The sequence below is a fragment of the Rhizobium sp. KNZ2-6A genome (assembly GCF_056755475.1).
Genome location: NZ_JBNDIC010000004.1, coordinates 165741 through 219391, shown reverse-complemented (window position 1 = coordinate 219391; position 53651 = coordinate 165741). Strand labels below are relative to the sequence as shown.

At 61.4% G+C, this 53651-nt stretch carries 58 protein-coding genes and 2 pseudogenes (2 of these 60 cut by a window edge); 23 read left to right on the top strand and 37 right to left on the bottom strand.

Annotated elements, in window-relative coordinates; all coding sequences use genetic code 11:
* Positions 1-366, bottom strand: the beginning of a protein-coding gene (locus ACPYOP_RS05080) for a LysR family transcriptional regulator (protein WP_481409324.1). The gene continues 612 nt to the left of window position 1, outside the view; the window shows 366 of its 978 coding nt (coding positions 1-366); the start codon lies at positions 364-366; its stop codon lies beyond the left edge, outside the window.
* A 106-nt stretch (positions 367-472) separates the two neighbouring features.
* Between ACPYOP_RS05080 and ACPYOP_RS05075 the strand changes: the two genes are divergently transcribed.
* The 3 genes from ACPYOP_RS05075 (at position 473) to ACPYOP_RS05065 (ending at position 2030) form a co-directional block, all read left to right on the top strand.
* A complete protein-coding gene (locus ACPYOP_RS05075; RefSeq protein ID WP_481409292.1) occupies positions 473-1195 on the top strand; it encodes an SDR family oxidoreductase in 723 nt (240 codons plus the stop codon).
* Between the two features lie 19 nt (positions 1196-1214).
* Positions 1215-1559: a hypothetical protein gene (locus tag ACPYOP_RS05070; RefSeq protein WP_481409291.1), complete on the top strand. Its 345-nt coding sequence runs from the start codon at positions 1215-1217 to the stop codon at positions 1557-1559.
* Positions 1560-1643: 84 nt separating this feature from the next.
* Positions 1644-2030 (top strand): nuclear transport factor 2 family protein, encoded by a 387-nt coding sequence (locus ACPYOP_RS05065; RefSeq protein ID WP_481409290.1) that lies wholly within the window; start codon positions 1644-1646, stop codon positions 2028-2030.
* Between the two features lie 164 nt (positions 2031-2194).
* On the opposite strand, the gene guaA is transcribed toward ACPYOP_RS05065, so the two are convergent.
* From guaA to ACPYOP_RS05050, 3 genes are all read right to left on the bottom strand, one after another.
* Positions 2195-3757: a glutamine-hydrolyzing GMP synthase gene (guaA, locus tag ACPYOP_RS05060; RefSeq protein WP_481409289.1), complete on the bottom strand. Its 1563-nt coding sequence runs from the start codon at positions 3755-3757 to the stop codon at positions 2195-2197.
* Between the two features lie 103 nt (positions 3758-3860).
* Positions 3861-4502: a 5'-methylthioadenosine/S-adenosylhomocysteine nucleosidase gene (locus ACPYOP_RS05055; protein WP_481409288.1), complete on the bottom strand. Its 642-nt coding sequence runs from the start codon at positions 4500-4502 to the stop codon at positions 3861-3863.
* On the bottom strand, positions 4499-4960 hold the full coding sequence (locus tag ACPYOP_RS05050; RefSeq protein ID WP_481409287.1) for a PaaI family thioesterase: 462 nt from the start codon (positions 4958-4960) through the stop codon (positions 4499-4501). The genes ACPYOP_RS05055 and ACPYOP_RS05050 overlap by 4 nt, the downstream gene beginning before the upstream one ends.
* 162 nt (positions 4961-5122) lie before the next feature.
* Here ACPYOP_RS05050 and ACPYOP_RS05045 point away from each other — a divergent pair, with 162 nt between their 5' ends.
* Positions 5123-6199: a DUF2252 family protein gene (locus ACPYOP_RS05045; protein ID WP_481409323.1), complete on the top strand. Its 1077-nt coding sequence runs from the start codon at positions 5123-5125 to the stop codon at positions 6197-6199.
* 17 nt (positions 6200-6216) lie between these two features.
* Here ACPYOP_RS05045 and ACPYOP_RS05040 read toward each other — a convergent pair whose 3' ends face one another.
* Entirely contained in the window at positions 6217-7020 is an 804-nt protein-coding gene (locus ACPYOP_RS05040; RefSeq protein ID WP_481409286.1) for an alpha/beta hydrolase, read from the bottom strand.
* A gap of 323 nt (positions 7021-7343) precedes the next feature.
* Here ACPYOP_RS05040 and ACPYOP_RS05035 point away from each other — a divergent pair.
* Positions 7344-7472 (top strand): annotated as a pseudogene (locus ACPYOP_RS05035) (GntR family transcriptional regulator); the annotation flags it as partial.
* A 12-nt stretch (positions 7473-7484) separates the two neighbouring features.
* Here the strand turns inward: ACPYOP_RS05035 and ACPYOP_RS05030 are convergent.
* The 9 genes from ACPYOP_RS05030 to ACPYOP_RS04990 form a co-directional block, all read right to left on the bottom strand.
* The gene (locus ACPYOP_RS05030; RefSeq protein WP_481409285.1) at positions 7485-8573 is read right to left on the bottom strand and encodes a DUF1513 domain-containing protein; all 1089 of its coding nucleotides are present in this window, start codon (positions 8571-8573) and stop codon (positions 7485-7487) included.
* 3 nt (positions 8574-8576) lie between these two features.
* Positions 8577-9686 (bottom strand): imelysin family protein, encoded by a 1110-nt coding sequence (locus tag ACPYOP_RS05025; protein WP_481409284.1) that lies wholly within the window; start codon positions 9684-9686, stop codon positions 8577-8579.
* Complete coding sequence (locus ACPYOP_RS05020; protein WP_481409283.1) at positions 9686-11245, bottom strand: di-heme oxidoreductase family protein; 1560 nt, start codon at positions 11243-11245, stop codon at positions 9686-9688. Before ACPYOP_RS05020 ends, ACPYOP_RS05025 begins: the two co-directional genes overlap by 1 nt.
* A gap of 44 nt (positions 11246-11289) precedes the next feature.
* Complete coding sequence (locus tag ACPYOP_RS05015) at positions 11290-12576, bottom strand: imelysin family protein (RefSeq protein WP_481409282.1); 1287 nt, start codon at positions 12574-12576, stop codon at positions 11290-11292.
* 199 nt (positions 12577-12775) lie between these two features.
* On the bottom strand, positions 12776-14065 hold the full coding sequence (locus tag ACPYOP_RS05010) for an RsmB/NOP family class I SAM-dependent RNA methyltransferase (RefSeq protein ID WP_481409281.1): 1290 nt from the start codon (positions 14063-14065) through the stop codon (positions 12776-12778).
* Between the two features lie 209 nt (positions 14066-14274).
* Positions 14275-14604, bottom strand: a complete 330-nt coding sequence (locus ACPYOP_RS05005) for a septal ring lytic transglycosylase RlpA family protein (protein ID WP_481409322.1) — start codon at positions 14602-14604, stop codon at positions 14275-14277.
* Positions 14605-15038: 434 nt separating this feature from the next.
* Positions 15039-15911, bottom strand: coding sequence for an SDR family oxidoreductase (locus tag ACPYOP_RS05000; protein WP_481409280.1), 873 nt, complete (start codon positions 15909-15911; stop codon positions 15039-15041).
* Complete coding sequence (gene queG / locus ACPYOP_RS04995) at positions 15911-17068, bottom strand: tRNA epoxyqueuosine(34) reductase QueG (protein ID WP_481409279.1); 1158 nt, start codon at positions 17066-17068, stop codon at positions 15911-15913. Before queG ends, ACPYOP_RS05000 begins: the two co-directional genes overlap by 1 nt.
* Positions 17069-17175: 107 nt before the next feature.
* Positions 17176-17868 carry a glutathione S-transferase family protein gene (locus ACPYOP_RS04990; protein WP_112343583.1) on the bottom strand — a complete coding sequence of 231 codons (693 nt, stop codon included), beginning with the start codon at positions 17866-17868 and terminating at the stop codon, positions 17176-17178.
* A gap of 148 nt (positions 17869-18016) precedes the next feature.
* On the opposite strand from ACPYOP_RS04990, the gene ACPYOP_RS04985 reads away from it, so the two are divergent.
* Positions 18017-18817, top strand: coding sequence for an undecaprenyl-diphosphate phosphatase (locus ACPYOP_RS04985; protein WP_481409278.1), 801 nt, complete (start codon positions 18017-18019; stop codon positions 18815-18817).
* Between the two features lie 69 nt (positions 18818-18886).
* Here the strand turns inward: ACPYOP_RS04985 and ACPYOP_RS04980 are convergent, their stop codons facing one another.
* The 7 genes from ACPYOP_RS04980 to dnaN all read right to left on the bottom strand — a co-directional run bounded on the left by ACPYOP_RS04980 (position 18887) and on the right by dnaN (position 24012).
* Positions 18887-19051: a hypothetical protein gene (locus ACPYOP_RS04980; protein ID WP_162943837.1), complete on the bottom strand. Its 165-nt coding sequence runs from the start codon at positions 19049-19051 to the stop codon at positions 18887-18889.
* A gap of 289 nt (positions 19052-19340) precedes the next feature.
* Positions 19341-20321: a complex I NDUFA9 subunit family protein gene (locus ACPYOP_RS04975; RefSeq protein WP_481409277.1), complete on the bottom strand. Its 981-nt coding sequence runs from the start codon at positions 20319-20321 to the stop codon at positions 19341-19343.
* A gap of 112 nt (positions 20322-20433) precedes the next feature.
* Positions 20434-20721, bottom strand: coding sequence for a DUF1330 domain-containing protein (locus ACPYOP_RS04970; RefSeq protein WP_015338538.1), 288 nt, complete (start codon positions 20719-20721; stop codon positions 20434-20436).
* Between the two features lie 27 nt (positions 20722-20748).
* On the bottom strand, positions 20749-21441 hold the full coding sequence (gene pyrF, locus ACPYOP_RS04965; protein ID WP_481409276.1) for an orotidine-5'-phosphate decarboxylase: 693 nt from the start codon (positions 21439-21441) through the stop codon (positions 20749-20751).
* A gap of 1 nt (position 21442) precedes the next feature.
* Positions 21443-22030: a histidine phosphatase family protein gene (locus ACPYOP_RS04960; protein WP_481409275.1), complete on the bottom strand. Its 588-nt coding sequence runs from the start codon at positions 22028-22030 to the stop codon at positions 21443-21445.
* 20 nt (positions 22031-22050) lie between these two features.
* Positions 22051-22644, bottom strand: a complete 594-nt coding sequence (gene pmtA / locus ACPYOP_RS04955) for a phospholipid N-methyltransferase PmtA (RefSeq protein WP_481409274.1) — start codon at positions 22642-22644, stop codon at positions 22051-22053.
* Between the two features lie 249 nt (positions 22645-22893).
* Positions 22894-24012, bottom strand: coding sequence for a DNA polymerase III subunit beta (gene dnaN, locus ACPYOP_RS04950; RefSeq protein ID WP_481409273.1), 1119 nt, complete (start codon positions 24010-24012; stop codon positions 22894-22896).
* Between the two features lie 252 nt (positions 24013-24264).
* Here dnaN and rsmI point away from each other — a divergent pair, with 252 nt between their 5' ends.
* From rsmI to ACPYOP_RS04920, 6 genes are all read left to right on the top strand, one after another.
* Complete coding sequence (gene rsmI / locus ACPYOP_RS04945) at positions 24265-25173, top strand: 16S rRNA (cytidine(1402)-2'-O)-methyltransferase (RefSeq protein ID WP_481409272.1); 909 nt, start codon at positions 24265-24267, stop codon at positions 25171-25173.
* Positions 25166-25534 carry a YraN family protein gene (locus ACPYOP_RS04940; protein ID WP_481409271.1) on the top strand — a complete coding sequence of 123 codons (369 nt, stop codon included), beginning with the start codon at positions 25166-25168 and terminating at the stop codon, positions 25532-25534. Before rsmI ends, ACPYOP_RS04940 begins: the two co-directional genes overlap by 8 nt.
* A gap of 99 nt (positions 25535-25633) precedes the next feature.
* Positions 25634-26629 carry an endonuclease/exonuclease/phosphatase family protein gene (locus tag ACPYOP_RS04935; RefSeq protein WP_481409270.1) on the top strand — a complete coding sequence of 332 codons (996 nt, stop codon included), beginning with the start codon at positions 25634-25636 and terminating at the stop codon, positions 26627-26629.
* A 98-nt stretch (positions 26630-26727) separates the two neighbouring features.
* Positions 26728-27231: a cupin domain-containing protein gene (locus ACPYOP_RS04930; RefSeq protein ID WP_481409269.1), complete on the top strand. Its 504-nt coding sequence runs from the start codon at positions 26728-26730 to the stop codon at positions 27229-27231.
* A gap of 109 nt (positions 27232-27340) precedes the next feature.
* Positions 27341-28288 (top strand): glutathione synthase, encoded by a 948-nt coding sequence (gene gshB / locus ACPYOP_RS04925; RefSeq protein WP_481409268.1) that lies wholly within the window; start codon positions 27341-27343, stop codon positions 28286-28288.
* A gap of 195 nt (positions 28289-28483) precedes the next feature.
* On the top strand, positions 28484-30016 hold the full coding sequence (locus tag ACPYOP_RS04920; RefSeq protein WP_481409267.1) for a YifB family Mg chelatase-like AAA ATPase: 1533 nt from the start codon (positions 28484-28486) through the stop codon (positions 30014-30016).
* Positions 30017-30069: 53 nt separating this feature from the next.
* On the opposite strand, the gene cysK is transcribed toward ACPYOP_RS04920, so the two are convergent.
* Complete coding sequence (gene cysK / locus ACPYOP_RS04915; protein WP_481409266.1) at positions 30070-31038, bottom strand: cysteine synthase A; 969 nt, start codon at positions 31036-31038, stop codon at positions 30070-30072.
* A gap of 136 nt (positions 31039-31174) precedes the next feature.
* Positions 31175-31792, bottom strand: a complete 618-nt coding sequence (locus ACPYOP_RS04910; protein ID WP_481409265.1) for a LysE family translocator — start codon at positions 31790-31792, stop codon at positions 31175-31177.
* Positions 31793-31921: 129 nt separating this feature from the next.
* Between ACPYOP_RS04910 and ACPYOP_RS04905 the strand changes: the two genes are divergently transcribed.
* From ACPYOP_RS04905 to ACPYOP_RS04895, 3 genes are read left to right on the top strand one after another with little or no spacing between them, the layout of a single operon-like run.
* Positions 31922-32479: a cysteine hydrolase family protein gene (locus ACPYOP_RS04905; RefSeq protein WP_481409264.1), complete on the top strand. Its 558-nt coding sequence runs from the start codon at positions 31922-31924 to the stop codon at positions 32477-32479.
* Between the two features lie 24 nt (positions 32480-32503).
* Entirely contained in the window at positions 32504-33136 is a 633-nt protein-coding gene (locus tag ACPYOP_RS04900; RefSeq protein WP_481409263.1) for a LysE family translocator, read from the top strand.
* Positions 33136-33759 carry a hypothetical protein gene (locus ACPYOP_RS04895; protein WP_481409262.1) on the top strand — a complete coding sequence of 208 codons (624 nt, stop codon included), beginning with the start codon at positions 33136-33138 and terminating at the stop codon, positions 33757-33759. Before ACPYOP_RS04900 ends, ACPYOP_RS04895 begins: the two co-directional genes overlap by 1 nt.
* Before the next feature lie 14 nt (positions 33760-33773).
* Here the strand turns inward: ACPYOP_RS04895 and ACPYOP_RS04890 are convergent, their stop codons facing one another.
* Positions 33774-34076, bottom strand: a complete 303-nt coding sequence (locus tag ACPYOP_RS04890; RefSeq protein WP_481409261.1) for an NIPSNAP family protein — start codon at positions 34074-34076, stop codon at positions 33774-33776.
* Complete coding sequence (locus ACPYOP_RS04885; RefSeq protein ID WP_481409260.1) at positions 34073-34987, bottom strand: DMT family transporter; 915 nt, start codon at positions 34985-34987, stop codon at positions 34073-34075. Before ACPYOP_RS04885 ends, ACPYOP_RS04890 begins: the two co-directional genes overlap by 4 nt.
* A 108-nt stretch (positions 34988-35095) precedes the next feature.
* On the opposite strand from ACPYOP_RS04885, the gene ACPYOP_RS04880 reads away from it, so the two are divergent.
* The gene (locus tag ACPYOP_RS04880; RefSeq protein WP_481409259.1) at positions 35096-35560 is read left to right on the top strand and encodes an Lrp/AsnC family transcriptional regulator; all 465 of its coding nucleotides are present in this window, start codon (positions 35096-35098) and stop codon (positions 35558-35560) included.
* A gap of 9 nt (positions 35561-35569) precedes the next feature.
* On the opposite strand, the gene dut is transcribed toward ACPYOP_RS04880, so the two are convergent.
* Positions 35570-36040 carry a dUTP diphosphatase gene (gene dut / locus ACPYOP_RS04875; RefSeq protein WP_481409258.1) on the bottom strand — a complete coding sequence of 157 codons (471 nt, stop codon included), beginning with the start codon at positions 36038-36040 and terminating at the stop codon, positions 35570-35572.
* A gap of 91 nt (positions 36041-36131) precedes the next feature.
* Here dut and ACPYOP_RS04870 point away from each other — a divergent pair, with 91 nt between their 5' ends.
* Entirely contained in the window at positions 36132-37715 is a 1584-nt protein-coding gene (locus tag ACPYOP_RS04870; RefSeq protein ID WP_481409257.1) for a peptide chain release factor 3, read from the top strand.
* A 47-nt stretch (positions 37716-37762) separates the two neighbouring features.
* On the opposite strand, the gene ACPYOP_RS04865 is transcribed toward ACPYOP_RS04870, so the two are convergent.
* Both ACPYOP_RS04865 and ACPYOP_RS04860 read right to left on the bottom strand, forming a co-directional pair.
* A complete protein-coding gene (locus tag ACPYOP_RS04865) occupies positions 37763-38593 on the bottom strand; it encodes a helix-turn-helix domain-containing protein (protein WP_481409256.1) in 831 nt (276 codons plus the stop codon).
* A 71-nt stretch (positions 38594-38664) separates the two neighbouring features.
* Positions 38665-39057 (bottom strand): nuclear transport factor 2 family protein, encoded by a 393-nt coding sequence (locus ACPYOP_RS04860; RefSeq protein WP_481409255.1) that lies wholly within the window; start codon positions 39055-39057, stop codon positions 38665-38667.
* A 305-nt stretch (positions 39058-39362) separates the two neighbouring features.
* Here ACPYOP_RS04860 and ACPYOP_RS04855 point away from each other — a divergent pair, with 305 nt between their 5' ends.
* Together ACPYOP_RS04855 and tsaA are read left to right on the top strand one after the other, a co-directional pair.
* Positions 39363-40388 carry an iron ABC transporter substrate-binding protein gene (locus ACPYOP_RS04855; protein ID WP_481409254.1) on the top strand — a complete coding sequence of 342 codons (1026 nt, stop codon included), beginning with the start codon at positions 39363-39365 and terminating at the stop codon, positions 40386-40388.
* A gap of 23 nt (positions 40389-40411) precedes the next feature.
* Positions 40412-40942: a tRNA (N6-threonylcarbamoyladenosine(37)-N6)-methyltransferase TrmO gene (gene tsaA / locus ACPYOP_RS04850; RefSeq protein ID WP_481409253.1), complete on the top strand. Its 531-nt coding sequence runs from the start codon at positions 40412-40414 to the stop codon at positions 40940-40942.
* A 6-nt stretch (positions 40943-40948) separates the two neighbouring features.
* Here the strand turns inward: tsaA and ACPYOP_RS04845 are convergent, their stop codons facing one another.
* Positions 40949-42409 carry an oligosaccharide flippase family protein gene (locus ACPYOP_RS04845; RefSeq protein WP_481409252.1) on the bottom strand — a complete coding sequence of 487 codons (1461 nt, stop codon included), beginning with the start codon at positions 42407-42409 and terminating at the stop codon, positions 40949-40951.
* Between the two features lie 91 nt (positions 42410-42500).
* Entirely contained in the window at positions 42501-43439 is a 939-nt protein-coding gene (locus tag ACPYOP_RS04840) for a CheR family methyltransferase (RefSeq protein ID WP_481409251.1), read from the bottom strand.
* A 472-nt stretch (positions 43440-43911) separates the two neighbouring features.
* On the opposite strand from ACPYOP_RS04840, the gene ACPYOP_RS04835 reads away from it, so the two are divergent.
* Complete coding sequence (locus ACPYOP_RS04835) at positions 43912-44172, top strand: hypothetical protein (protein WP_481409250.1); 261 nt, start codon at positions 43912-43914, stop codon at positions 44170-44172.
* A 174-nt stretch (positions 44173-44346) separates the two neighbouring features.
* Here the strand turns inward: ACPYOP_RS04835 and ACPYOP_RS04830 are convergent.
* The 3 genes and pseudogenes from ACPYOP_RS04830 to ACPYOP_RS04820 form a co-directional block, all read right to left on the bottom strand.
* Positions 44347-44553 (bottom strand): annotated as a pseudogene (locus ACPYOP_RS04830) (TOBE domain-containing protein).
* 72 nt (positions 44554-44625) lie between these two features.
* Positions 44626-46140: a choline-sulfatase gene (betC, locus tag ACPYOP_RS04825; protein WP_481409249.1), complete on the bottom strand. Its 1515-nt coding sequence runs from the start codon at positions 46138-46140 to the stop codon at positions 44626-44628.
* A 20-nt stretch (positions 46141-46160) separates the two neighbouring features.
* On the bottom strand, positions 46161-46292 hold the full coding sequence (locus ACPYOP_RS04820; protein ID WP_481409248.1) for a hypothetical protein: 132 nt from the start codon (positions 46290-46292) through the stop codon (positions 46161-46163).
* Between the two features lie 99 nt (positions 46293-46391).
* Between ACPYOP_RS04820 and ACPYOP_RS04815 the strand changes: the two genes are divergently transcribed.
* Complete coding sequence (locus ACPYOP_RS04815; RefSeq protein WP_481409247.1) at positions 46392-47294, top strand: choline sulfate utilization transcriptional regulator; 903 nt, start codon at positions 46392-46394, stop codon at positions 47292-47294.
* A gap of 7 nt (positions 47295-47301) precedes the next feature.
* Here ACPYOP_RS04815 and otsA read toward each other — a convergent pair whose 3' ends face one another.
* Positions 47302-48678 (bottom strand): alpha,alpha-trehalose-phosphate synthase (UDP-forming), encoded by a 1377-nt coding sequence (otsA, locus tag ACPYOP_RS04810; protein ID WP_481409246.1) that lies wholly within the window; start codon positions 48676-48678, stop codon positions 47302-47304.
* Positions 48679-48790: 112 nt separating this feature from the next.
* Entirely contained in the window at positions 48791-49585 is a 795-nt protein-coding gene (gene otsB / locus ACPYOP_RS04805) for a trehalose-phosphatase (protein ID WP_481409245.1), read from the bottom strand.
* A 553-nt stretch (positions 49586-50138) separates the two neighbouring features.
* On the opposite strand from otsB, the gene ACPYOP_RS04800 reads away from it, so the two are divergent.
* The gene (locus tag ACPYOP_RS04800) at positions 50139-50954 is read left to right on the top strand and encodes a class II glutamine amidotransferase (RefSeq protein ID WP_481409244.1); all 816 of its coding nucleotides are present in this window, start codon (positions 50139-50141) and stop codon (positions 50952-50954) included.
* Here ACPYOP_RS04800 and coaBC read toward each other — a convergent pair.
* Complete coding sequence (gene coaBC / locus ACPYOP_RS04795; RefSeq protein ID WP_481409243.1) at positions 50941-52152, bottom strand: bifunctional phosphopantothenoylcysteine decarboxylase/phosphopantothenate--cysteine ligase CoaBC; 1212 nt, start codon at positions 52150-52152, stop codon at positions 50941-50943. The two genes, ACPYOP_RS04800 and coaBC, sit on opposite strands and share 14 nt — an antisense overlap.
* A gap of 212 nt (positions 52153-52364) precedes the next feature.
* On the opposite strand from coaBC, the gene ACPYOP_RS04790 reads away from it, so the two are divergent.
* A complete protein-coding gene (locus ACPYOP_RS04790) occupies positions 52365-52811 on the top strand; it encodes a nuclear transport factor 2 family protein (protein ID WP_481409321.1) in 447 nt (148 codons plus the stop codon).
* Positions 52812-52947: 136 nt separating this feature from the next.
* Here the strand turns inward: ACPYOP_RS04790 and ACPYOP_RS04785 are convergent, their stop codons facing one another.
* A protein-coding gene (locus ACPYOP_RS04785) for an SDR family oxidoreductase (RefSeq protein ID WP_481409242.1) crosses the window boundary here: on the bottom strand, positions 52948-53651 show its 3' portion. 61 nt of this gene lie beyond the right edge of the window; only the last 704 of its 765 coding nucleotides appear in the window; the start codon falls outside the window, past its right edge; it ends in the stop codon at positions 52948-52950.

Genomic DNA, 53651 nt, shown 5'->3' with positions numbered 1-53651 from the left:
GCGCGCCCGGAAGCGCGGCAGAGCCGGCGCCAAAATATGCACCCCAATAGGCAGGGGTGCAGTGACCTTCAGGACGCCGGCGGGCTCGGACCGGGCAGCGAGCGCGGCTTGCTCGATTGCTTCCGCCTCGCGCAGCAGGCGAAGAGCGCGTTCGTGAAGGTCCCGTCCTTCCGGCGTGAGGGTTAACGAGCGGGTCGTCCGGCTGAACAGGCGCACGCCGAGGTGATGCTCCAGGCGTTGCACGCTCTTACTGATCGCAGAGGGCGAGACGCCCAAAGCCCGCGCCGCCGCAGTGTAGCTGCCCACCGAGCCGGCACGCGCGAAGGCAATCAGGCCGGTGAGGCGGTCAAGATTAATTTGTTCCATGGTGGAATAATTAAAGCGAATATAGCCCCGATTATCAAGGTACGCTCTTCTTCGTAGGGTCATTTCAGCAGCGCTCGTTACGCGCTCCAAACAAGGACCCCTGCACATGACTGAAACACTCAAGGATCGCTCCGTCGTCATCTTCGGAGGCACCTCCGGCATCGGGCTGTCGGCAGCCCAGCAAGCCAGGGCCGCGGGTGCGACGGTGATCGTGATTGGCTTCGATGCCACCGGCGCCAAGCGGATTGCCGCCGAGAACGGCTTCGCCGGCTGGCGTGCCGCCGATGTAACCAAGCCCGAAACCATCGCGGCTGCACTCGCGGATATCGATCGCGTCGATCATCTGGTGCTCCTGGCCGGCACGTTCGTCGCTGGCACGATTCTGGAGGCTGATGTCGGGCATCTGAGGCGAGCGTTCGACGAGCGCATTTGGGCAGCGGTCCATGCACTTCGCGCGCTGGGCGATCGGCTCGACGCCGATGGGTCGGTGACCTTCATCTCGGGTGCTCTGTCCGATCGTCCGACCGCTTACGGCACAGCGGTACTGGCTGCCGCCTCGGCAGCGATGGAGGCGTTCGGCCGCGGCCTGGCGCTGGAAATGGCGCCTCGCCGCTTCAACACAATCTCGCCCGGCACGACCGATACGCCGCTGCTTGCCCGCACCCTGGGGGACGGCCGCCAAGCATATGTCGAAGCACTGAAGGAAAGGCTCCCCCTTCATCGGCTCGGCACGCCGCGCGAAGTCGGCGCCGCCGTCGTCTTTCTCATGAGCAATGGCTTCATGAACGGCGAGGTCCTGCACGTCGACGGCGGTTACCGCCTCGTCTGATCTTGGTCGAGTATTTGTTATGCCCAACCTTTTCGACCCGATCCGGCTTGGCGCCATTAAGGCACCCAACACTTTCGGTGTCGGCTATCTCGCTCCGCAGATCCGGCCTCATTTCCGCGGGCCGCTCATCCCGAATTCGGACTTTGACGCGACACGCGGAAACGCTTCGATCGAGGCAGGCATCGGGGATGCCGTTGCCTTCGGGCGACCTTTCATCGCCAATCCCGATCTGCCCCCTAGATTGATGGAAAGGGCGCCCCTCTCGACCGACGATCCCGGAACGTGGTTCACACAAGGACGAGAGGGCTATGTCGACTACCCTTTCATGGGAGACGCCGCTGAGGCGCGCGCTCCGCACGCTTGAACCAGGAATTCCGCAACCGACAGTCCGGAGCCACTGGTGGCACGAGGCTGCCGCTCGACCCCCACACCAAGAGGCAATAGGCAAATGTCGATCGATGAGCCTGATTTTGACGCACTGCTTGGCAGCAATCTCGCACGCGTTTTTAACGAGCGCGATAGCGCCCGACGCGAAGCGGCCGTCAACGAACTGTTCGTTACGAATCCCATCATGTACGAGCCGGACAATGTCGTGGAGGGTCGCGCAGCAATCTCCGCCGTCGCCGGTGCTCTTCTGGAACAGTTCGGCCCCAACTTCCGCTTCACGCCTATCGGCAACGCGGTCGGGCATCACGGCATGGGTGTATTGCACTGGGAGGCCGGCCCCCAAGGCGGACCGGTTGTCGTGACGGGAGCTGATGTGGCCGAAGTCGTCGATGGGAGGATTTCGCGCCTCTGGGTATTGCTCAATAGAGCAGAAGCATCGTCACATTGATCCGCCACGAGCCATGCGTCGCGCACATCCCTTCGATAAATTTAACGATTTCAATGACTTAATGAAGTTACTATTTTCGTTGGCGATGCGCCCTATGCAGCAGTTAGAACTGCCGAAAGTCATTGTATTTTCTGCGAAATTCTACGCCAGAGTTGCCAATTCCCCTACTCCCACTCGATCGTGCCGGGCGGCTTCGACGTGACGTCATAGACCACGCGGTTGATGCCGCGGACTTCGTTGATGATGCGGGTCGCGGCGCGGCCGAGGAATTCCATGTCGTAATGATAGAAATCCGCCGTCATGCCGTCGACGGAGGTGACGGCGCGGAGCGCACAGACGAATTCGTAGGTGCGGCCGTCGCCCATGACGCCGACGGTCTGCACCGGCAAGAGCACGGCGAAGGCCTGCCAGATGGCGTCGTAGAGGCCGGCCTTGCGGATCTCGTCGAGATAGATGGCGTCGGCTTCGCGCAGGATTTCCAGCTTCTCGCGGGTGATGCCGCCGGGGCAGCGGATGGCAAGGCCCGGGCCGGGGAAGGGGTGGCGGCCGATGAAGCTGTCGGGCAGGCCGAGCTCCTTGCCGAGCGCGCGCACTTCGTCCTTGAAGAGTTCGCGCAGCGGCTCGACGAGCTGCATCTTCATGCGCTCCGGCAGGCCGCCGACATTGTGGTGCGACTTGATGGTGACCGAGGGGCCGCCGGTGAAGGAGACGCTCTCGATGACGTCGGGATAGAGCGTGCCCTGGCCGAGGAAATCGGCGCCGCCGAGCTTCTTGGCTTCATCCTCAAAGGTTTCGATGAAGAGCCGGCCGATGATCTTGCGCTTCGTCTCGGGGTCGGAAACACCCTCCAGCTCGCCGATGAAGCGGTCGGAAGCATCGACATGGATCAGATGCAGATTGTAGTGCTCGCGGAACATGGCGACGACATTGGCCGCCTCGTCCTTGCGCATCAGGCCGTGGTCGACGAGGATGCAGGTCAGCTGGTCGCCGACGGCCTCGTGGATCAGCAGTGCGGCAACGGAGGAATCGACGCCGCCGGAGAGTGCGCAGATGACACGCTTGTCGCCGACCTGGTCGCGGATCGCCTGCACCGCCTTGGCGCGATAGGCCGACATCGACCAGTCGCCCTTGATGCCGGCGATGTTATGGATGAAGTTGCCGATCAGCTTGGCGCCATCGGGCGTATGCACCACTTCCGGGTGGAACTGCACGCCGTAATACTTGCGCTTCTCGTCCGCGATAAAGGCATAGGGTGCGTTCGAGGAAGTGGCGACCACTTCGAAGCCATCGGGCAGCGCGGTCACGCGGTCGCCGTGGCTCATCCAGACCTGATGGCGCGAGCCGGCCGACCAGAGACCCTCGAACAGGGCGCAATCCGTGTTGACGTCGAGGAAGGCGCGGCCGAATTCGCGATGATGGCCGCTCTCGACCTTGCCGCCGAGCTGCATGCACATGGTCTGCTGGCCGTAGCAGATGCCGAACACCGGGATACGGCTGTCGAAGATGATCTGCGGCGCTCGCGGCGAGCCTTCGTCCACGGTCGAGGCCGGGCTGCCGGACAGGATCACGGCCTTCGGCTGCAGCCGCTTGAAACCGGCTTCGGCGGATTGGAAGGGGACGATTTCGCAGTAGACGCCGGCTTCGCGCACGCGCCGCGCGATGAGCTGCGTCACCTGGCTGCCAAAATCGACGATGAGAACGGTGTCTGGATGTGCTGTCTGGGTCATGGCGAGCCTTTAATGAAAAGCGCTTTCCCTGGCAATCGGGCAAATCACGCGAGGGCCGATTTTATTGTCCCGATTGTCCTCGATTCTCGCGACTTTCGGTCTATCAGAACCAGAATACGCCGTCTTCCAGCGCGGTAAACAGGCCGTCGACGGCGTAGGACAGTTTGCGGTCGATCACATGCAGATATTCCGTCCAGTCGGAAATGCGCTGCAATTCGACCTGGCCGTCGGAAATCCCTCGCAGGCCGATCAGCGGCAGGCCGTAGATCTGGCAGGCGCGCAGCACCGCGAAGGTTTCCATATCGACCATGTCGCTGCCGATGCGCTCATAGGCCTCCGCGCCGGAGACGATATTGGCGCCCGTCGAAAGGCTGCCCTCGGCAATGGTGGGGATGCGCAACGGCAGCTCGATCGTCGCGGGGAGGTCTAGAAAGGGTGTGCGACCTTTCTCGAAGCCGAGCGGCGAGGCATCCATGTCGCGATAGGAAACGGAAGTGACCTGATAGACCTCCGTCTGCTCCAGCTTGGAAGAGCCCGCAGAGCCGAGCGACACCACGAGATCGGGCAAGTCATCCTGTGCTTCGAGCTGCGCAAAGGCGCGGGTGAGCGCAATAGCCGCCTCGACCGGGCCGACGCCCGTCATCAGCGGATCGATGCGCGAACGCAGGAAGGGGCCGTATTCGGCCTCGGCCGCCATGACGAACAGGATCGATTTGCCCGATACCCGCTTCAGTTCGAATTTCATCCGCTAATTCCCTCTCTGCCCCGGATGACCATCATCGTTCCCGTCATCGAGGCAATCAGCTTGGCCGGTCCGTCGCCGATGGCATAGCCGCGGCCGTCGGCGACGATGATCGTCGTGCCGGGCTTGGTGACATCGCCGCGAAACAGGAAGCGTTCGCCGCGTCCTGGCGACATCAGGTTGACCTTGAATTCAATTGTCAGGATCGATGCCGAGGGGTCGATGACGCTGTAGGCGGCAAAGCCGCAGGCCGAATCCAGCGCTGCGGCGATGATGCCGGCGTGCAGGATGCCGTGCTGCTGCGTCAGCTTCACATCGAACGGCAGCTCGATCTCCACCGTGCCGTGCTCGACGCGCGTCAGCTCCGCGCCGATCGTCGCCATCGCCGCTTGCCGCTCGAAGCTCGTTCGGATGCGGCTTCGAAAATCGCCGCTGGTCCCCGTGTCATCTGGCCCTGTCATGCCGTCCCCTTTCGCGGGTGCGAAATTGGCACGGAGAGGCCATTTGGACAAGGGTTATCCGGTGGAAAAGCAAAGGCGTTCCGGGCCACCATGCCGACATCGAATTTCCACGATCGGATCGCCATGCTATCCGAAGCTGAGACGCTGACGGTGAGGGCGAAGATGACGACGATCCTGCAATCGGTAAGGGCCTACGAGACCTGGATGCGGGCGCAGCTCGACGCCGATCTGGTGGAAGCGGGGCTGGCGAAGAAGCACAAGCTGATGAAGGATGACAGCTTCTCTTTCCTGCGCGGAACCTATTGGCGCTGGGCCGAGACCATCCTCGACACTTGTCCCGACCTTAAGGACGCCCCGCAGCTACTGGCGATCGGCGATACGCATCTCGAAAATTTCGGCACCTGGCGCGATGAGGAGGGAAGGCTCGTCTGGGGCGCCAATGATTTCGACGAGGCCGCCGTCATGCCCTATGCGCTCGACCTCGTGCGTCTTGCGACGAGCGCCATCCTGGCGCGCGGCGACGACGGACCGACGCCGCGCATCGTTGCCGACAGTATCCTGGCCGGCTATCGCCGCGGCTTGCGGCAGCCGTCTCCCGTCATTCTCGAGCGCGATTACAAATGGCTGCGCAACGTCGTGCTGCTGTCGAATGCCGAGCGCAAGGCTTTCTGGGAAAAATATCGCAGCCTGCCGCCGGCGACCGATCCCGTGGCGGACCGCTATCTCAAGGCATTGCACAAGGCCTTGCCGGAGCCGGCGACGGCATTCGAGCCGAAGCCGCGTCTGGCCGGCACCGGCAGCCTGGGCCGCCCGCGCTTCGTCGCCTATGTCGAATGGCGTGGCGGGCCAGTATTGCGTGAGGTCAAGGCGCTGCTGCAGTCCGGCTGGTCGTTGAAGCATGCTCCATCGGACAAGAAGATCCGCACCGGGATCATCGCCGGCGGCCGGGCGCGTTCGCCCGAACCGCGTTATCAGGTGGACGGCACCTTGCTGGTGCGCCGCCTGTCGCCCAACAGCCGCAAGATCGAAGTCGGCGGCGATGCACAGGTGCTGCTGTCGCCCGATATGCTGGATCTGATGGGCTTCGAAATCGCCAATTGCCATGGCGATGACGCATCGCTCATCCCGGGCATTCTTGCCGATCTCGATGCCCGAGGTTCCGATTGGCTGCGTGCGGCGGCTAAAGCCGCCACCATCGCGGTCAGTGCGGAACAGGCCGAATTTGCCAGGAAGGGCTAGGTCGGCCAAGAGATCGATCAATGCCCGGCGGCTTCGAGGATCAGGCGGGCGATCGTATCGGGGTGCGAGATCAGCGAGAGATGGCTGGCCTTCACCTCGATGGTCTTGGCGCCCATGCGCTTGGCCATGAAGCGTTCCAGATCCGGATTGATCGTCCTGTCTTCGGTGGAAACGGCATACCAGCTCGGCTTGCTGCGCCAGGCGGCCTGGGTGGTCTTGCCGGTCAGCAAAGCCTTTTGGAAGGGCTCCTGCACGGCGTAAAGCACCTCGGCCTTGGCTTTGGGCAGGTCGCCGGCGAAATCGCGCAGGAAAGCCTCCTCGGTCAGCCGCCCTTCATCGCCATCGAAGACGATACCGGCCGAGGCAGGCGGCGTCGGATATGTCTTGGCGAGCGCCGTATAATCTTCGCCGGCATCCGGCGCGCGGGCCGCGACATAGACGAGTGCGGAAACCTTCGGATGCACGCCCGCTTCGGTGACGAGCATGCCGGAGAAGGAATGGCCGACGAGGACGGTCGGGCCGTCCTGGCGATCGAGAACACGCTGCACGGACGCGACCGCTTCGGGAAGCGTCGTCAATGGGTTCTGCACCGCCGTGCAGTTCAGCCCCTTGGCCTGCAGCCGGGCGATGACTTCGGTCCAGCAGGAACCGTCGGCGAAGAGCCCATGCGCCAGCACGACGTTGCGAGCCTTCAATGGCGCAGACTTGGCCGCCCCGGAGGCCGGAGCCGGGTTGCTGGCGGCCATGCCGTGCGCGGAAATGAGGGAGGCGGCGGCGCCGGCAACAATGGCGGTCGAAAAATTCCGTCTGGTCATCATCATCATCGTGATCCCTATGGTTTGAGGATAAATGCGCACCAGAAAGCCGTCCGCGCCGAATGTCGGAACGGTGAAGCTTCTGAAATCTTGTATGTCTCGGAGCGGCATCTGCCCGAACAAGCGGATCAAATATGCCCGATCCTGTATTCCTGTTCAGCCGGGGCTTGCTTTATGTATGCAAAAGCGAGGCTGTTGATTGTTTTTGTATTCCAAATAAGCTCTTTAGTCAATAATTGGATGCGTAACGGTTGCGTGATTGGCTATATGTATGCAGAAGTGATGGGAAGATGTGTTTTTGCATGCAAGCTTTGGTTGATGCGTATTCGCAGCATGAGGCTATCATGCGGGCCATCGCGGAGGGAAGCGGGGAAAAGGCGTCGCGGCGGAAGAGGGCGCATATGCTGAATGCCGCGACGGCGTTGCGGCGCTTCGTCGAAACCAACAAGCCCGGCTAGGCGGCGCCCAGATCAGCCGCGGGCGATCCGCACGATGTGCTGATCCCAGGCGACATCGCTGTGCTCGCCGAGGAAATCGCCGCGATAGGAGGAGATGGCAAAGCCATGGCGGGCCGGCGCGATGCCGGCCGCGTCGGCGACGCTTTCCAACTTCAGCACCTTGCCGGTCTTCGCATCCAGCGTCACCGAAGTCCCTTCGACCGGCGATGTGACCCCGACGAGATTTTCGGCGCGATTGACGGCGATGGCGCCGACATAATTGCCAAGCGCCCGGGTCGTTTCGTCGGGCAGTGTGACGAAAGTCAGGTCCTCGCCCCTCGCGAAATGGCCGACAAGCGGCGGCAGGTCGCTACGATGACCCTCGTACTGGCAGGCAAACCAGACCCGGCCGCTGGCGTCGATGTCGACATGCCGCGTCGAGACCTGGGCATACTGTGCCGGCAGGGTGTGCTTCTCGATTAGCCGCCCGCTAGCGGCGTCGATCAGCGTCAGCGACGGTTCCATATGGTCGAGATTGAGCTTGGTGCGGCCGAAATCCGGATGCGTCTCGATGCCGCCATTGGCGACGATCAGGAGCCTGCCATCGTCCGAAACCGTCATGTCGTGCGGGCCGATGCCATAGGTCTCGTATTCGCCGATGCGGGCGAAGCGGTTGCTGCTGTCATAGAGCCCGATGATGCCGCGATTGTTGTCGAAATCATTCTCGCTGGCATAGAGCAGCTTGCCGTCGGGCGAAAACGTGCCGTGCCCGTAGAAATGCCGGCCCTCTTTGGCTGATATGACGATCGGCTCGGCCTTGTTCCAGGGATCGAAGATCATCGCATAGGTGCCAGGCCGGCGCGCGAAGGCGACGGTCTTGCCGGTTGCCTTCGAAAAGGCCATGCCATGCGCGCGGGCCGGTAGCGCGACCTGATCGATGATACGGCCCTGCTCGGTCACCGTCGCCACGGCAAAGGAACCGTCGGCGGTGCGCATGCCGGAGGCATAGACCGCATCCGCCTGCTCCAGCGCCATCAGAGCGCCGGGTTTGAGCGCCGCGAGAAAGGTCAGGCCCGCGGCCTTGACGAAAGCTCTCCGATCGATAAGGCGGCTGCGCATCATGTTCTAGTCTCCGTCAGCGAAGGAGAAGCCGGCCGAAAGCCCGATGGCGCCGCCATAGTCATCGCTGAAACTGGTGGCGAGGTCGCGGCTGACGGAGAGCAGCTTGTCGATCTTGGCGCGCTCCGCATCGTTGCCGATGACCACCTCGATATCCGGGTTGATCGTCGATGCCGTCGTCGCGAGCTCGTTCAGCAGGCCATCGATCTTGGCGGCGACCTTACGTTTGTCTGGTGACAGCAGGCTTGCCATGTCGGCCTTTTCCCAGAGCGCCTTCAGACCTCCGATATTGCCTGATAATGAGGTCCATGTGTTGGCCGAGCGCCAGTAGATCGCCATCTTCGGCCGCGCCGCCGCCGGATCGCCCTTGTAGAAAGTTTCCAGCCGCTGGTCGCGGACATTGGCCGCGCCATGCACGAGGATGCCGAGCAGCGCCGTCACGGCTTCCTTGTTGTCCATGAAGTCATCGCTGGATTTGCCGGGAAACTTCCAGGATTTCTGCACGCCGTCGGCAGCATCCCATTCGTCGGCGATTTCCTTGGCCGTGTTTTCGATGTTGCCGGCAACCGCAGCGCCATAGCGGCAGCGGAAGCTCTGCTTGTCCTTGCCGAGAACGTCGGAACCGTTGCCGAAGAGCACATATTCCAGCGCTGTCATGCTCATGAGCGCCACGCTTTTGCCGGCGACGGCCTCGACGGTCGTATCGTGCTCGTCCGCCTTGACGATCAGTGTCTGCACCTGCTTGAGGCCGACGCCCTTGCGGTCGGGGTAGAAGAGGATGTGTTCGAAGCGGTTCTTCTCGATGATCGGGCCGGTATCGACGATCTCGATGCGGGACCAGCTCTTCACCGTATCGCCAAAGGCCGATTTGGCGCCGGAAAGCGTCGCGTCCGTGGGGTCGGCGCAAAGCGCCTTCATCGCCGCCGTCAGTTTCGAGGCGGAGCCGTGCATGGCGCGGTAGCCCGGGCGGATGACGTCGTCCACCGCCTTCTGCAGCGTGGCCGGCACCGCCGCTTCGTTCAATCCGGCGCCGGTGGTCGTCGCGTCCTCGGCATGGGCCGGCAGGGCCGCGACGGTAAGCAGAAGGCTGGCAGCGAGGCGTTTCCAATGGCGCATCAAAGGGACTCCAGAAAGTTGACGAGGGCTTGCCGATCGTCCTTCGAAAGACCGGCGAATGCATTGCGGGCTTTTTCCGCCTCTCCTCCATGCCAGAGGATGGCTTCGGTCAGCGTTCCGGCGCGGCCGTCGTGTAGATAGGCCTGCCGGCCGCTTACCGTCTGCGTCAGGCCTATACCCCAGAGCGGCGGCGTGCGCCAATCGCGACCGGATGCCACGCCCACCTGCTGCCCGTCGGAAAGGCCTTCGCCCATGTCATGCAGCAGGAAGTCGGAATAGGGCCAGATCAGTTGGAAGGCCTGCGGAGAGTCCTTGCCGTCGCTGCCCTTGAGGTTGTCGCGGGTCACGAATTTCGGCGTATGGCATGCCGCGCAGCCGGAGCGGTAGAACAGCTCCTTGCCGTGCAGCACATCGGGAAAGCTCGCCTTGCGGCGGGCCGGCACGGCAAGATTTTCGGAATAGAAGGTGACGAGCGGGAGGACTGGATCCGGCGCTTCCGTATCGCCCAGCCGCTTCTGGACGCCGTTCGGCATGGCGAGGCAGCGCGGTTCCTTAGGCGTGCAATCGCCATAGGGGTTCAACCGGTCCGGCGTCGAAATGCCGATATCGGCCGAGAAGGCATCCGCTACCTGGTCGCGCACCGTGGCGTTCTGCGCCTTCCAGCCGAAACGGCCGAGCGCGATCTCACCCGTGCGATGGTCGCGGACGATGGCGGGGCGGGCGCGAATGCCGGTGCCTTTCTTGTCATCAGGATCGGCATTGGCAAGGATGTCGGCGTCGGCAATGGCCTCGATCAGGCCAAGGCCGATCATCGGCGGCGCGATGCGCGGCGAAATTGTCGTCGTGGGGTCGAGCGGTCCATAGGCGAGGTCGGTGACGCCGTAATGCGGCTTGCGCAGCGTCACGGTCTCGTCGCCGGCGAGCGTCACCGTCTCCTCGCTGTAGCTAATCGTCACCTTGCCCTCGGCGGCAAGTCCGGGCACGGCGAGATCCTGCAGCTGCGCCCCATAGGTGGGGTCCGGAAAATTCAGCGCGTGGAAATCCCTGACCGCCTGCTCCTCTTGCGGCGTCACGGCCGTTCGTGCGAGGCGCAGGACCATCGAGGTCGCGGCCGTTCCGGCGGCATCAGGCGCATGGCCGCGCCCATCACGGACATGGCAGCTCTGGCAGGAGCGGGCATTGAACAGCGGTCCCAACCCATCGGAAGCCTGGGTCGAAGAGGGGGCCGAAACCCAGAGCTTGCGGAAGAGGGCGTTGCCGAGATGGAAATCCTGTCCGCGCTCCGAGCTCAGATTGGCCGAGGGCTGCGAGAAAATATCGCGGTTGACGGGATCGATCGAGGTCAGCGCGCCGCCCTGCATCGCCTCATAGGGCTCGGCCCTGGAGAAATCCGTAGTCGCGCGGGTGACGTCGCGCACCCGCGTCAGCTGTTCGGGCGCAAGATCGGTACGAACAGTCGGAAAATCGAGAATGCCGGCGGCGGCCAGGGTGATCGAAAAAACCAAAAAACCCGCGGCAAGGGCGGGCAGCAGGGCGCGGTTGGCCTGGATGCTTGTCATGGGTGTCGGGGTGGCAGCGCGGTGTCGCGCTGCCACCATCCCTATTACTTCTTGAAGACAGCGTTAGGATTGTCCAGGCTGTCCGAACCTTCAAGCTTGATCGCGTCGAGGTCGAGTGCGGCGATGACACGCTGGATGCTCTTCGTCTGGTCGAGCAGGCCGTCGATGGCCTTCTGGACGGTCGCATTACCTTCCTTGTTGCCCTCGCCGATCATCTGGTCGTATTTCTCGACCGTCTCGCCGCGATGCACCAGCGCCTTCATGGCTGCAAGCGTCGTGTCGAGCTTGCCTTCCATTTCCTTGTCGAGTGCCGGGTCCTTGGCCTTGACCAGATCGTGCAGCGACGGACCCTTCATCTTGGTGCCGTCGGCGCGGGTATAGGTGCCGGTATAGGCCGAGGCGATGCCGATGGCGTCGCCATTGTGCTCGTTATAGGTATTGTCGGAGAAGCAATCCTGCTCTTCCTCCGGATCGTGCAGCAGCAGGCCGAGCTTCATGCGCTCGCCGGCGAGCTCGCCGTAGGAGAGCGAGCCCATGCCGGTCAGGATGGCGGTGAGGCCAGCCTTCGGATCAGCTTCGAGATGCTTGGTGGCTTCGCCTTCCGGCACCCACTTATCCGTCATGTCCTGCAGGTCGGCAACGAGCAGCGTCGAGGCGGACTTCAGATATTCGGCGCGGCGGTCGCAATTACCGTGCGTACAATTCTTCAGGTCATAGTCGGTGGCCGGGCGTTCGCCGGCGCTAGCCTTGGTGCCGTGCAGGTCCTGGCCCCAGAGCAGGAATTCGATGGCGTGGTAGCCGGTCGCGACATTGGCTTCGACGCCACCCGCCTGATGCAGTGTGCCCGACAGGAATTCCGGCGTCAGATGCGATGCGTCGACATCCTTGCCGTTGATCTTGATCGTCTTGTTGGCGATGACGTTGGCGACATAAAGCGCGTTCTCGTCGCTTTCCGTACCGTAGGAGGCGTCGACATAATCGATCAGGCCTTCGTCCAGCGGCCAGGAATTCACCTTGCCTTCCCAATCGTCGACGATCGGATTGCCGAAGCGGTAGACTTCCGTCTGCGCATAGGGAGTGCGGGCCTTGATCCAGGCCGCGCGCGCCGCCTTCAGCATCTTGTCGCTGGGATTGGCAAGCAGGGCATCGATCGCCTTGTCGAGCGCTTTCGCGGTCGTCAGCGAGTCCTGATATTTGGCATGGGCAAGCTCTGCATAATGCTTGAGAACGGCAGCCGGTTCAGGGGCGGCGGCAAGCGCGGGCAAGCCGGACGCGGCGGTTGCAGCAACGGCCACCGCAAGCACGGCACCAAAATTGATCTTAAATTTCATGTTCCTCTCCTGGTGACGGCGGGGGCACCGTCAAAAACTTGGCGTTTTGTGTCATGTATGAAAATTAAACTTGTGTCAAACGCTCTAGTTTAGAATGGTTTTAAGGCCGAATCTTATGGAGATCGGCCTTACGAACGGAATGGATTGTTGAAAAAAGAGGCGTCCGCCTGCCGTCTGTCACGGGCGGATCGATTGAGCCTCATCCCTTCCGCTTCAGGCGGCAGAAGAAGAAGCCGTCGGTATCGGTGGAGGCGGGCGTCAGCGTGATGGTCCGGCCGTCGGAAGAATGGGGCTGCGGCATGTCTTTGCCAAACAGTTTTTCCCAGGAGCTCAAGGCCTCGACCACCTCGAAATCCGGATTGAGGCTGGCAAAACGGTTGACCTGCGCTTCGTTCTCCTCGGGCAGAACCGAGCAGGTGACATAGAGTAGCGAACCGCCGGGGCGGACGAATTCGCTGGCCTGGGCCAGAGCTTCCTGCTGCTGGCTGGTGCGCTCGTCGAGGTTCTTCTGCGTCAGCCGCCATTTCGTGTCGGGCCGGCGGCGCCAGGTGCCGGTACCGGTGCAGGGCGCATCGACGAGAACCTTGTCGAACTTGCCGCGCAGCGCCAGCAATGCGTTGCGCTCGTCATGGACCTGGACATTGCGGGTTCCGGCGCGCTTCAGCCGCTCGATGATCGGCGCCAGCCGCCGGCGATCGCTGTCATAGGCATGGACCTGGCCCTTGTTGTGCATCGCCGCCGACATGGCGAGCGTCTTGCCGCCGCCGCCGGCGCAATAGTCTAGCACTTGGTCGCCTTCCTCGGGCAGGACGAGATCGGCGACAATCTGCGAGCCCTCATCCTGCACCTCAAACCAACCCTTCTGGAAAGAAAGCTCGGCGGTGACGTTCGGCAGGCGCGATGCGCCTTCGCCCGCGGGAATGCGGATGCCGAAACGGGCGATCTTCGATGCCTGCGCGCCTGCGCGTTCCAGCGCCTTCACGACCTTGGCGCGGTCCGCCTTCAGGGCGTTGGCGCGAAGGTCGAGCGTCGGGCGTTCGGAAAGGGCCTTCGCCTCGGAAAGCCAGCCGTCGCCGAAGGCGTAGCTGAATGAAGGCTCGACCCATTCGGGAATATCGCCCTGGATGTGAAGCGGCGCGTCTTCGAGCTTGCGGGTCGCAAAGGCAGAAAGTGTTTCGGCGCTCGGTGCTTCGGGGGCGAATTTATCGCCGTCGAGCTCGGCGGCCAGCGCCTCGGGCGTCAGGCCCCATTGGCGAAAGAGCACGGCATGGGCAAGTGCGGAAGGGTTGTCGTCACCCATCAGCCAGGCATGGGAAAGCCGCATGCGCAGGGCGTCGTAGACGATGTTGCCGATCGCGGCCCTGTCGCCGGAACCGGCGAAGCGATGGGCAAGGCCCCAATCCTTCAGGGCATCGGCCACCGGTCGCTTGCGCGCTTCGATATCGGCAAGAACTTCGATGGCCCCCTGCAATCGGCCGCCCAGACGCATTCACACTCTCCTGCTTGCGCACCGTCCCGAACTCAGCGGAGTTTACCGGGAAGCGTTGCGCTCTATCAAAATCGCCGACGCCTCATCAATCCGCACGAAAGATGCACGTGGCGGCGGATTATTGAGACGTCCCAACCGCGTCGTAGCCGCGATTGACGGAGAGAGCAAGCGTTGCGCCGAAATGCCTGATGTTTCAGGCCGACCGGCGATTACTTCGAGGCGACGACGTCGTAACAGACCTTGGCGGTGCCGGAGGCAACCATGCCGATATTCTGTGCGGCGGCGCGCGAGAGATCGAGAACGCGTCCGCGAATGAAAGGCCCGCGGTCATTGATGCGAACGACGACGCTGCGACCGTTATGCTTGTTGGTGACCCGCAGGCGCGTGCCGAAGGCGAGCGAGCGATGAGCTGCAGTAAGATTTTTGGAACTCATCCGTTCCCCGGAAGCAGTTTTGGAGCTTCCTCCGTACCAGGAGGCACCTCCGCATCCGTTGGATGCAGATGCCGGTGTCGAAACGACAGCAATGGAGGCGGATATAGTTGCGGCGATTGCCAAAGAACGTGCGATTTTCTTCAAACCGATTTTTCCCTCAAGCTATTGAACTTGCGCCCTGGGTAGGCGGCGGGCTTAAATCAGGCCAAAAATGGCGAAAAAGTGCCATTTATGATCACGGAATGTTACAGTCTGTAACATTTGCGGATCGGGCAAATACTATGACTACTCGGCGATTTTGCTCGGTTATGGAAAAAACCTAATAAAATCAGTTAAAAATGGAACGATTTTTCTCGTGGCGGTATCGCCATGCGAGGGATCACGAAAATTGGAAAAATAATTTTGCGTCTCTGCCATAATTGCTGCCGCATTTGTGCAATTTTAGAGGTCGTTAACCTTAAATACGGAGTAAATTGAACTAGGCCAGCCGTCTAAGTAGGAATTTTCGTGCGATTTTTCTCTGCGCGGAAAGCGGCTTTTCAGCCGCGCCACCGTCCGGACGACCAGAGCTCGGCAAGCGACATGCGGTATTCCGGATAGCGGAAGGCGAAGCCGAGTGAGCGCAGCTTCTTGTTCGAGACGCGCTTGTTCTCGCCATAGAAGGAGCGCGCCATCGGCGTCAGCTCCGCTGTCTCGAAAGCCTGCTCCGCCGGCGGCTCGATACCCATGAGCCGGGCGGCCTCGGCGATCACATCCTGCGGCGGCGCGGGCTCGTCGTCGGTGACATTATATATGCCACCAAGCTTGTGCTCGGACAGGAAGCGGGCGCAGGCGCCGATATCCTCGACGCGGATACGGTTGAAGACTTGGTTCGCCTTGATCAGCCGGCGCGCCGTGCCCTTTTCCAGATTGCAGAAGGCGTTGCGGCCCGGGCCATAGATGCCGGAAAGCCTGAGCACGGCGACGGGAAGATCGAGCCTGATACCGACACGCAGCCAGCCGTCTTCCGCCTCGACGCGTTCGACCGAACGATCCGCGATCGGGTGCAGCGAAGTCTGTTCGCCGACCCAGGCGCCCTTGTGATCGCCATAGACGCCGACGGTCGAGAGATAGCAGATCCATTCCAGCTTCGGCATCAGCGCTTTGAAATTGAACTGCGCCCGCCGCAGCAGCGGATCGCCGGACTTGCCCGGCGCGATCGACTGCACCAGATGCGTCGCTGTCGTCATTGCCTCGGCCAAAGCGGGATCGAGCGTCTCGCCGTCGAAGACGAAGGCTGCGATGCCTTCCTTCGTCAGCAGTTCGGCCTTGTCAGCGGAGCGGGTCGTGCCTGTGATGCGAATGCCGGAACCTGCGAAAGCCTTGGCGATGGCCGTTCCCGAATAGCCGCAGCCGAAAATCATCACATGCATCATACCACTCCCGCCAGTTTCCATTCCGCGCGAACCTCTTCGTCCGCCTCGTCATCTCTTTCTGCCGCAAATGCACGGAACTCGCCAGCCGTCATCAGCTTCGACAGCGCCCAGACGGCCATGCCGCGCACGACGGGCGAGGGGTCGGCGACCAATTCGCGACATTTTTCTATAAAGGAGCGCTCACCGGAATTGCCGGCCGCGATGAGCACATTGCGGATGAAACGGTCCCGCCCGATGCGCTTGACCGGCGAGCCGCTGAAGAATGTACGGAAGGCCGCATCGTCGAGACCAAGCAGAAAGGCGATCGATGGCTCCTTTAGGTCGTCCCGCGCGACCAGTTTCATTTCAGAAGCGCTGCTTGCGAACTTGTTCCAGGGACAGGCGGCAAGACAATCGTCGCAGCCATAGATGCGGTTGCCGATCAGCGGCCGCATCTGCGGATCGATCGGCCCCTTGTGCTCGATGGTCAGATAGGAAATGCAGCGGCGCGCATCCAGCTGGTAGGGGGCAGGGAAGGCCGCGGTCGGACAGACATCGAGACAGGCCCGGCAGGAGCCGCAATGGTCGATCTCGGATTGATCGGGCTCGAGATCGGCCGTGGTGAACATCGAGCCGAGGAAGAGCCAGGAGCCAAAGTCACGGCTGACGAGATTGGTGTGCTTGCCCTGCCAGCCGAGACCGGCCGCGCCGGCCAGCGGCTTTTCCATGACCGGCGCGGTATCGACGAAGACCTTGACGTCCTCCTTCGAACGCGCGGCAAAGCGGGTGGCGATTTCCTTCAGCCGCCCCTTGATGATGTCGTGATAGTCGCGGTTGCGCGCATAGACCGAGATTGCCGCCTTGTCTTTCTTCTCGAGGATGCCGCGCGGATCTTCCTCGGGTCCGTAGTTGAGGCCGAAGACGACGATGGAACGCGTCTCGCTCCAGAGCACGCGCGGATCGCCACGCCTCTCGCGCGTCTCCTCCATCCAGCCCATGGTGCCGTGATGGCCCTTGTCGAGAAACTGGCCGAGCCGCACGGCAGCCTCGGGAATGGCATCCGGTTTGGTGACGCGACAGAGATCGAATCCTTGGGCGCGCGCTTCCTCCCGCAGGAAGGCGGTCAATGTGCTTCGGCGCTTGTGAGCTTTTTCCGTTTCGCGATCATCGGGCATATCGAGCCCTCGTCATAGCAATTCTAGGAAAAGTGCGTTAGCGGTTTTCCCACAGGAATTGCGTGAAAAAAGATAGAGCGCTGTCGTTGTTCGAAAGCAAAAACGCTCTAGAAATCCAGATCGGCGTAGTGCGAAACCGGAGTGACGCCACGTACGCGCTCCGCCAGGATCGGCCGGAAGGACGGACGCGATTTCAGCCGCTGGTACCATTCCTTGGCGACCGGCGATTCCGTCCAGTCGATCTCGCCCAGATAGTCTAGCACGGAAACCGAGGCCGCGGCGGCAAGATCGGCATAGCTCAGCCGCTCGCCGGCAAGCCACTGCCGCGAGCCTGCCAGCCAGGACAGATATTTCATGTGCTGGCGGATATTGCCGCGCGCCATGCGCATGACCTTGGAATCGGGCGCGCCGCCGCCCTGCTCGGCGGTCATCTGCAGCTTGAACACGCGCTCGCGCGTCAGCGGGCGCGTGACGTCCTGCTCCATCTTCTGCATGAACCATTCCGTCAGCCGGCGGATTTCCGCCCGCTGGAACGGATCTTCGGCCAGAAGCCGACGATCCCGCTTCAGCACCCCATGCGTCTCGTCGAGATATTCGGAAATCACGGTCGCGCCACAGAGCGCCCGCATGCTGTCGTCGACATAGACGGGCAGGGTGCCGGCGGGATTGAGCGCCAGGAAATCGCGTCGCTTTTCCCAGGTCTGCTCCTCTATCAGTTCCGTCTGATAGCCGTATTCGGTCAGGATCAGCCGAACGAACCGTGAGGAGGATGACATCGGGTGGTGATACAGCGTCGGCATTGGTACTCGGGTGTTTCTGATTGATGCTACGGAGTTTTTTGGTCGCTATTCTGCGGCCTAGTCATTTGTCATCGGTTGAAGCTATAGGATCTTGGCCTAGTTTGCACAAGCGAATCGGGCCGCCCTGCCGTTTGACAAAGGACACGATATGGCTGAACAAATTATTATCGCGCTGGTTTTGGGCCTTGTGGAGGGGCTTACGGAGTTCATTCCGGTCTCCTCGACGGGCCATTTGATATTGCTCGGACATTTTCTCGGTTTTAAATCCGCGGGTACCTTCGAAATTTTGATCCAGCTCGGTGCGATTTTCGCCATCCTGCTCGTCTATTTCAACCGGCTCGTCCAGATCGCCAAGGCGCTGCCCGTCAGCGTCAAGGCCCGCCATTTCGTGCTGGCCGTCCTGTTCGGTTTCCTGCCGGCCGCTGTCATCGGTGCGTTGGCGCATGACTTCATCAAGTCCGTGCTGTTCGAAACCCCGATAGTGATCTGTATCTCGCTGATTCTCGGCGGCATCGTCTTGCTTGTCATCGACAAGATCGAGTTCAAGCCGAAATACACCAGCGCCTATGAATTCTCCTGGCCGATGGCAATCAAGATCGGTTTCTTCCAGTGCCTGGCCATGATCCCCGGCACCTCGCGCTCCGGTTCCACCATCGTCGGCGCCCTGCTGCTCGGCGCCGACAAGCGTTCGGCCGCCGAATTTTCGTTCTTCCTGGCCATGCCGACCATGGTCGGCGCCTTCACGTTGGATTTGTGGAAAAGCCGCCACGATCTTACCATGGCCGATGGCCAATTGATCGTCATCGGCTTCGTCACCGCCTTCATCTCGGCGCTGCTCGTGGTGCGCGCACTGCTCGATTTCGTCTCGCGTCGCGGCTACGCGCCTTTCGCATGGTGGCGCATCATCATCGGCGTGCTCGGCCTGATCGGCCTTTACACGATCGGCTGAGGCGCATCGCCTGACAGCAAGATACCGAAGAACACAAGGCCGGTGAGAACCGGCCTTTTTCGTGCCCGATCAGTTCGGGGAGGACGTGTCGATAGAGCCCGTGGTGCAGGGGTCGACGCCGTAGGTCGGCGCACATTCGCCCTTTACCGAGGCGATGCTGCCGCGAGCTACGAAAGAGCCTGCGAGAATCACCAATGCCGCGCACGCAAACAGAAGCGCGATAGACTTGCCCATCGAAAAATGCCTTTCCGCAGAAGTGTGAAGCGCGCCGCGGACCGGTTCATTGTCCAAGCCTGGGACGCGCGGCTGTGTTAGTCAGTGAGATGAGCAATAGCAATAAATGTTCATGTTAAATTTGACGTTAATGCGACTATTTCTCCAGTGCGTCTTTTAGGCAACGCTAAGCTGTGAATGAGAGTGGGATGGCGGGGCACAAAAGCCATCTGCCGCAGCATTCGAACGATAAAAAAACGCCGCGCGGCAGAGCCTGCGGCGTTTTGAATTTCACTGAATTGGCGAATCGTCAGGCAGCTTTGCCGGAACCGGTGAACTGGCCCTGCGGACGATAGCGGACAAGATAGGACGGCAGCACGGAGACGAGCAGCGTCGGCAGCAGGCCGAGGCCCTTCAGCGTGCGTCCTTCCGCTTCCGCCTGCTTGGAAACGACGTTGTCGCTCTTCAGTAGCGTCACCTGATCGGGGGTGATCGGCGGGGTGATGAGCGGCACAAGCGAAGCGACCGAGCCGATGAGCGAGGCGATGCCGAACGGAATGGAAACGAGCGACTTCTTCCGGTTGATGACCGAAAGCGTGGTCTCGAGACATTCGCGGAAGGATAGCACTTCAGGGCCGCCGAGCTCATAGGTCGTGCCGGCCTTCAGCTTGCCGTCGACACTGCGGGCGACGGCTTCGGCAATATCCTCAACATAGACAGGCTGGAATTTCGTCTTGCCGCCGCCGATCAGCGGCAGGAAGGGCGCCGTGCGCGACATGTCGGCAAATTTGTTGAAGAAGCCATCTTCGGGGCCGAAGACGATCGAGGGACGCAGGATCACCGCATCCGGCTTGATCGACAGGATGGCGGCTTCCGCGCGGGCCTTGGTGCGGGCATAGGCCGAGGGCGAATTGGCATCGGCGCCGAGGGCGGAAATATGCGTCAGCGAAGCGCCGGCGCCGCGCGCGGCCTCGGCGATCGCCTTGGCGCCGAATTCCTGCACGGCATCGAAGGTGTTGCGGCCGCCTTCGGCAAGGATGCCGACACAGTTGACGACATGCTGCGCGCCTTCGACCGCACGATCGATCGAGTTACGGTAGCGCACATTGGCCTGGACGATCGAAATCTGGCCGAGATTGCCGAGCGGCTGCAGGAAGCCGGCAAGATCGGGACGGCGCACAGCAACGCGGATGCGGTAGCCGCGCTTGGCGAGCGCACGAACGACATGCCGCCCGATGAAGCCTGATCCTCCGAACACGGTCACGAGCGGCGGGAGGTTGGACAGGGTCATGGCAGGCTCCTCGAAAGGCTTTGATTGGGCTGATCTGGTTTCGTCTTAGCCGATCCGGGCGCCGAGGTGAAGTGCTATCGCGCTGCGTTGCAGCGTTGCGTTTTCAAAGGGTTTAAACCCCTTCGACGACGACCATTTCCGCATCCGCCACCTGCTGCCGGATTTTGGCGGCGATCTGGTATTCCGGCGAATTGTAGCAATCGACGGCATGCTGCAGCGACGGAAATTCGATGACGACGTTGCGGCCGCGCGCCTGTCCCTCAAGCGGCGTGAACGCACCGCCGCGCGCAAGGAAATTCGCGCCGTATTTCTCGAAGGCCGGTTTGGCGGCGGCGACGTAATCCTTGTAGCGCTCGGGGTCGCGGACATCCACGCGCGCGATCCAATATCCCTTTGCCATGCTTTCCTCCCTGCCTAGTGTAATCGTTTAGAGCGCGGCATCTATCTCGGCGAGGATGGCGAGGGCGGCTTGCCTCGGATCGGCCGCCTTGACGATCGGCCTCGCGACGACGAGATGGCTCGATCCGGCCCTGATGGCGGCTGCCGGCGTCATCACCCGCTTCTGATCGCCCTTGTCGCTGCCATCAGGGCGGATGCCGGGGGTCACCAGCGCCATGTCAGGCCCGATGATCTTGCGGACCGCGGCGGACTCTTCCGCCGAACAGACGATACCGCCCATGCCGGCCAGATGCGCCTGCTCGGCCCGGCGCAGCACCAGCGTATGCGGATCATATTCATAACCGGCGGCAATGAGATCCCCTTCGTCCATCGACGTCAACACGGTGACGCCGAGCAGGCAGAGGTCGGAGCCCTTGGCAGCCTCGACGGCCGCCTTCATGGCTTTCGGATAGGCGTGCAGCGTCAGCATCGACATGCCCATCTTGACGATATTCTCTACGCCGGAGGCCACCGTATTGTCGATGTCGAGCAGCTTCATATCAAGGAAGATCTTCTTGCCGCTAGCGGCAAGATCGCGGGCGAACTCCAGCCCGCCGGCAAAGGCCAGCTGATAGCCGATCTTGTAATAGAGGATGTCATCGCCGAGGGCGCCGACCACTTTTTCGGCCTCCTGAAGGTTTGGAACATCCAGTCCAACGATCAAGCGGTCGCGTGCGGTCATATCAAGCCCATCCCATCCAGTCTTCCATGGATGTCCAGTCGCATGAGACGGCGCGCTTCGCAAGGTCGAAACAGAAAAGATTGCCGCCGCCCGGCGGCTGATCGCCCTGGCGCGCGATCGGCTTCCCCTCCAGATGGCATTTCAGCAGCGTACCGACGCCACCGTGCCCGACGAAGGCAATCGGCACCTGTTGATCATGTCGCGCAAGAACGGCATCGACTTGGGAGACGATCCTCGCCTGCGCATCGATGGCGCGTTCCCAGCCCTTGAAGCTTTCATGCGGATTGGCGAAGAACCAGTCCGCGGCCTTCTCGAACTCCGGCGGGGCCAGGAAGCCGGTGGCGCTGCGGTCGTTTTCGTGCATGGCTTCGATGATTTCGATCGGCGCGCCGCTTGCCGTCGTCAGAGCCTCGGCTGTTTCGATCGCCTTGCGTTCGCCGCTGGAGACGATCAGGCCCAGGTTACCTGCCCAGGGTCGGCTCGCCGCCATCAGCGCCCGCTCGGCGCCTATTTCGGACAAGCCCCATTCCGGCACCGGCACGGCCGGATCGATGCGCACCTGCGGGTGCGTAATATAAAGAGCGTACATGGACTGTCCCAGCGATTGCCTCAGCCGCGGCTATAGACCCAGAGCTGGGCCGGCGGAATGTTGCGGACGATGAAGTCGTAATGGCGGATATGGTAACGGTCCGGCTTGGCGATGATCGGCGAAACCGGCCCGTAGGAAATCTGCACCACCGGACGGCCCGGCGGCATGCGATCCAGCAGGCTTTCGAGCAGCGCGACGCGCGCCTTCATCGGAAAATTGAGGAGAGGGATGCCTGATACGACGGAATCGAAGGTCTGGCCACGCAGCACGCCAAGCGTCGTATCGAGATCGAAGGCATCGCCATTGATGAAATGGACGCCGGGATAAAGCTTGACGAGGTGGTTGTAGAAATCGGTCGAATATTCGATGGCGACGAGGTTTTGCGGCTCCACGCCGCGCCCGAGGATCGCCTTGGTGATCGCCCCGGTTCCCGGCCCGAGTTCCAGTACCGGCAGGCCGGATTGCGTGTTGATGACACCAGCCATCTTGCGGGCTGTGATCGATGAGGTGGGAACGATCGATCCCACAGTCTTCGGCCCTTGCATCATGCCTTTGAAGAAACGGATCTCCTCGTCGAACTTCTTGCCTAGCCGTTCCTTGAGACGCAGCGCCATGTTCTCCCCCACCAGATGTTACGGTCGCGACTTACATACCGCTTCTCTAAAATCTTGCAATGCGATGACGCAATAACAAGAGAAAATGTCGCAATTCACCAAGGATCAAATAAAAGCGCCCTTGCGTTGTATAAACGCGTGAATGGGCGCTTTGGTTTCGCTGGAGCCGGATGAAACATCCGGCTCTAAAATCAAAGAAGCAGAGCATGAAGTCGTCCGAAAACCGCTCACACTTTTCGGCATCATGCTCTAGACGCGCATCGGCATCAGCACGTAAAGCGCATCATCGCCGGCCGTGTCGCGGATGAGCGTCGGCGAACCGGCATCGGCAAGCAGGAACACTGCTGAGTCGCCCGACAGCTGCGCGGTGATGTCGAGCAGATACTTCGCATTGAAGCCGATTTCCATCGGGTCCATCTCGTAGCCGACGGCGACTTCTTCGGTCGCACTTCCCGAATCGGGGTTGTTGACCGTCAGCAGCAATTGCCCGTCCGACAGTGCCAGCTTCACGGCGCGGCCACGCTCGGACGAAATCGTCGAGACGCGGTCGACGGCCTGTGCGAAGCTCTGGCAATCGACGCGCATTTCCTTGTCGTTGTTGGCCGGGATGACGCGCTGGTAATCGGGGAAGGTGCCGTCGATCAGCTTCGACGTCATGACGATGGAACCGATCGTCAGGCGGATCTTGGCGTCGGAAACCTCGACGGTGACCATCGCATCCGGTGTGTCCACAAGCTTCTGCAGCTCGCCGACCGTCTTGCGGGGGATGATGATGCCAGGCATGCCTTCGGAGCCCGAAGGGGCGCTGACATCGGCGCGCGCCAGGCGATGGCCGTCCGTGGCGACAGCCCTGAGCTTCAGATCGCCGCCGCTTTCGATCGTGTGGAAGAAAATGCCGTTCAGGTAGTAGCGCGTTTCCTCGGTGGAAATCGCGAACTGCGTCCGGTCGATCAGCATCTTCAGATCGGACGCTTTCAGTTTGAAGGAATGGCTGAAGCTGCCGGCGGTAAGGTCCGGGAAATCCGATTCCGGCAGGCACTGCAGCGAGAACTTCGAGCGGCCGGAGGCGACGGTCATCGAGCTGCCGTCCGTATTGGTGGCAAGAAGCACTTCCGAACCGTCGGAGAGCTTTCGCACGATGTCGTAGAGCAGATGCGCCGGTACGGTGGTGGCGCCGGGCTGCTCGACATTGGCGGGCGTCGCCTCGGTGATTTCGAGATCGAGGTCGGTTGCCTTCATGTCGAGGCTTGTACCCTCGGCCTTCAGCAGCACATTGGACAGGATCGGGATCGTGTTGCGACGCTCGACCACGCGATGCACGTGGTTCAGCGACTTCAGGAGGTTCGACCGCTCAATTGTAATACGCATGGATGCTACCGCTTTCGACCGTGACTTGCCGGGCGGCCCGAGGCGCCCGAGCGACTGGTTTTCGGACAAGGCCCGAAAGATTGGACAGGCAACTTGGCAGACTTCAGCATCCGAATGCAAGAGGCATGGATCAATTGCCAAGCGCCAATTCGACATTTCGTCGACAATGCTCACAGGATTTGCACCGCTCTTGCCGTCCGCTCGCGCCTCGCCCATAAAGGCTTGCGAATCCCAAGCGAATTCAGGACCGGCATGAACGAAGAGCATTCAAGCGGCGGGGCGCGCAGTTTCCGCCTGCACAACAACCAGATTCCGGCCCGTCCCCTCGAACCGGCGCTCTATCTTGTCGCCACCCCCATCGGCAATCTCGGTGACATCACGCTGAGGGCGCTGGAGACGCTTGCCGGCGCTGATGTGCTGGCCTGCGAGGATACGCGCGTTACCCGCGTTTTGCTCGACCGCTATGGCATCCAGAACAAGCCTTATGCCTATCACGAGCACAATGCCGATGAGGCCGGGCCCCGGCTGCTGCAGGCGCTGGAAGCCGGCCGGTCGGTGGCGCTGGTCTCCGATGCCGGCACGCCGCTCGTCTCCGATCCCGGCTACCGGCTTGCAAAGCAGGCGATCGAGGCAGGATACAAGGTCGTTCCCATCCCCGGTGCCTCGGCGCCGCTCGCAGCCCTTGTCGGATCCGGTCTGCCGAACGATGCCTTCTTCTTCGCCGGCTTCCTGCCCACCAAGGACAAGGGCCGGCGCGACCGACTGGCCGAACTTGCGAGCGTCCCCGCGACCCTCATCTTCTTTGAATCGCCGCATCGCATCGCCGCCACCCTTGCCGCCGCCGCCGATGTGCTGGGCGGTGAACGTGCAGGCGCGGTCTGCCGCGAACTGACGAAGACCTTTGAGGAATTCCGGCGTGGCACGCTATCCGAACTCGCCGCATTCTATGATGCCGTCGACAATGTAAAAGGCGAGATCGTCTGGCTCGTCGGCCCGCCGGCGGAGAACGTAGCGACGGAGGCCGATGTCGATGCCATCCTGGCCGATCTCTCAGGGACGATGCCGACGGCCAAGGCGGCAACCGAAGCTGCGCGTCTCACCGGCCTGCCGCGAAAGGAGCTGTACCAGCGCCTGCTCGACATGAAGGAGCGTAATGCCTGAGACGGACCAGAAGCTGAAACGGCAACAGGCCTGGCGTCGCGGCCATGCCGCCGAATATCTCGCCGCTGCCTTCCTGATGCTGAAGGGCTATCGCATTCTCGCCATCCGCCATCGTACCAAACTCGGTGAAATCGATATCGTTGCCCGCAAGGGCGATCTCGCCATCTTCGTCGAGGTCAAATCGCGGCGCGGCACGCAGGAGGCAATCGACGCCGTTTCCTTCTCGTCGCAGAACCGCATCCGCGCCGCCAGTGATCTCTGGCTCGCCCGACAGCCGGATTTTGCCTGTCTCTCGCAACGCTATGACATCGTTGCCATGCTGCCCGGCCGCTGGCCGCAGCATTTTCCCGATGCGTTTTGAGCACGGCGTTACAGGACCGTCATAAAATCAGCCTATTGCCGGACGACCAACGCAGGCGATTTTCCCGCCGGCGCTCATCTCGTTTCGACAGGCCCTATCATGATCCGCAACACCGTTTCCGCCTTCACCGTGCCCTCGCAGGAGGAGCGCAAGAGCTTCGTTTCGCTGGAAAAAACTCCGGCCATTCACGCCGGGAAGCTCACATCGCTCGCCTGCCTGAATACGGTGCGGATCGGCGGGGCGGACGCCAAGGTTGAGGCCCTGTCCTTTCCGTTTACGGTCGCTGCCTGGAATCTCGAACGCTGCCTGTTTCCCGAGGAAAGCGCGGCCAAGCTGCGGGAGACCGGGGCGCCGCTGATCCTGCTGTCGGAAATGGATGAGGGCATGGCCCGTACCGAGCAGTGCGATCCGACAGGCATTATCGCTGGCGAACTGGGCATGAACTATGCCTATGGCGTCGAGTTCCTGGAACTCAGCCTCGGTTCGGAAATCGAGCGCTCCTACTGCCGTGACGATTTCAACGAAAAGGGCTTTCACGGCAATGCGCTGATGGCCTCGGTCGCGCTGAAGGATGCGTTCCTGTTCCGCTTGCCGGGCGAGGCCGTCTGGTTCAACAATAACAACGAGCAGCCGCGCATCGGCGATCGCTGCGCCGTCGGCGCCATTATCGAGACGGAGGCCGGTCCCATGGTCGCCGCTTCGGTCCATCTCGAAAGTGTTGCGACCGTTGCCTATCGCGAGCGGCAGATGGCGGCGTTGATCGATGCCGTCGAAGCGTTTGCACCCGGCCTGCCGATCCTGATCGGCGGCGATCTCAACACCGGCAACCACACCGGCGGCGATTTCTCCACCGATACGCTGTTCGCCATGGCCGAGGGCCGCGGCTTCGAATGCCACGGCGGACCGCTCGATCAAACGAGCACGCGTCCGAGCCTGATCACGCGCTTTCCCGATCGCACCATGAAGCTCGACTGGTTCATTGCCCGTGGTTTGAAGATCGGCGAAAGCCATCTTGTTTCCTCTCTCAACGGGGAGGGCAAGCCGCTGTCCGATCACGACATCATCGTCTGCACGATCGAAGGTTTTTCCGCCTGATCGCCGCAATCGTTAAAATGCCCTCGATTTCATGAACCCTGCCGTTACCGCTTCCGTGCGATGAGATCGCGGACGCGCATGGAATTTTGGGGGATTGCATGGTCTTGAAACTGATGTTGACGAGCATGGCGGCCTTTGCCGCGCGTGCCGTCCCGGCTGTGGTCGCGCTGCCACGGTCGAAAAGCTTCGTGGCTGGTGCCAGCCACGAAATGGAAATGAAGCCGTCGCCGATCGAGCCCTCCTGGGTCCTGGCGGGCAATCCGGTTGCCCGCATCGCCGAGCATTCGCGCGGGCAGGACGATGCCGCCATGACCGCGCTGTGGGATTGCACGGCGGGCGAATTTCGCTGGTATTTCGGCTGGGACGAAACGGTGATGATCCTCGAAGGCGAGGTGCATATCACCACGGAAGACGGCGTCGAGCGGACGCTTAGTGCCGGCGACGTCGCCTATTTCGCCGGCGGCACCTGGGCGACATGGCGCATCGATCGCTATCTGCGCAAGGTCGCCTTTTTACGCAAGCCGTTCCCGAAGCCTTTGACCATGGCCTATCGCCTGCGCAACTTCGTCCGCCAGGGCGGCGCACAGGGTCTTGCCGCCTGAGCGCGGCAAGGCCACGCCGGACAAGCCCCTGACGGAAGCCCTTGAATAGCCGTTGCGTTTGGATGCGGGCCGACCTACATCTGTCCGCAAATTCGAGCGAGGGCTGACTATGGCTGGTATCAAGAATGTTGCGGTCCAGATGGACCATGTGAAGAGCATCAACATTGCGGGCGACTCCACCTTCGCCATGAGCCTCGAGGCGCAGAAGCGCGGCTACAAGCTCTTCCATTACACGCCCGAGCGGCTGAGCATGCGCGACGGCAAGGTCTATGCCTCCGTCGAGCCGATGATCCTGCGCGACGTCAAGGGCGATCACTTCGAGCTTGGCGAACCCGAGCGTGTCGATCTCTCGACCATGGATGTGGTGCTGCTGCGCCAGGACCCGCCATTCGACATGGCCTACATCACCTCGACGCATCTCTTGGAGCGCATCCATCCGAAGACGCTCGTCGTCAACGATCCGGCCTGGGTGCGCAATTCGCCGGAAAAGATCTTCGTCACCGAATTCGCCGATCTCATGCCGAAGACGCTGATCACCCGCGATCCGGCTGAGATCCGCCGTTTCCGCGACGAGATGGGCGATATCATCCTGAAGCCGCTCTACGGCAATGGCGGCGCCGGCGTCTTCCATTCGACGCGCGACGACCGCAATCTCTCGTCCCTGCTCGAAATGTTCGGCCAGCTCTTCCGCGAGCCCTTCATTGCCCAGCAATATCTGCCCGATGTCCGCAAGGGCGACAAGCGCATCATCCTCGTCGACGGCGAGGCGGTCGGCGCGATCAACCGCGTACCGGCCGAGCACGACTCCCGCTCCAACATGCATGTCGGCGGTCGCGCCGAAGCCACCGAGCTGACGGCGCGCGAACAGGAAATCTGTAAGCGCATCGGACCGGCCCTGCGGGAACGTGGCTTCCTGCTCGTCGGCATCGATGTCATCGGCGACTACATGACCGAGATCAACGTCACCTCGCCGACCGGCCTGCGCGAAGTCAAGCGTTTCGGCGGCGCCGATATCGCCAGCCTGCTCTGGGATGCGATCGAAGCCAAGCGGGCCTGAGCGGCGGTTCCCCGCCATGCTTTTCGGCTGAGCAATAGCATTCACCCAGGCACATCGATGATTTCGGCATACCTGGGTGAAGTTTTTGTTCGTTTATTGTTCTTGTTTCATTCCTTGTCTTATGCCAGATTGCAACCCGAAGTTTGCTGATCGGGGCACGTAACGGCAAACGGGTTCGGCGACAGGGGATAGGGCATGGTAGCGCGCGTCAGTACGGTGGCGTTTCAGGGCATTGAGGGCGTACCCGTCGAAGTGCAGGTGATGATCGCGCCGGGCAAGGTGCTGATGCATATCGTCGGCCTGCCCGATAAGGCCGTGGCCGAAAGCCGGGAGCGGGTCCAGGCGGCATTGCACGCCTCTGGTCTGGCCTTGCCGCCGAAGAAAGTCACCGTCAATCTCGCCCCGGCGGATCTGCCCAAGGAGGGCAGCCACTTCGATCTTGCGATCGCGCTCGGTCTGATGGCGGCGCTCGGCGCGATCCCGGCGGATGCCCTGTCGTCCTATACCGTCATCGGCGAACTCAATCTCGACGGCACGATCGCGCCCGTTGCGGGCGCGCTTCCCGCGGCAATCGCCGCCAATGCCATGGGCAAGGGGCTGATCTGCCCGGCCGAAAGCGGGCCGGAAGCCGCCTGGGCCGGCAAGGAGATCGATATTCTGGCGCCGCGCAGCCTGATCGCGCTCGCCAATCATTTCCGCGGCACGCAGGTTCTGTCGCGCCCGGAACCGTCAGTTCGCGCCAATGCTGCCAATCTGCCCGATCTTGCCGATATCAAGGGCCAGGAAAGTGCCAAGCGCGCCTTGGAAGTGGCGGCCGCCGGCGGACATAATCTGCTTTTCGTCGGACCTCCCGGCTCCGGCAAGTCGATGCTCGCCTCGCGCCTGCCGTCGATCCTGCCGCCCTTATCGACCAACGAGCTGCTGGAAGTGTCGATGATCCATTCGATCGCCGGTCAGCTGTCCGGCGGCAAGCTCTCCGACCGGCGGCCCTATCGCGCGCCGCATCACTCCGCCACCATGGCGGCGCTTGTCGGCGGCGGCCTGCGCGCCAGGCCGGGCGAGGCATCGCTCGCTCATCATGGCATCCTTTTCCTGGATGAGCTGCCGGAGTTTTCGCCGCAGGCACTTGATGCGCTGCGTCAGCCGCTCGAAACCGGGGAATGCGTCATCGCCAGGGCAAACCACCGCGTTTCCTATCCCGCCGGCATCCAGCTTGTCGCGGCGATGAACCCCTGCCGCTGCGGCATGGCCGGCGAGCCGGGCCACACCTGCGCCCGTGGGCCGCGTTGCGCATCCGATTATCAGGGCCGCATTTCCGGCCCCTTGCTCGATCGTATCGACATCCGCATCGACGTACCGGCGGTATCGGCCGCCGACCTGATCCGGCCGGCAACGGCGGAGAAGAGCACCGATGTTGCGCTCCGCGTCGCCCGCGCCCGCGAAAGACAGCAGGAGCGCTTCGAAAGGGCCGGCGTGAAGAACGTTTCGACCAACGCCCGCTGCTCGACCGCGATGATCGAAACCATAGCCGAACCGGATGCTGCCGGCCTGCAATTATTGCGGGATGCGGCCGAGAAGATGAAGTTCTCGGCCCGCGGCTACCACCGCATCCTCAAAGTGGCGCGAACGCTTGCCGATCTCGACGACAAGCCGACGGTCGGGCGCATCCATCTCGCCGAAGCCATCTCCTACCGCATCGCCGGCGAACGGCTGGCCGCGCATGCCTGAATGAAAAAGGGGCGCCGAAGCACCCCTTCCAATTCAATCGATGGCCGGCTCATTCAGCCGCCAAGGCCCTCGAACAGCGCCGTCGAGAGATAGCGTTCGGCGAAGGACGGGATGATGACGACAATGGTCTTGCCTTCGTTTTCCGGGCGCTGGCCGACCTTGATCGCTGCGGCCAGCGCGGCGCCGGAGGAAATGCCGACCGGCACGCCTTCGAGCTTAGCCACGAGACGGGCATGCTGGAAGGCCTCGTCATTGCTGACGGTCACCACCTCGTCATAGACATGGGTATCGAGAATCTTTGGCGCGAAGCCGGCGCCGATGCCCTGAATCTTGTGCGGGCCGGGATTGCCGCCGGAAAGAACCGGCGAATCCGTCGGCTCGACGGCGATGACCTTGATGTCGGCCTTGCGGGCCTTCAATACCTGGCCGACGCCAGTGATCGTACCGCCGGTGCCGATGCCGGAAACGAAGATATCGACCTTGCCTTCGGTATCGTTCCAGATTTCCTCGGCCGTCGTCTTGCGATGGATTTCCGGATTGGCGGGATTTTCGAACTGCTGCGGAATGATCGCGTCCGGCAGCGTCGAAGCCAGCTCTTCCGCCTTGGCAATCGCGCCCTTCATGCCCTTCGGTCCCTCGGTCAGCACTAGTTCGGCGCCGAGCAGCGCCAGCATCTTGCGGCGCTCGATTGACATGGTCTCCGGCATGGTGAGGATCAGCCGGTAACCCTTGGCGGCGGCGGCGAAGGCGAGCGCAATGCCGGTATTGCCTGAGGTCGGCTCGATCAGCACGGTCCTGCCGGGGGCGATCTTGCCCTGCGATTCCAGGCTCTCGATCATGGCGACACCGATGCGGTCCTTCACGGAGGCGATCGGGTTGAAGAATTCAAGCTTTGCCAGGAGGTTGGCCTTGACGCCCTTCTCCCTCGCCAGCTTGTCGAGACGGACGATCGGCGTATCACCGATGGTCTCGGTGATCGAGGTATAGACGCGGCCGCGACCGGGTTTGCGGGTGTCGGACATGGGTAGCTCTCCCTACATTTGAATTATGCGGTGACAATAGGATCAAATGCTTGCGGAAACCAGCCTATGCGCGCTTTCCCCGTCCACGGCTCGTGAGAAAAGAATCTCCCAAGAGCCCGTTTGGGGGAAGTTTTTTTCAGGCTGCGCGGGCCGCGATGAAGGCGGCAGTGGCGGCGAGGATGCTGGCCGCGACCCGGTTCAAAATCTGTAATGCTCTCGGCTTCTTGAGGAACGTTCGGGCTCGAGAGGCGAGCAGCATATAGGGAATGAGCACGATCAGAAGAACGACGAAGGTTGCCGCGAGCAGCGTCGCATATTCCCGAAGGCCGACGCCGCCGATGTCGATCAGCGTCGGCACGAGCGCGACATAGAAAAGCATGGTTTTCGGATTACCGAGCGTCACCAATAGGCCCGAGAGAAAGGACATGCCGGCACTGTTCGATTTCTTGGCGGCGATATCGGCCGCGAGCAGGCCGGCCGTCCAGAGCTTCCAAGCGATATAGCCGAGATAGAGGGCGCCGGCGATCTTGATGACGATAAACACCCCGGTGAAGGTCTGCGCCACGAAGGCAAGACCGAGAACGACTGCTGTCAGGTAGATCGTGTCGCCGAGCACGAGGCCGAGGCCCATGAAGAAGGTCTCGCGAAAGCCGGAGCCGAGGGCGCGCGCCACGATCGCCGTGATGCCCGGGCCGGGAATGGCCGCGGCAACGAAGAGAGCGCCGCAATAGGCGAGCAGGGATGCGAGCGTCATGGCCATTTCCTCCTCAGATGGTGCCTGCTCTATCGCACCACCTTTGCGTTTTCAAGCGATTGCGCTGGCGCCGCGAACATATTACCAAGGCGTTGACGGCACGTCGAAACCGCTTTGCCCAAGGATATCATGTCTTCCGCATTGCTCCTGATCGATCTTCAGAATTCCATCCTGACCGGCCTTGGCACGCCGGAGCGTCAGCCTGACATTGATGCGGCGCTGGAGGCGGTCATTGCCAGGCTCGCGGCGCTGAAGCACAGCGCCCGCGCCGCCGGAATTCCTACGTTTATCGTCCAGCATGACGGCGGCCCGGGTCATCGCCTGGCAAAGCGCAGCGAAGGCTGGCAATTGCGCCGGGAAATCGCCCCCGAAGCCGGCGACGCCGTGGTGCACAAGACGAGCTGCGATTCCTTCTTCGAAACCGACCTCGAGGCGCGGCTGCGGGCGCGCGGCGTGAGCCATCTCATCGTCGGCGGCTGCATGACGCAATTCTGCGTCGATACGACCGTGCGTCGCGCCGTTTCGCTCGGTTTCGACGTCACATTGGTCTCCGACGGCCACACCACGGCCGATATGGGTAGGCTCACCTTCGAAGACATTGTCACCCATCACAATATGCTGCTTGACGGCTTCGATGCCGGACCGCATGAGATCAAGTTAGTCGCATCCAGCGAAATTTCTTTCTAAAGCCCTTTCCCCGCCGGAGGCTCCATGCCGCATCTGACCAGTATGATCGCCTTTGCCCTGATCGCTCTCGGCATGGTGCTGACACCCGGGCCGAACATGATCTATCTGGTGTCGCGCTCGATCTCGCAGGGGCCGGCGGCCGGGCTGATTTCGCTCGGCGGTGTCGCCTGCGGCTTCCTCTTCTACATGCTGTCAGCCGCACTCGGCATCACCGCCTTCGTCCTCGCCGTACCCTTCGCCTATGACGCGCTGCGGCTGGCGGGTGCTGGCTATCTCGCCTGGCTCGCCTGGAATGCGCTGAAGCCTGGCGGTCGCTCGGCCTTTCAGGTGCGCGAGCTGCCGAAGGATAGCACGCGCCGGCTCTTTTCCATGGGGCTGGTGACCAGCTTGCTGAACCCAAAGGTCGCGGTTCTCTATCTCTCGCTGCTGCCGCAGTTCATCGATCCCGCCGCCGGCAGCGTCTTCACCCAATCGCTTGTTCTTGGCTTCGCGCAGATCGTCATCAGCGTGACATTCAATGCCATCTTCGCGCTGAGTGCCGGCTGGATCGCGATGTTCCTCACCCGCCGCCCATCCTTCGCCCTCGTGCAGCGCTGGCTGATGGGCACGGTACTGGCCGGGCTAGCCGTACGAATGGCTTTCGAAGCACAGCGCTGATGCGAGGCGTGTCGCAAGCCATCATCGCCGGTCTTTTGGCGCTCGCCCCGTTCGCAAGCTTCCTGCCGGTCGCTTCGGCGGCGGAGGCCGGTACGCAGACGATCGTTTTCATGCGGCATGGGGAGAAGCCGGAGGCCGGACTTGGCCAGCTCAGCTGCCAGGGCCTTAATCGAGCGCTGGCTCTGCCGTCGGTCCTGACGAAGCTCTTCGGCAAGCCTGGGGCCATCTTCGCGCCGGATCCATCGAAGCGGAAGAAGGATTCCGGCGTCTCCTACGACTACATCCGGCCGCTTGCCACTATCGAGCCAGCGGCGATCGCGTTTGGTATGCCCGTCGATACCAGCTTCGGTTATGATGATATCGACGATCTAAAGGTCGAACTGAAGAAGCCTACCTATGCCGGCAAGCTGATCTTCGTCGCCTGGGAGCACAAGCAGATCGTCGATCTCGTCCGTCAGCTGCTGAGCGAGAATGGCGGCGACGACGATGCGGTGCCGAAGTGGCACGGCAAGGATTTCGACAGCCTCTATGTCGTTCGTCTCGGCGGCGATGGCGCCAAGCCACGCGCCACTTTCGAGAAGCTGGCCGAAGGTCTCGACGGCCAGCCGGAAGCCTGCCCATAGGCGGCTAAATAATCTTAGAAGACCGGCCGCATGAAGCTGCGCTCGTAGCTGACGATGCAGCGCGTTTCCTCGCCATAGGCAAGGGCGGCCTGACATTCCGCATCTCCGGGTATTTTCAGCCGATATTCCTCATAGGCTGTAAGGCTTGGAAAGCTGAAGAGCGCCAGCGCAATGTTGTTCGTGCCCTCATGCGGCATGAAATAGCCATGATGGGTGCCGCCCAGCCGGTTGACCAGCGGGATCCAGAGCTTAGCGTAATGTTCGAACTGGGCGAGTTTGTAAGGGTCGATCGTATAGCGCAGATAGCAGGTGATCATTCGGCAGTTCCCTTTGAAAGACGATCGTTTTTATGACGGGGCAGGGGGATCGTCCAGCCCAGGTTCATGCCCGCCGCGGCGCCGAGGATGATGACGGCGCCGACGATCTGTGCCGCGCCGAGCACATGGCCGAAGGCAATGCGATCGACGACGATGGCGGCGATCGGATAGATGAAGGACAAGGCGCCGGCCAAATGTGTCGGCAGTTTCTGGATGGCGCCGTACAGCAGCACATACATCAGGCCGGTATGCAGGACACCCATGGTGACGAGGATCGACCACCCGCCCGCATCCTGCGGAACACCTGAGAAATCGGTAAAGGGCGCCAGCATCAGGATACCAGTCGAAACCTGAATGAGAGCGATCAGGTGCGGCGGCGTACCTTTGAGCCATTTTGCCGCAATCGCTGCCAGCGCATAGAAGAAGGCCGCGCCCAGCGAAAGCAGGATGCCGATCGCATAGCTTCCGGCGCCGCTTCCCCCGTCCGGCTTGCCTTCCACAATGATCACCATGCCGGCAAAGGCGAGGAGCAGCCAGAAGAGCTTGGTGAAGGTGATCCGCTCGCCGAGGAACAGCGCGCCGAGCCCCAGCAGCATGAAGGGCTGTGTGTTGTAGACAGTGGTGGCGATGGAAATGGAGGCGTGGGAATAGGCGGCGAAAAGCAGCAGCCAGTTGAGAACGATGGCGATCCCGCCGCCGACCGCGAGGGAAAATGTCTTGAGATTGAGGACGCCGGGACGGAGCAGGCCCATGGCCGCGCATATGACGAGCAGCGTCAGCGCGCCGAAGAAACAGCGCCAGAAGACGACGCCGGTTACGGCCTGTCCTGACATCAATACGAACCAGCCGATCGTGCCTGAAATCAGCATCGCCGCCGTCATTTCCATCGTGCCGCGTTTTATCTCGTTCATTATCCCAGCTCCTATCTATCGAAGCCAATCATATTGCGGCGAGAGTATGGATAATATAGGTTTACTTAGGTAGGAAAATATCATCACCTAATTAAATAAGGCCATATCATGGGTGTCCCTAACGCCTCCCTCAGTCTCGACGAGATCGACCAGCGAATGCTGGAGGCGCTGGCGCGCAATGCCAGGATATCGTTGAAAGAGCTTGCGGAAGTAGCCGGTCTTTCATCGCCGAGTGCGGCCGAGCGATTGCGCCGGCTGGAGGAGCGGGGCATTATCTCAGGCTTCACGGTCGATATCGCGCCGGAGGCCATCGGCTACCCTCTACAGGCGATCGTCCGCGTCCGGCCTCTGCCCGGTCAGATTCATGTCGTCGAGCGGATCATTCAGGAGACGCCGGAATTCATCGAATGCGACAAGGTCACCGGCGACGATTGCTTCATCGGGAGGCTCGTGGTGCGCTCCATGGGCGAACTTGACGGGATATTGGACAAGATCACCGAGCGGGCCGAGACGAACACGTCGATGATCAAGGCGACGCCGGTCAAGCGACGCTTGCCGCCGCTGTCGCGCTGAGACATGTCATCACACGCCGGTCGAGCCGAAGCCGCCGGCGCCGCGCTTGGTTTCGCTCGCCTCGGTCGTCTCGATGACGCGGGCCTGTGTGACCGGCGCAATAATCATCTGTGCGATGCGCATGCCGCGGCTGATCTCGAACGGTTCTTCGCCGAGATTGATCAGCAGCACCTTCACTTCGCCGCGATAATCGCTGTCGATCGTGCCGGGCGAGTTCAGGCAGGTGATGCCGTTCTTGAAGGCGAGGCCGGAGCGCGGGCGGATTTGCGCCTCGAAACCGTCGGGGATCTCGAAGATGAAGCCGGTGGGAACGAGCGCCCGTTTCCCCGGAGCGAGCGTCAGCGTCTCGCCGTCCTCGACAGCGGCACGCAGGTCCATGCCGGCAGCACCCTTGGTCTCGTAGGCGGGCAGCTCTAGGCCTTCGCCATGCGGCAGGCGGATGAGCTTCAGGGTCGGGCTGATATCGGTGTGAATGGTCATGCGGCATTAGTTTGCGCGCGAATGCCGGAGGTCAATTGCATTTAGGGCTTTGAGTCGCTAGATACGGCCGCAATTCACAGGATTCACAAGCATGGCCGAAAGTCTCGCCGAGGCGGTCTCCCGCCGCCGCACATTCGCTATTATCGCTCACCCGGACGCGGGCAAGACGACGCTCACCGAAAAGCTGCTGCTGTTCGGCGGCGCCATTCAGCTTGCCGGCGAGGTCAAGGCGAAAAAGGATCGCATGCAGACGCGCTCCGACTGGATGAAGATCGAGCGCGAGCGCGGTATCTCGGTCGTCACCTCGGTCATGACCTTTGAATATGAAGGCAACGTCTTCAACATTCTCGATACGCCCGGCCACGAAGACTTCGCCGACGATACCTATCGCACGCTGACGGCCGTCGACGCCGCGGTCATGGTCATCGACGCCGCCAAGGGCATCGAGCCGCGGACGCTGAAGCTGTTCGAAGTCTGCCGCATGCGCGATATCCCGATCATCACCTTCATCAACAAGATGGACCGCGAAAGCCGCGACCCTTTCGAGATTCTCGATGAGGTGGAAGAGAAGCTGGCGTTGGACACTGCTCCGATTACGTGGCCTATCGGCCGCTCCAAGACCTTCTGCGGCTCCTATCATCTGGCATCCAATACCGTTCGCGGTTCCGACACCGAGATCACCGCAACCCCCGTCAATGGCCCGCGGACCGTCGCCGACAGGCTGCCGGAAAACGAGCGCCAGGCCTTTATCGACGAAACGGAACTGGCGATCGAGGCGTGCCGGCCGTTCGATCGGGAATCCTTCCTTGAAGGCCATATGACGCCGGTCTTCTTCGGTTCGGCGCTGCGTAACTTCGGCGTGCGCGATCTCATCAACGCGCTCGGCGAATTCGCGCCGCCGCCGCGCGACCAGGTCGCCGATATCAGGACGGTTCACGCCACCGACGACAAGATGACGGCCTTCGTCTTCAAGATCCAGGCCAACATGGACCCGAACCATCGCGACCGCATCGCCTTCGCGCGCATCTGCTCCGGCAAGCTGGAGCGCGGCATGAAGGCGCGGCTGTCGCGCACCGGCAAGCAGCTCGGCCTCACCGCGCCGCAGTTCTTCTTCGCCTCGCAGCGCCAGCTCGCCGATACCGCCTATGCCGGCGACGTCGTCGGCATTCCGAACCACGGAACGCTCCGCATTGGCGATACGCTGACGGAAGGCGAATCCCTCGTCTTCCAGGGAGTGCCGAACTTCTCGCCGGAAATCCTGCGCCGCGTGCGCCTTGAGGATGCCATGAAGGCGAAGAAGCTCAAGGAAGCGCTGCAGCAGATGGCTGAAGAGGGCGTCGTGCAGCTCTTCTCGCCCGAAGACGGCTCGCCTGCCATCGTCGGCGTCGTTGGCGCGCTGCAGCTCGACGTGCTGAAGGAGCGGCTGATGGCCGAATACGGCCTGCCAGTTTCCTTCGAAATGTCGCGTTTCTCCGTTTGCCGCTGGATCTCGGCCGATCAGTCCGTCGATCTTGAAAAATTCGTCACCCAGCGCCGCGGCGATATCGCCCGCGATCTCGATGGCGACCCGGTCTTCCTCGCCCAGGACGGCTTCTCGCTGCGTTACGAGGCAGAACGTTATCCGGCTATCAAGATGGTCGCGATCAAGGAATATCACGCCGTCAAGGCGGCGTGATAGCGGAGACGTTGCAGCCACAGGCGGTCGGTCTGTGGCTCACAGGGTTACTGTCCTGCGGTGGCATTCATCAGTGCCGCGTAACGAGCCTCCGTGGTGTCATCCAGTGGAAACATGCATTCGACCCGCAGCTCCTGGGTCGTGATCATCTGCGCGGTGCCGACCGTCGTGACAAGCGAGAAGAATTTCAGGACATGCCCGTCCTTCACGAAGGATAGGGGGATAATCGGCGCATTCTCGATCGCCGGCGATGTCTGCCATTCGGTATTCACATCGGGGTAGGCGAGCAGGCTGTCGATAAGCTCCTTCGTCCGCGCGTCGATGACGCGGCCGACGGACTCGCGGGAGACGCGCCCCAAAAGGCTTTCGGCCGTCTGGTCCCAATCCGGAATGAAGGGCCGCATGCCGGAGGGATCGAACATGAGATGCAGGAGATTGCGCGGTTTCGGACGTGCGGCCATATCGATAAACTGGCCGAAGAAGCGAAGAGTCGCATCGTTGGTCATCATGACATTCCAGTAGCGGTCCATCACGACGGCCGGAAAGGGTTCGTGCTGACGCAGCATGCGTTTGAGCGCACTGGTGACACCCTGCATCTCGCGATCCTCGAAGCTTCCTTCCGAATAGATCGGCGCATAGCCGGCGGCAAGCAGCAGGGTATTGCGCTCGCGGAACGGCACGTCCAAGGCATCGGCGAGCCGCAGGACATTCTGACGGCCGGGCGTGCTCCTGCCGCTTTCGATAAAGCTGATCTGACGCTGCGAAATGCCGGTGTCGAGGGAAAGCTCCAGCTGGCTCTTGCCGCGCGTATCGCGCCATGCGCGCAGCTGCGGGCCGAGTTCGTTTGGTCGTCTCAGATCTGCGTGGGAAGAACTCATCTTGCAAAGACCTCGCTTCGCTCGTGTCATTGCGGCGGGGCGTCATTCGACAACCCCGCCGATGTCGATCGCTATCCGAACGCGATCGGCCCGACCGAACCGTACCAGTGACGCACCTTGGTAGGGTCGGCTTCATCCATGTAGAAGAAGTGCGTCATGACCGGTTTGACGACGGCTTGCGTTCGGTCGTCGGGCGTCATGGTGACAGTCCCTCGAAACACTTTCAGCGATCCTCCGTCCCAATATTCGGTGACATCATGCAACGGCGTAAAACCGGTGTCGATGAAGGCGTGCAGGTTCTGGCGAATCGTATCGCGCCCCTTCCAGTCGGCAATGCCGAGGTTGCACGTTGCGTCTTCCGCGAAGCAATTGAAGCCTTCGCCGAAGGTCTTGTCGTCGATTTCCCGCCAGAAGGCCAACAGCCATTCCGGGGCTTCTTTCTTGGTGAATGACATCGTCGTCATGGATTTCTCCTGAGCCTGCCGCTGGAATGATGTCGTGGCCATCGACGTCATGCCGGGCGGAAACTCTATCTGTTGAAGGGCTTGGAATGCTCTTCCTGCAAGAAGATGGTCGTTAGATACACCGGGACGAATGCCGCTCTCAATTACATGCGATGTAATGAAGACCGACCGATTGCGTCTCGTGCCGACCCGATCGGTTCGGATGCGTTTCATTTTGGAATAGTGCCTTCGCGATGTTCCATCCGATATAGCGCTATGCCATAGTGCCGCCCCGAGGTCCCCCCCGATCAGAACGAGCAGCTTTTATGATGAAATTTCTTGCGGTTCTTGCGCTGGCCTTCATCGGCTTGTTGCCGGCCGAGGCCGAAGCGCGAATCATCACCGATGCGGCCGGACGCACGGTGTCCGTCCCGGACAAGATCAACCGCATCTTGGTGGCCGGCCCGCCCGCCGCCACGTTGGTCTATGTGCTGGCGCCCGAGAAACTGGTGGGCTGGGTTCACGCGCCGGATGATGCCGCCAAGGCCTATCTGTTGCCATCGGTGCGGTCGTTGCCCATGATCGGGCGCCTGACGGGCAAGGACGGCACGATCAGTTCGCAGGCCGTCATCGCCGCCAAGCCCGACATCATCCTCGATGCCGGAACGGTCGATCCCACCTACAAGGCGCTGGCCGACAAGGTGCAGAGCGAGACGGGCATTCCCTATATCCTCATCGACGGCAGCTTTGCCCGCACAGCCGATATGCTTCGTGACGTCGGCGCCCTCATCGGCGTGAAGGACCGTGCCGACAAGCTGGCCGATTATGCCGATGCTGCGATCAAGGACCTGAACGAGAAGCTTGCGACGCTGCCGAACGATCCGCGTCCGCGCGTCTATTATGGCCGTGGCGCCGATGGCCTGGAAACCGGGCTCTCCGGCTCGATCAATCTGGAGATCCTCGATGCCGTCGGCACGATGAACGTCGCCGCTGCCGCCGGCAAGGGCGGTCTCGCCAAGGTAACCGTACAACAGGTCGTCGGCTGGAATCCGGATATCATCATCGCCGAGAGTCCCGCTTTCGCCGCCTCAGTGAAGAGCGATCCGCAATGGGCTGGGATCAAGGCCGTCAAGGACGGCAAGATCTTCGTGCCGCCGTCCTTGCCCTTCGGCTGGTTCGATTCGCCGCCCGGCGTCAACCGGCTGCTCGGCGTGCGCTGGATGGAGAAGCTCATTTATCCGAAGCTCTTCCGCAGCGATTTTTCCGACGATGTGAAGCAATTCTACAAGCTGTTCTATCAGGTCGATCTGACCAACGATCAGTTGGCGGCGCTACTGAAGGGCGTAAAGTAAGCTCCGAGGTCGAGGAGGCATTCATGGTTCGGGAAAACGAAATTCGCGAAAACGAAGTGGCCGTCGAGCCGCCCGCGGCCGCGGATGCCGGCCTCACCTTCATCGGCCGCATTTCAACGCCCTGGACATCGCGCATGGACACGCCGCGTCAGGGCCGCCGCGACGGCCCCATTTGCCGGATCGAGATCTTCGAGCCCTGGGTGGCGGCGCTGCGAGGCGTGGAAGCCTTCGAGCGGCTGGAGGTTCTCTATTGGCTGGATCGTTCGCGCCGGGACCTCGTGCTGCAGAGCCCGGCCAGTAGCGGCAAGGTGCACGGCACTTTCTCGCTACGCTCACCGGTTCGGCCCAATCCCATCGGCACATCCATCGTCAAGCTGGAAGCCGTTGAAGGGGCCGTGCTGCAGGTGCGCGGCCTCGATTGCCTTGACGGCACGCCCTTGCTCGACCTGAAGCCGGATCGCACGCTGTTCAAGCCGATCGCGCCGCCACAGCCCGGAGATTTCCAGACCGGCGACGGCGAGATGGCGCAGTTCAGAAATTCCGTGAAAAACTGAACCACTCTAAGCGGGTGTCGGAAACCGTCTCGTCCAAAACGTCATAATGAGGAACAGCGAGACATATGCTGCGGTGCCCACGGCGATCTTCAGAAAAAGCGCCAATATCGTCGGCATTGCTGCGAACTGAATCACGTATTGAAGACTTAGAACCGCCGCGATCATCAACCCGGCAGAAGGCCCGATCATATGGATGGAATCCTTGATGACTTTTCGCCAATTCACTCCGACGTAACGGATCTGGATTCTGGCGGAGGTCGTTAGTGAAAAGGATGCGCTCACACATTGGCTCGCCGCCAAGGCCAAAAGCCCCATCGGTGCAAAGATGATGATGAAGAGGACGGAGACAGCCGCATTGACCATGGTGACCGCCATTCTGCGATGAATGTTGCCACTCAGCGTCAAAAGGGGTTCGGAGATATATCCTGGCGAAAGCAACAGCAGCTTCACGCACAGTATGGAAACAATGATCGCGGAGGGCATCCATTTTTCGCCAAGCACGATATGGATCAGCTCGGGCGAGACCAGCATAAGCCCGAGATAGACCGGGCTTGCGACGACAAAAAGCCAAACCAGGAATTGGTCGGCGGCGCTGGCAAGAGCATTCGTTCCGTTTAATTCACCTAGGTCTCGTGCCCGCCTGAACCCTACCCAGGCAAGCGCCCTTACGGGCTCACCCATAAGCTCGGAGATAGCTGCAACAATCCGTTCTGCGGCGCGGTAGTATCCAGCTTCCGTAACGCCAAGGAAGCCACCGACGGCGAGTGTGCCCGAATAGGAACCAAGGAAAATGATCATTCGGGTTGCGACGATGTATTTGGAGAATGCCGCGACTTCCACCACCGTAGCCCAGGTTAGATGCAATCGTGGTTTTCGGCGGACGAAACAGACTGATCCAACCAAAATTACGAGCTGCGACACGATCCGGCCGACGACAAGCGCAGTGGCATGCCCTCCCATGAAGAGACCTGTGGCTGTCACCGAGAACCCCACCACTTCGCTGGCGATACGAACGATTGCCTGCGCGCGCAGCCTTCCGCAGGCGACGAGTGTGCCGTCATAGACTGTGGCGATTGCCGCAGGCAGTATCCAGCAGCTGAATATGGCCACCAACACACCTTCCGCCTGTTGCTCGAATGCCGTGTAGAGGACGAAGGCACCGCCCAAGCCGACCGATGTAACCAGCAAGCCGCTCAGGAGCGATATGCTTACGAGCTGTTCGAAGCGGTCGCGGTCGTCGCCCGATTTCATGATGAATTCTGCCCATCCCCCCTCTGCAAGGACGACGAGCAGAACCATGAGTGCTGACAGGAAAGCATAGAAACCAAATTCGTCCGGCATCAAGATACGAGCCGCCAGGAAGAAGGTCCCAATTTGGCTCACTTGGGACGTGATCTTTGCTGTGGCGACCCAAGATCCGTCAGCCACGACCTTCCGAAGAACGGATAGGGATTTTCCTCCTTTCATTTCCGCCCCTCTCCACCGGCAAGCAGCCAGGCCGCAATCGACCCGGACTGTTGCCGGCACCGCCCTTCGCACGACTTTTTCCAGATGCCGGTCATGGATTTGAAGGCTGGTTTGGTCGGCCTGCCAGACGAAAAATAACCGAATACCTGACAGCCCAGCCCGGTTCGCGTCGGTTGAGCGGTTCCCGGCTCCACCGAAGCCATGGCCATCCTTTTTTTGATTCATCGGCCAGCCAAATATCATCCTGTCGAATAAGGACAGGCTTGAAGCGAGAGCCGTTCAGAACCTTCATTTTGACATCGAGATCGATGCCATCGACCACGAGATAGCCGCCCGGCCTAACGAGCCTCATCAGATTGCGAAGGCATTTTTCAGCGAGGCCATCATCCATCGGTCCCATGAAATTATTCGCAATCAAAATGTCCTGTTCGCCAATCAGTTCTGCGACCATTGGATCGGTTGCGTCGGCCGTCAGCCAAGTAATGTTCTCACGAAGCGAGTCCCGGACGCGGACTGTTCTATCCGGCAAGGCTTCGACAATGCCACTGAGTTTCTCAATGTCGTCGCTTGAGACTTCAGCCCGCCCGGCCGTGTATAGACCGGCCACCGCAGCGGCCTGGTCGGGACGATAGACACCTCGTGCAGCGACCTCGACGACGCCGCTTGATATATCGAGCCCATGCGACATGAAATTCAGGTCCGGCCGCTTGGCCTTAAGCACGTATAAGGTCGAGTAAAGCTCAGCTCCGGTACTGCATCCAATCGACGCTACCCGCAGCGTCGATCCCTTTGCATGATCAGATAACGTCCCGGCGAGAACCTCCAGCAGCGGTGGATTTCGCATGAAATGCGTGTAGTGGCTTTGAACTTTCTCAGCGTTGCGGCTGTATCGATGATAAATATATCGACCGCTGCGATACACGAGCGTGGTCTTCATCATACCGGGTGGCATCCCGGCCCACAGAGTGCGCAGAACCCGACGCGGCATTCGACGCATCACAACGCTCATTCCCATTACCTGAGTCAGCATGGCAAAATCCCTCATGGATGCTCGTCCGGCAACGATCCTGCGGTCAGAGCATCATTGGTGACATGAATAAAGTGCGACGAGGCCTCGGAATTCAGTTTGGCTGTTGCGATCCAACGAAGATGCTTGGCAAACTACGGCGTCACCATCGGTCGGGCTCAACGTAGCTGCTGAGACCAGGATGATGTTGGAGTACGGCGAATTGACCGGGCCGGTAGTGGCTGGCGTTCCATCTTCAAACTACAATGGTGATTGGGTCGCGGTCCGACGCATCGAGCGCAGCACTGGCTGCGCGGCGTCACAGATCATCCTATCGGGGGACGAAGAATATTGGGAGGAATGACGGAGATTAACTTCGGCCAGCCTGGATAAAACGAACGGTTGTGAGGCGTGGGCCATATAGAGTTGTCACAGTCGTCGGGAGGCCAAAAACCAGGTACGCGACGCCATAACATTTCCGTCCGTGACTATGTTTATGATCGTGCGCCGCGCCAAAATCTTCTGCGATCCGGCAATCAGCGGTACGCTCGGCCGAAATGGATGCGATCTGCGCATCCGGCAGCAGCGGATAACCCTGGACCGTGGAAACCAACCGCAGCTCCGGCACGATCAACATCGTCGCGATCAGGATAAACCTAATCGCCAGCTCGATCGGTTCGACACCGAATGTGATCCGAAAAATCCCCATGCCGCATTTTTATCTTTGCCCCAAAACCGGGTCAATTTATCACGCTAGCCGATCACAATCAGCCAAATGGGGTAGGCATCCCTTTGTCGCTTCTCCTGTCGAAAAACCAGCAACTATTCCGGCGCCTGTCTTGCACAATGGAGGTAAGAAAGAACAGGTCGACCATATACAACATGTCTGGCTTACTCTGGACATCCGCTATTGCCTCCGACCCTCGAATACCTAGTCGACAGCGACCATGACATCGGATGCCTTGATCACGGCATAGGCCGAAGAGCCCACCGTCAGGCCTAGCTCGTCCACAGCCTCATTGGTGGTCGAGGGGTGACGATCGAGCCATTGCCGATATCGATGCGAACATGCGCTGTTGTCGCATCCTTGGTGATTCGACGACCTTGCCTTGAAGCGGTTTCTCGGGCTGATTTTCATAAATAGTCTACCTTGTGACGGCGCGACCATATTGCTTCGATCGTCGACGGGCTGCCGAAATCCTGTTCGTTCCTATTCGCCTCGGGGAAAGCGCTGGTTCTCCTCCAGCACGTTGAGGTCCATGTGGTTGCGCATGTAACGCTCCGACGCCTTCTGCAGCGGCTGATAATCCCAGGGATAATAGGCGCCGTTGCGTAGCGCCGTGTAGACCACCCATCGCCGCGCCTGGCTTTCGCGCACGGCGGCGTCGAAGCTTGCCAAGTTCCAGCGCTCCATGGCCTGCGCCGTCAGCCTTTCCAGTGTTTCGACATGGGCGGGGTCGCCGGCCAAATTGCTCAGCTCCTTCGGGTCCGCTTCGATGTCGAAGAGCATGGGCGGATCCTTCTCGCAAAGGGTCAGCTTGTAGCGGCCATCACGCAAGCCGACGAGCGGCGCCTCGGAGCCTTCCGCCGCATATTCCATCGGCACGGGGCTACGGCTTCCGGTGTCGAGCGCCAAGGGGGTCAGGTCTTCGCCATCGGTCCAGCGGCGCAGCGATGCGATGTCGATCCCGGCGAGCGCTGCCAGCGTCGGCGTCACGTCGAGCGTTGAAACCGGCTGGTCGATCCGCTTCGGCTGCCAGCCGGGGGCTGCGATCATCAGCGGTACGCGGGCCGAGCCCTCGAAGAAGTTCATCTTGAACCAAAGGCCGCGCTCGCCGAGCATATCGCCATGGTCCGAGACGAAGAGGATGATGGTGTTGTCGGCCATGCGGCCGCGCTCGAGCGTTTCCAGGATCTCGCCGATTTTTTCATCGACATAGGAAATATTGGCGAAATAGCCGCGCCGCGCCCGGCGGATCTGTTCCGGCGTGATGTCGAAGGCGGTGTGATCGCACGCCTTCATCAGCCGCTGCGAATGCGCGTCCTGCTCCTCGAAGGGGATTTCGCCGACTTCCGGGTCGAGCGCCGGGCAATCCTCATAGAGATCCCAGAAGCGGCGGCGCGCGACGTAGGGGTCGTGCGGATGCGTGAAGCTGACCGTTAGGCACCAGGGCCGATCGTCATGCCGGCGCGAGAGATCGTAGAGCTTGCGGTTGGCGTGATAGGCAACCTCGTCGTCATACTCCATCTGGTTGGTAATCTCGGCCGTGCCGGCGCCGGTCACCGAACCGAGATTGTGATACCACCAGTCGATGCGCTCGCCGGGCTTGGTATAATCAGGCGTCCAGCCGAAATCGGCGGGGTAGATATCGGTCGTCAGCCGCTCCTCGAAGCCGTGCATCTGGTCCGGGCCGACGAAATGCATCTTGCCCGACAGCGCCGTCTGGTAGCCGGCGGCACGCAGATGATGGGCAAAGGTCGGGATGTCCGAGCAGAATTCGGCGGCATTGTCGTAAACGCGGGTGCGGCTCGGCAACTGCCCGGACATGAAGGAAGCGCGCGCCGGCGCGCAAAGCGGGCTTGCCGTATAGCTGTTGGCAAAGCGCACCGAGCGCTTCGCCAGAGCCTTCAGGACCGGCGCATGCAGGAAATCGGCCGGGCCGTCGGGAAAGAATGTCCCGTTGAACTGATCGACCATGAGGATGAGGATATTCGGGCGGGACATGTTTGCGTCTTTCTTGGAAATTAGAGGCCGATGGCGGCTTTGACGGCATCGAGGCCAGGCTTGCCGTCGATAGTGGTGACGCCGGCAAGCCAGGGCGTCAAGGCGTATAGAAGGGCGCCGGCGGCCAGCCGACCCATTGCAGACATGCGCATGACGATGGCTCCCTCTTGTTATTGGATTATTTTATTGAACATCACTAGAGTTCTTCCTGTGAAGTAGGCGTTTTTCGATGGAAGCCAAAAGGAAATTTTATGGCTGAACGTTTGGTCGATCTCGGCTGGCTGCGGATCTTCGTGGAGGTGGGGCGTTCCGGCAGCCTTTCTGCCGCCGCCTCGGCACTCGGCTTGACGCAACCGGCCGTCAGCTATCAGATCCGCCGCATCGAAGAGCAGATGGGTGTCCCCCTGTTTCGCCGCCAGCATCGCGGCGTCGAGCTCTCGCCGGAAGGCCGGCGCCTGTTCGAGATCGTCGAAAGGGCTGTTGGTGGCGTCGATCATCTGGTGCGCAGTTTCCGCGCCGAGGCGGAGCGGCCATCAGTGCGCCTGCGCACGGACTATGCCTTCTCCGCCCTCTGGCTGATTCCCCGCATGCATGCGTTCCGGCTTCTTCACCCTGAGGTGGATATCCAGATCGTCGCCACGCAGCGGCTGGATCGCGGCGCGCCGGAGAGTGGTGATATCGCCGTCTTCTTCGGCACGCGCAGCGAATTCGGTCCGGCTGCCAGTTTGTTGTTGCCGGAGAAGGTCGTGCCGATTTGCACCAGAGGTTTTGCGGAACGTCATGGCCCGTTCACCGATCCCTCGCAGCTCGCCGGCACCACGCTCGTTCATCTCGATTCGGAGATGCCGTCGCCTTGGTTCGATTGGGAGAGCTATCTCGCGGCCTTCGGCATTGCCCGGGATGCCTATGCCGGTCGCGGCGATCTGCGCTTCAATACCTATTCGCTTGTCGTGCAGGCCGCCCTCAGCGAGCAGGGCGTTGCCATCGGCTGGATCGGTCTTGTCGATTCGCTGCTTGCCGCCCGGACGCTGGTGACGGCAGGCCCCATGCTCGAAGCGCCTGCTCGAGGCTATTGGCTGCTGCCGCCATCGACACCGAACCCGCATGCCGAGCAGCTGGCGCAATGGCTGCTCGCCGAAGCAGCCGCCGGGTAGTCATGATCTATTCCGAAGTGAGATCTGCGAGAAAGGTCTCGCACCAGTGCGATACGTCGTTTTCAAGCAGGTGATCCATCATGCCGCGCCAGCGCTCCTGCCGTTCCTGCAGCGGCATGTTGACGGCCCGCGCAAGGGCGTTCGCCGTGCCGTCGACATCATAGGGATTGACCAGAAGGGCGCCCTTCAGCTCGCGCGCCGCACCCGCAAAGCGTGAGAGCACCAGCACGCCAGGGTCTTCCGGATCCTGCGCGGCGACATATTCCTTGGCGACCAGGTTCATGCCGTCGCGCAGCGGCGTCACCAGCCCGACCTTGGCGAGCCGGTAGAGGCCCGCCAGTATCGGGCGGCTGATCGAGCGGTTGATGTAGCGGATCGGCACCCAGTCGACCGTGCCGATCGCACCGTTGACCCGGCCGGCCTGTTCGGCAACCGCATGCTGCATCGCCTCGTATTCCGGCACTTCGGAGCGCGATTTCGGCGTGATCTGCAGATAGGTGACGCTGCGCTGGTGGGCGGGATTGTTGGTGATGAAGCGTTCGAAGGCGTCGATGCGCTGCGTGATGCCCTTGGAATAATCAAGCCGGTCGACACCGAGGATCAGGTCGCGGCCTTCGATGCTTTTGCGCACCCTGTGCACCATGCTGTGCGATGCGGCCTTGCGGGCGAAGGCGGCAAAGCCTGCCGTCTCGATACCGATCGAATAGGCGCCGCCGCGAAAATCATGGCCGTGAGCGCTGAAATGGCCGGGGCTTTTCTCGATGCCCATGCCTTCGCGTTTCAGGCAGCCGGCGAAGTTTTCCAGATCGTATTTGGTTTGGAAGCCGAGGAGATCATAGGAGGAGAGGCCGCGCATGATCTCTTCGTGTACCGGCATGGCGAGCACGACGTCGGCCGGCGGCCAGGGAATGTGCAGGAAGAAGCCGATGCGGTTCTTCAGCCCCATCTGCCGCAGCTCCGCCGCCAGCGGGATGAGATGATAGTCATGTACCCAGATGATGTCGTCCGGCTCCACCAGCGGGGCAAGGCGATGGGCGAAGAAACGGTTGACGCGGAAATAGCCGGTCATTTCCTTGCGGGCATATTCGGCGAGATCGAGCCGGTAATGGCAGATCGGCCAGAGCACGCGGTTGGCAAAGCCCTGATAATATTCCTCGACGTCGGTCTGGGTCAGATCGGTCAGGGCGTAGGCAATATTGCCGTCCTGCGTCATCTGCAGCGGCTCGGGGTCGATGTCGCCGCTCGATTTGCCGGACCAGCCCATCCAGATGCCGCCGCGCTCGGCAAGAGCTGCCTGCAGCGCCACGGCAAGGCCGCCCGCGGCTGCCGCACCCTTGTGATCAGGCACGGAAACGCGGTTGGAAACGATGATGAGACGACTCAACGGTAACTTCCTTTCGAGAAGGCTAAAGCAATTCCAGGAAAAGTGCGCAGCGGCTTTCCGCGCGGAATTGCGGGAAAATAACAAGCTGGAGGACGCCGCAGCGATCGGCGGATTACTTGACGAGCGTTCCCAGCACGTCCCTTAAACGCGCAGGCGAGCCAATGGATGCACGCGCCAGCGTTTTTCCGTTGCCTTCGCCGACGCGCACGGATTGACCGCCGAGGCGGTTGGCGGCGGCAAACATCGTCTCGTCGGTCACGTCATCGCCGATCACGACCGGGCGGCGTCCTTCGAAGGGCGTTTCGGCAAGAAACGCCTCGACGGCATGTCCCTTGCTGGCATGTGCCGGGCAGATTTCGATCACCATCTTGCCGCGCTGAAGGGTCCAGTCCGGACCGGCTTCCTCCAGATGGCGTTGCATGGCCTCGTCGATCGCTACCTCGTATGCGGGGGCATGCCGAAAGTGAACCGCGACCGCGGCCCCCTTGTCCTCGACGATGGTGCCGGGCCAGGCTTGAGCCTCGTACGCAATGGTCTGCTTCAGCGCCTGGAAGGCGGGCGGGACATGCGCGCGCCGCAGCCGTCCGCCCGCATCGCGGCGCTCAGCGCCATGCAGGCCGGCAACAGGGAAGCGGAAGGGGGCAAAGAGCGGATCGACGAATTCGATGGCGCGACCCGTCACCAAGGCCAGCGCGCCGCCGAGCTGGCGGGAGAGGGCATGAAGCGTGGCGGGCAGATAGTCGGGCACGACGATCGCCTCCGGCCTTTCGGCCAGATCAAGCAAGGTTCCGTCGATATCGAGGAACAAGGCCCAGTCCTGCGGATACAATGAGAGTGCGGTAAGGGCCGGCTCGTTCAGCGGCCTCGGCTTGGCGTCACCCTGTTCGGGCTGTTCCTGAGAAGACATGCTGGGTTAGCTAAGGCGCTCGTCCCGTTTGGCAAGGCAAAAAAACGAACGGCTGAAAATCAAAAGGGGCCGCCTTAAGCGACCCCCCATGAGCTTTGGCCCGTAACTGGCCTGAAGCGGCGAACCGCTTCGGGAAGGTGTTGATCAGCGCGAGGGCTGCCTCGCAACGTTCACAACCATTTCCATGCCGTATACAAAGACCGAAATCTCACTAGACATTGGATCACCTTCCTTTCGTTACGTTTCAGACAAGACAAACGTAGCTCAAATTTGAGCCGATGCAAGAGGCGCGGTCTGGGAGAGCTTCACACTTATTGTCGCACTGAAATGTCTGGTCTCGCCGCGTTCTTCGCCAGAATCGCCGTCGCAGGGGGTTTCACGATGAAAATGTTGCGATGCAGAATGTGATCGGACGGAGCATCGAATATCTGTCATCCTGCATGTTGCGGAATGGAAAATTAAGAGTTTATTACCCATTCCACATAAACAATCGTCCAAGATTTGCCATTCTCCCGCGGGACAGGAACACAGCGGGAATCGGAGTGAGAGACGCATGTGTCGCTGGGCAGCCTATCGTGGAGACCCCCTCTATCTGGAGGAGCTGGTGTCTTCGCCCGCCCACTCCCTGATCGAACAATCCCATTGCGCCACGCGCGCCAAGACAGCGACCAATGGTGACGGTTTCGGCATCGCCTGGTACGGCGACCGGCCGGAACCCGGCCGCTACCGCGATATCCTGCCGGCCTGGTCCGATTGCAATCTGAAGAGCCTTGCGCGGCAGATCCGTTCGCCGCTCTTCCTTGCCCATGTCCGCGCGGCCACCGGCGGCGGCACGCGGCGCGACAACTGCCATCCCTTTGTGTTCGAGAACTGGTCGTTCCAGCACAATGGCCAGATTTCCAACTTCGACCGCCTGCGCCGGCCGATGGAAGCCATGCTCGACGACCGGCTATTCCATGCCCGCAGCGGCACGACCGATTCGGAGCTTCTGTTCCTGCTGGCGATGCAGTTCGGCCTGGCGACGAATCCGACTGCGGCGATAGCGGAGACCATCGGTTTCGTCGAAGGGCTTTCGCTGCATCTGACCGGTTCGGTGCTGGTGCGCTTCACATCAGCCTTTTCCGACGGCAAATCGCTCTATGCCATCCGTTATGCGACCGACCGCAAGGCGCCGACGCTCTATGCCTCGCCTGTCGGCTCGGGATACTGCCTCGTGTCGGAACCGTTGAACGACGATGTTGATGCCTGGTGCGAAATCCCCGATGGCAGCGCTGTTTTGATTGACGATACCGGCGTCCATGTCGCGCCCTTCCAGCCGGAAGAACGTGCGCCCGCCGAGCGACTGCCGGCAGCCGCTATCCCTGCTTGAATTGTGCTGATATCAGGGCTGCCAGTCGTGCCGCCACTTCGTCCTTGTCGAGATCGGGCCATTGCTCGACGCCTGCGTGGCTGACGATCTTCACGCGGTTTCGCGTGCCGCCCATGATGCCGGTCGCGGGCGAGACGTCGTTGGCGACGATGAAGTCGGCGCCCTTGCGTTCCAGCTTCGCGCGGGCATTGCTCTCGACATCCTGCGTTTCGGCGGCAAAGCCGATGACGAGTTTCGGCCGCTGCGTATGATGGCCGACGGTTTTCAGAATGTCGGGGTTTTCCGTGAGCGCCAGCGTCGGGATCGACTCGCCCGGATGCTTCTTGATTTTCTGGTCGGATGCGGAGGCGACGCGCCAGTCCGCGACCGCAGCCACCATCACGGCGATATCAGCGGGAAGGGCGGCAAGCACCGCGTCGCGCATTTCGTCCGCCCGCTCGACATGGATGACATTAAGGCCGACCGGGTCGGATATGGTGACCGGGCCAGACACGAGGGTGACGTCGGCGCCGAGGGCCGCAAGCGCTGCGGCAATGGCATGGCCTTGCCGTCCCGACGAACGGTTGGCGATATAGCGCACGGGATCGATCGGCTCATGCGTCGGGCCGGAGGTGACGATCGCCTTCTTGCCGGCAAGCGGCTTGGCGCCGTCATCAAGCCGTCTCTCGGCTGCCGCGACGATATCGAGCGGTTCCGCCATCCGTCCCGCGCCGCTCTCGCCACTCTCGGCCATTTCGCCGGTCATCGGACCGACAAAGGCGATGCCGTCGCTGCGCAGGGTCTCGATATTCCGCCTGGTCGCCGGATGCGCCCACATCTTCGGGTTCATCGCAGGAGCGGCCAGCACTGGCCGGTCCGTGGCGAGCAATATGGTCGAGGCAAGATCGTCCGCCAGCCCGTTTGCCATCTTGGCGAGCAGATCGGCAGTCGCGGGCGCGATCAGCACGAGGTCGCAGTCGCGCGCCAGCCTGATATGGCCGACATCCTGCTCATCCTCTCGCGAAAATAGATCGGTGAAGACATGGTCGGCGGCAAGCGCGCCGACGGCAAGCGGCGTGATGAACTCCTGCGCGCCCGATGTCATGACGGGCCGCACGCTCGCGCCGCGCTCGCGCAGCCGGCGAATGAGGTCGAGGCTCTTATAGGCCGCGATGCCGCCGGAGATGATGAGAAGGATGCGCTTTCCCGCGAGAACCATGTCTGAACCCGTCGCCTGTTCTTTTGCCCATAAGCCTAAGCCTTTGGCGTGTCATAGGCAACGCGGCATTGCCCTGTCATGGTTGTAATCGTCCGGCCGCACCATTTCTCGCAGATGATCACGGAAGCCTCACGCCCTTGTCATTTGCGAGCGCCTTCTATCTCGACAAATCTGAGCGCGTTAACGTTCGAAGGAGTAACGCCTTGAAACTGATGAAAGTCGCGATGATCGCCCTGCCAATCATGGCCGCCGCCATGCCGGCCTTTGCCGAGCGTGCCTATTCGCCGCAGGAGCTGAAGAACAAGGAGATCGTTCTGGATTTCTACCAGAAGGCGTTGAACGACAAGGACTTCGACGCGGCTTCCAAGTATCTCGGCAAGTACATCCAGCACAATCCTCTCGCCGCCGATGGGCCCGAAGGCCTGCGCGGCTTCCTCGAGTACCTGAAGAAAAATTATCCTCTGTCGAAGAGCGAGATCAAGCGGGTGATGGTCGACGGCGATTATGTGATCCTGCGCGTCCACGCCATTCGTCAGCCGGGCGACCGCGGCAGCGCCATCGTCGATATCTTCCGCGTCGAGGACAACAAGATCCAGGAACATTGGGATTCGGTGCAGCCGATCCCCGAGACATCGAAGAACAATAATACGATGTTCTGAGTGGAAGGGCCGCAGGGGAAGTAGGATCCGCGGCCCGTCCTTACCTATTCAAAGCATTCCAGCGACATGATCCCGCAATCAATTCATGCTTTGCGGGATCATGTCGGCGACGGTAATTGCGCCGTGAAAAGGGCGGTCAGGTACGCGTGATCGAAAGGCCGCCGTCGACGAGCGAAGCCGTGCCGCTGACGAAGCTTGCGTCATCGGAGGCGAGATAAAGGACCGAGCGAGCAATTTCTTCCGGACCGGCGACGCGCTTCAGCGCATGCAGTTTGGTTATGAAAGCCTGCTTGTCGGCCGTGTCGTTCATTGCGCGATACATATCGGTATCGACGGCACCCGGTAGGACGGCATTGACGCGCACATTCTGCGGGCCGAATTCGGCGGCCAGTGTTTGCGTCAAGCCGATGAGGCCGGACTTGCTGGCGGCATAGGCGGCTACGCCCGGGAAGCTGACGGTATGGCCGACAAAGGTCGATGTGAAAATCACGGAACCACCGCCGTGCTTGATCATTTCGCCGATCTGATGCTTGGCGGCGAGGAACGACGCGGTAAGGTTGATCGCCAGCGCTTCGGAAAAACCTGTCTCCGAAACCTCGGTGCTGGGGCCGGCCTCGCCGAGCGTGCCGGCATTGTTGAAGGCAATATCGAGCTTGCCGTAGCGCTCGACCGCAAGGGCGACCAGCGCCTTGTGGTAGTCTTCCGAGCGTACATCGCCGGCCAATACGGCTGCTTCACCGCCGGCAGCTTTGATCTCGGCGGCAAGGCTCTCCAACTCTGCTGCGCGGCGAGCGCCGACGATAACCTTGGCGCCCTCGGCAGCGAAGAGTTTTGCCGTGG

Coding starts and splice junctions, on each gene's coding strand:
- ACPYOP_RS05075 (WP_481409292.1), top strand. CDS start 473: ATGACTGAAACACTCAAGGATCGCTCCGTCGTCATCTTCGGAGGCACC.
- ACPYOP_RS05070 (WP_481409291.1), top strand. CDS start 1,215: ATGCCCAACCTTTTCGACCCGATCCGGCTTGGCGCCATTAAGGCACCC.
- ACPYOP_RS05065 (WP_481409290.1), top strand. CDS start 1,644: ATGTCGATCGATGAGCCTGATTTTGACGCACTGCTTGGCAGCAATCTC.
- guaA (WP_481409289.1), bottom strand. CDS start 3,757: ATGACCCAGACAGCACATCCAGACACCGTTCTCATCGTCGATTTTGGC.
- ACPYOP_RS05055 (WP_481409288.1), bottom strand. CDS start 4,502: ATGAAATTCGAACTGAAGCGGGTATCGGGCAAATCGATCCTGTTCGTC.
- ACPYOP_RS05050 (WP_481409287.1), bottom strand. CDS start 4,960: ATGACAGGGCCAGATGACACGGGGACCAGCGGCGATTTTCGAAGCCGC.
- ACPYOP_RS05045 (WP_481409323.1), top strand. CDS start 5,123: ATGACGACGATCCTGCAATCGGTAAGGGCCTACGAGACCTGGATGCGG.
- ACPYOP_RS05040 (WP_481409286.1), bottom strand. CDS start 7,020: ATGATGATGACCAGACGGAATTTTTCGACCGCCATTGTTGCCGGCGCC.
- ACPYOP_RS05030 (WP_481409285.1), bottom strand. CDS start 8,573: ATGATGCGCAGCCGCCTTATCGATCGGAGAGCTTTCGTCAAGGCCGCG.
- ACPYOP_RS05025 (WP_481409284.1), bottom strand. CDS start 9,686: ATGCGCCATTGGAAACGCCTCGCTGCCAGCCTTCTGCTTACCGTCGCG.
- ACPYOP_RS05020 (WP_481409283.1), bottom strand. CDS start 11,245: ATGACAAGCATCCAGGCCAACCGCGCCCTGCTGCCCGCCCTTGCCGCG.
- ACPYOP_RS05015 (WP_481409282.1), bottom strand. CDS start 12,576: ATGAAATTTAAGATCAATTTTGGTGCCGTGCTTGCGGTGGCCGTTGCT.
- ACPYOP_RS05010 (WP_481409281.1), bottom strand. CDS start 14,065: ATGCGTCTGGGCGGCCGATTGCAGGGGGCCATCGAAGTTCTTGCCGAT.
- ACPYOP_RS05000 (WP_481409280.1), bottom strand. CDS start 15,911: ATGCATGTGATGATTTTCGGCTGCGGCTATTCGGGAACGGCCATCGCC.
- queG (WP_481409279.1), bottom strand. CDS start 17,068: ATGCCCGATGATCGCGAAACGGAAAAAGCTCACAAGCGCCGAAGCACA.
- ACPYOP_RS04990 (WP_112343583.1), bottom strand. CDS start 17,868: ATGCCGACGCTGTATCACCACCCGATGTCATCCTCCTCACGGTTCGTT.
- ACPYOP_RS04985 (WP_481409278.1), top strand. CDS start 18,017: ATGGCTGAACAAATTATTATCGCGCTGGTTTTGGGCCTTGTGGAGGGG.
- ACPYOP_RS04980 (WP_162943837.1), bottom strand. CDS start 19,051: ATGGGCAAGTCTATCGCGCTTCTGTTTGCGTGCGCGGCATTGGTGATT.
- ACPYOP_RS04975 (WP_481409277.1), bottom strand. CDS start 20,321: ATGACCCTGTCCAACCTCCCGCCGCTCGTGACCGTGTTCGGAGGATCA.
- ACPYOP_RS04970 (WP_015338538.1), bottom strand. CDS start 20,721: ATGGCAAAGGGATATTGGATCGCGCGCGTGGATGTCCGCGACCCCGAG.
- pyrF (WP_481409276.1), bottom strand. CDS start 21,441: ATGACCGCACGCGACCGCTTGATCGTTGGACTGGATGTTCCAAACCTT.
- ACPYOP_RS04960 (WP_481409275.1), bottom strand. CDS start 22,030: ATGTACGCTCTTTATATTACGCACCCGCAGGTGCGCATCGATCCGGCC.
- pmtA (WP_481409274.1), bottom strand. CDS start 22,644: ATGGCGCTGCGTCTCAAGGAACGGCTAGGCAAGAAGTTCGACGAGGAG.
- dnaN (WP_481409273.1), bottom strand. CDS start 24,012: ATGCGTATTACAATTGAGCGGTCGAACCTCCTGAAGTCGCTGAACCAC.
- rsmI (WP_481409272.1), top strand. CDS start 24,265: ATGAACGAAGAGCATTCAAGCGGCGGGGCGCGCAGTTTCCGCCTGCAC.
- ACPYOP_RS04940 (WP_481409271.1), top strand. CDS start 25,166: ATGCCTGAGACGGACCAGAAGCTGAAACGGCAACAGGCCTGGCGTCGC.
- ACPYOP_RS04935 (WP_481409270.1), top strand. CDS start 25,634: ATGATCCGCAACACCGTTTCCGCCTTCACCGTGCCCTCGCAGGAGGAG.
- ACPYOP_RS04930 (WP_481409269.1), top strand. CDS start 26,728: ATGGTCTTGAAACTGATGTTGACGAGCATGGCGGCCTTTGCCGCGCGT.
- gshB (WP_481409268.1), top strand. CDS start 27,341: ATGGCTGGTATCAAGAATGTTGCGGTCCAGATGGACCATGTGAAGAGC.
- ACPYOP_RS04920 (WP_481409267.1), top strand. CDS start 28,484: ATGGTAGCGCGCGTCAGTACGGTGGCGTTTCAGGGCATTGAGGGCGTA.
- cysK (WP_481409266.1), bottom strand. CDS start 31,038: ATGTCCGACACCCGCAAACCCGGTCGCGGCCGCGTCTATACCTCGATC.
- ACPYOP_RS04910 (WP_481409265.1), bottom strand. CDS start 31,792: ATGACGCTCGCATCCCTGCTCGCCTATTGCGGCGCTCTCTTCGTTGCC.
- ACPYOP_RS04905 (WP_481409264.1), top strand. CDS start 31,922: ATGTCTTCCGCATTGCTCCTGATCGATCTTCAGAATTCCATCCTGACC.
- ACPYOP_RS04900 (WP_481409263.1), top strand. CDS start 32,504: ATGCCGCATCTGACCAGTATGATCGCCTTTGCCCTGATCGCTCTCGGC.
- ACPYOP_RS04895 (WP_481409262.1), top strand. CDS start 33,136: ATGCGAGGCGTGTCGCAAGCCATCATCGCCGGTCTTTTGGCGCTCGCC.
- ACPYOP_RS04890 (WP_481409261.1), bottom strand. CDS start 34,076: ATGATCACCTGCTATCTGCGCTATACGATCGACCCTTACAAACTCGCC.
- ACPYOP_RS04885 (WP_481409260.1), bottom strand. CDS start 34,987: ATGAACGAGATAAAACGCGGCACGATGGAAATGACGGCGGCGATGCTG.
- ACPYOP_RS04880 (WP_481409259.1), top strand. CDS start 35,096: ATGGGTGTCCCTAACGCCTCCCTCAGTCTCGACGAGATCGACCAGCGA.
- dut (WP_481409258.1), bottom strand. CDS start 36,040: ATGACCATTCACACCGATATCAGCCCGACCCTGAAGCTCATCCGCCTG.
- ACPYOP_RS04870 (WP_481409257.1), top strand. CDS start 36,132: ATGGCCGAAAGTCTCGCCGAGGCGGTCTCCCGCCGCCGCACATTCGCT.
- ACPYOP_RS04865 (WP_481409256.1), bottom strand. CDS start 38,593: ATGAGTTCTTCCCACGCAGATCTGAGACGACCAAACGAACTCGGCCCG.
- ACPYOP_RS04860 (WP_481409255.1), bottom strand. CDS start 39,057: ATGACGACGATGTCATTCACCAAGAAAGAAGCCCCGGAATGGCTGTTG.
- ACPYOP_RS04855 (WP_481409254.1), top strand. CDS start 39,363: ATGATGAAATTTCTTGCGGTTCTTGCGCTGGCCTTCATCGGCTTGTTG.
- tsaA (WP_481409253.1), top strand. CDS start 40,412: ATGGTTCGGGAAAACGAAATTCGCGAAAACGAAGTGGCCGTCGAGCCG.
- ACPYOP_RS04845 (WP_481409252.1), bottom strand. CDS start 42,409: ATGAAAGGAGGAAAATCCCTATCCGTTCTTCGGAAGGTCGTGGCTGAC.
- ACPYOP_RS04840 (WP_481409251.1), bottom strand. CDS start 43,439: ATGCTGACTCAGGTAATGGGAATGAGCGTTGTGATGCGTCGAATGCCG.
- ACPYOP_RS04835 (WP_481409250.1), top strand. CDS start 43,912: ATGATCGTGCGCCGCGCCAAAATCTTCTGCGATCCGGCAATCAGCGGT.
- betC (WP_481409249.1), bottom strand. CDS start 46,140: ATGTCCCGCCCGAATATCCTCATCCTCATGGTCGATCAGTTCAACGGG.
- ACPYOP_RS04820 (WP_481409248.1), bottom strand. CDS start 46,292: ATGCGCATGTCTGCAATGGGTCGGCTGGCCGCCGGCGCCCTTCTATAC.
- ACPYOP_RS04815 (WP_481409247.1), top strand. CDS start 46,392: ATGGCTGAACGTTTGGTCGATCTCGGCTGGCTGCGGATCTTCGTGGAG.
- otsB (WP_481409245.1), bottom strand. CDS start 49,585: ATGTCTTCTCAGGAACAGCCCGAACAGGGTGACGCCAAGCCGAGGCCG.
- ACPYOP_RS04800 (WP_481409244.1), top strand. CDS start 50,139: ATGTGTCGCTGGGCAGCCTATCGTGGAGACCCCCTCTATCTGGAGGAG.
- coaBC (WP_481409243.1), bottom strand. CDS start 52,152: ATGGTTCTCGCGGGAAAGCGCATCCTTCTCATCATCTCCGGCGGCATC.
- ACPYOP_RS04790 (WP_481409321.1), top strand. CDS start 52,365: ATGAAAGTCGCGATGATCGCCCTGCCAATCATGGCCGCCGCCATGCCG.